Source organism: Robertmurraya beringensis (genome assembly GCF_042433785.1).
GTDB lineage: Bacteria > Bacillota > Bacilli > Bacillales > Cytobacillaceae > Robertmurraya_A > Robertmurraya_A beringensis.
This window is the reverse complement of sequence record NZ_JBHLUU010000125.1, coordinates 1-57,671: the sequence shown is the minus strand read 5'-3', so window position 1 is coordinate 57,671 and position 57,671 is coordinate 1. Positions and strand designations below refer to the sequence as shown.

Annotated in this window: 48 protein-coding genes and 2 pseudogenes (1 of these 50 running past the window's edge); 38 read left to right on the top strand and 12 right to left on the bottom strand. The window is 40.2% G+C overall.

Annotated elements, in window-relative coordinates; all coding sequences use genetic code 11:
* The 3 genes from ACFFHF_RS21880 to prfB all read left to right on the top strand — a co-directional run.
* Positions 1-338: the 3' end of an SEC-C metal-binding domain-containing protein gene (locus ACFFHF_RS21880; protein WP_377059034.1), read on the top strand. Its footprint begins 751 nt before the window's first position; 338 of the gene's 1,089 nt are visible here — the last part of the coding sequence; its start codon lies off the left edge, out of view; it ends in the stop codon at positions 336-338.
* 135 nt (positions 339-473) lie between these two features.
* Positions 474-2,990, top strand: coding sequence for a preprotein translocase subunit SecA (secA, locus tag ACFFHF_RS21875; protein WP_377059033.1), 2,517 nt, complete (start codon positions 474-476; stop codon positions 2,988-2,990).
* Between the two features lie 457 nt (positions 2,991-3,447).
* Positions 3,448-4,552 (top strand): peptide chain release factor 2 gene (gene prfB / locus ACFFHF_RS21870; protein ID WP_119710085.1). Its coding sequence is split into 2 segments (ribosomal slippage): positions 3,448-3,519 and positions 3,521-4,552, totalling 1,104 coding nucleotides; the frame shifts between segments, so codons are not numbered across the junction.
* A 44-nt stretch (positions 4,553-4,596) separates the two neighbouring features.
* Here prfB and ACFFHF_RS21865 read toward each other — a convergent pair.
* Positions 4,597-6,175 (bottom strand): annotated as a pseudogene (locus tag ACFFHF_RS21865) (glycine betaine uptake BCCT transporter).
* A gap of 219 nt (positions 6,176-6,394) precedes the next feature.
* Here ACFFHF_RS21865 and ACFFHF_RS21860 point away from each other — a divergent pair.
* The 18 genes and pseudogenes from ACFFHF_RS21860 to ACFFHF_RS21775 all read left to right on the top strand — a co-directional run bounded on the left by ACFFHF_RS21860 (position 6,395) and on the right by ACFFHF_RS21775 (position 29,646).
* Positions 6,395-6,700, top strand: coding sequence for a hypothetical protein (locus ACFFHF_RS21860; protein ID WP_377059032.1), 306 nt, complete (start codon positions 6,395-6,397; stop codon positions 6,698-6,700).
* 342 nt (positions 6,701-7,042) lie between these two features.
* On the top strand, positions 7,043-7,906 hold the full coding sequence (locus ACFFHF_RS21855; protein ID WP_377059031.1) for a YitT family protein: 864 nt from the start codon (positions 7,043-7,045) through the stop codon (positions 7,904-7,906).
* Positions 7,907-7,957: 51 nt separating this feature from the next.
* Positions 7,958-8,275 (top strand): cytochrome c551, encoded by a 318-nt coding sequence (cccB, locus tag ACFFHF_RS21850; protein WP_160549588.1) that lies wholly within the window; start codon positions 7,958-7,960, stop codon positions 8,273-8,275.
* 519 nt (positions 8,276-8,794) lie between these two features.
* On the top strand, positions 8,795-9,481 hold the full coding sequence (gene ftsE / locus ACFFHF_RS21845; protein ID WP_160549587.1) for a cell division ATP-binding protein FtsE: 687 nt from the start codon (positions 8,795-8,797) through the stop codon (positions 9,479-9,481).
* Positions 9,471-10,364: a permease-like cell division protein FtsX gene (gene ftsX, locus ACFFHF_RS21840; RefSeq protein ID WP_377059030.1), complete on the top strand. Its 894-nt coding sequence runs from the start codon at positions 9,471-9,473 to the stop codon at positions 10,362-10,364. The genes ftsE and ftsX overlap by 11 nt, the downstream gene beginning before the upstream one ends.
* A 111-nt stretch (positions 10,365-10,475) precedes the next feature.
* The gene (locus tag ACFFHF_RS21835; RefSeq protein ID WP_377059029.1) at positions 10,476-11,780 is read left to right on the top strand and encodes a murein hydrolase activator EnvC family protein; all 1,305 of its coding nucleotides are present in this window, start codon (positions 10,476-10,478) and stop codon (positions 11,778-11,780) included.
* Positions 11,781-12,388: 608 nt separating this feature from the next.
* The gene (locus ACFFHF_RS21830; RefSeq protein ID WP_377059028.1) at positions 12,389-13,894 is read left to right on the top strand and encodes an NADH dehydrogenase subunit 5; all 1,506 of its coding nucleotides are present in this window, start codon (positions 12,389-12,391) and stop codon (positions 13,892-13,894) included.
* Positions 13,895-13,908: 14 nt separating this feature from the next.
* The gene (locus tag ACFFHF_RS21825) at positions 13,909-16,527 is read left to right on the top strand and encodes a DUF2309 domain-containing protein (RefSeq protein ID WP_377059027.1); all 2,619 of its coding nucleotides are present in this window, start codon (positions 13,909-13,911) and stop codon (positions 16,525-16,527) included.
* 61 nt (positions 16,528-16,588) lie between these two features.
* A pseudogene (locus ACFFHF_RS21820) lies at positions 16,589-17,117 on the top strand (carbonic anhydrase).
* 154 nt (positions 17,118-17,271) lie between these two features.
* Entirely contained in the window at positions 17,272-17,640 is a 369-nt protein-coding gene (locus ACFFHF_RS21815; protein WP_377059026.1) for a Na-translocating system protein MpsC family protein, read from the top strand.
* Positions 17,641-17,892: 252 nt separating this feature from the next.
* Positions 17,893-18,657, top strand: coding sequence for an alpha/beta hydrolase (locus ACFFHF_RS21810; protein ID WP_377059025.1), 765 nt, complete (start codon positions 17,893-17,895; stop codon positions 18,655-18,657).
* Between the two features lie 175 nt (positions 18,658-18,832).
* Positions 18,833-19,897, top strand: a complete 1,065-nt coding sequence (locus tag ACFFHF_RS21805) for an HD-GYP domain-containing protein (RefSeq protein ID WP_377059024.1) — start codon at positions 18,833-18,835, stop codon at positions 19,895-19,897.
* A 17-nt stretch (positions 19,898-19,914) separates the two neighbouring features.
* Positions 19,915-21,390, top strand: a complete 1,476-nt coding sequence (locus ACFFHF_RS21800; protein WP_377059023.1) for a methyl-accepting chemotaxis protein — start codon at positions 19,915-19,917, stop codon at positions 21,388-21,390.
* Positions 21,391-21,610: 220 nt separating this feature from the next.
* Positions 21,611-23,065, top strand: a complete 1,455-nt coding sequence (locus ACFFHF_RS21795; protein ID WP_377059022.1) for a S41 family peptidase — start codon at positions 21,611-21,613, stop codon at positions 23,063-23,065.
* 182 nt (positions 23,066-23,247) lie between these two features.
* Positions 23,248-24,438, top strand: coding sequence for a PDZ domain-containing protein (locus ACFFHF_RS21790; RefSeq protein ID WP_377059021.1), 1,191 nt, complete (start codon positions 23,248-23,250; stop codon positions 24,436-24,438).
* 359 nt (positions 24,439-24,797) lie between these two features.
* Positions 24,798-26,513, top strand: coding sequence for a methyl-accepting chemotaxis protein (locus ACFFHF_RS21785; protein WP_377059020.1), 1,716 nt, complete (start codon positions 24,798-24,800; stop codon positions 26,511-26,513).
* Between the two features lie 198 nt (positions 26,514-26,711).
* A complete protein-coding gene (locus ACFFHF_RS21780) occupies positions 26,712-29,114 on the top strand; it encodes an EAL domain-containing protein (protein WP_377059019.1) in 2,403 nt (800 codons plus the stop codon).
* A 358-nt stretch (positions 29,115-29,472) separates the two neighbouring features.
* Positions 29,473-29,646 carry a hypothetical protein gene (locus ACFFHF_RS21775; protein ID WP_340905543.1) on the top strand — a complete coding sequence of 58 codons (174 nt, stop codon included), beginning with the start codon at positions 29,473-29,475 and terminating at the stop codon, positions 29,644-29,646.
* A 193-nt stretch (positions 29,647-29,839) separates the two neighbouring features.
* Here the strand turns inward: ACFFHF_RS21775 and ACFFHF_RS21770 are convergent, their stop codons facing one another.
* The 4 genes from ACFFHF_RS21770 to dcuS form a co-directional block, all read right to left on the bottom strand.
* Positions 29,840-30,052 carry an alpha/beta-type small acid-soluble spore protein gene (locus ACFFHF_RS21770; protein ID WP_340905542.1) on the bottom strand — a complete coding sequence of 71 codons (213 nt, stop codon included), beginning with the start codon at positions 30,050-30,052 and terminating at the stop codon, positions 29,840-29,842.
* A 559-nt stretch (positions 30,053-30,611) separates the two neighbouring features.
* Entirely contained in the window at positions 30,612-31,808 is a 1,197-nt protein-coding gene (locus tag ACFFHF_RS21765; protein WP_377059018.1) for an NAD(P)-dependent malic enzyme, read from the bottom strand.
* A 121-nt stretch (positions 31,809-31,929) separates the two neighbouring features.
* Positions 31,930-32,643, bottom strand: coding sequence for a response regulator (locus ACFFHF_RS21760; RefSeq protein WP_377059017.1), 714 nt, complete (start codon positions 32,641-32,643; stop codon positions 31,930-31,932).
* Entirely contained in the window at positions 32,640-34,241 is a 1,602-nt protein-coding gene (dcuS, locus tag ACFFHF_RS21755; RefSeq protein ID WP_446695007.1) for a DcuS/MalK family sensor histidine kinase, read from the bottom strand. The genes ACFFHF_RS21760 and dcuS overlap by 4 nt, the downstream gene beginning before the upstream one ends.
* Positions 34,242-34,489: 248 nt before the next feature.
* On the opposite strand from dcuS, the gene ACFFHF_RS21750 reads away from it, so the two are divergent.
* The 12 genes from ACFFHF_RS21750 to ACFFHF_RS21695 all read left to right on the top strand — a co-directional run bounded on the left by ACFFHF_RS21750 (position 34,490) and on the right by ACFFHF_RS21695 (position 47,532).
* The gene (locus ACFFHF_RS21750) at positions 34,490-35,752 is read left to right on the top strand and encodes a dicarboxylate/amino acid:cation symporter (protein ID WP_340905537.1); all 1,263 of its coding nucleotides are present in this window, start codon (positions 34,490-34,492) and stop codon (positions 35,750-35,752) included.
* Between the two features lie 600 nt (positions 35,753-36,352).
* Entirely contained in the window at positions 36,353-37,015 is a 663-nt protein-coding gene (locus ACFFHF_RS21745; protein ID WP_377059015.1) for a putative endonuclease domain-containing protein, read from the top strand.
* A 415-nt stretch (positions 37,016-37,430) separates the two neighbouring features.
* Positions 37,431-37,670 carry an inner spore coat protein YmaG gene (gene ymaG, locus ACFFHF_RS21740; RefSeq protein ID WP_377059014.1) on the top strand — a complete coding sequence of 80 codons (240 nt, stop codon included), beginning with the start codon at positions 37,431-37,433 and terminating at the stop codon, positions 37,668-37,670.
* Positions 37,671-37,819: 149 nt separating this feature from the next.
* Positions 37,820-39,133: an MFS transporter gene (locus tag ACFFHF_RS21735; protein WP_377059013.1), complete on the top strand. Its 1,314-nt coding sequence runs from the start codon at positions 37,820-37,822 to the stop codon at positions 39,131-39,133.
* A 324-nt stretch (positions 39,134-39,457) separates the two neighbouring features.
* Entirely contained in the window at positions 39,458-40,753 is a 1,296-nt protein-coding gene (gene celB, locus ACFFHF_RS21730) for a PTS cellobiose transporter subunit IIC (RefSeq protein WP_340905525.1), read from the top strand.
* Between the two features lie 93 nt (positions 40,754-40,846).
* On the top strand, positions 40,847-42,247 hold the full coding sequence (gmuD, locus tag ACFFHF_RS21725) for a 6-phospho-beta-glucosidase GmuD (RefSeq protein WP_377059012.1): 1,401 nt from the start codon (positions 40,847-40,849) through the stop codon (positions 42,245-42,247).
* Positions 42,248-42,325: 78 nt separating this feature from the next.
* Positions 42,326-43,204, top strand: a complete 879-nt coding sequence (locus tag ACFFHF_RS21720) for an ROK family protein (RefSeq protein ID WP_377059011.1) — start codon at positions 42,326-42,328, stop codon at positions 43,202-43,204.
* Positions 43,201-44,145, top strand: a complete 945-nt coding sequence (gene manA, locus ACFFHF_RS21715; RefSeq protein WP_377059010.1) for a mannose-6-phosphate isomerase, class I — start codon at positions 43,201-43,203, stop codon at positions 44,143-44,145. Before ACFFHF_RS21720 ends, manA begins: the two co-directional genes overlap by 4 nt.
* A 139-nt stretch (positions 44,146-44,284) precedes the next feature.
* Positions 44,285-45,169, top strand: coding sequence for an AraC family transcriptional regulator (locus tag ACFFHF_RS21710; protein WP_377059009.1), 885 nt, complete (start codon positions 44,285-44,287; stop codon positions 45,167-45,169).
* An 88-nt stretch (positions 45,170-45,257) separates the two neighbouring features.
* Positions 45,258-46,583, top strand: coding sequence for a prolyl oligopeptidase family serine peptidase (locus ACFFHF_RS21705; RefSeq protein WP_377059008.1), 1,326 nt, complete (start codon positions 45,258-45,260; stop codon positions 46,581-46,583).
* A gap of 86 nt (positions 46,584-46,669) precedes the next feature.
* Complete coding sequence (locus ACFFHF_RS21700) at positions 46,670-47,224, top strand: thioredoxin family protein (protein WP_377059007.1); 555 nt, start codon at positions 46,670-46,672, stop codon at positions 47,222-47,224.
* 59 nt (positions 47,225-47,283) lie between these two features.
* Positions 47,284-47,532, top strand: coding sequence for a GlsB/YeaQ/YmgE family stress response membrane protein (locus ACFFHF_RS21695; RefSeq protein WP_160549299.1), 249 nt, complete (start codon positions 47,284-47,286; stop codon positions 47,530-47,532).
* A 46-nt stretch (positions 47,533-47,578) separates the two neighbouring features.
* Here the strand turns inward: ACFFHF_RS21695 and ACFFHF_RS21690 are convergent, their stop codons facing one another.
* Complete coding sequence (locus ACFFHF_RS21690; protein WP_160549298.1) at positions 47,579-48,490, bottom strand: LysR family transcriptional regulator; 912 nt, start codon at positions 48,488-48,490, stop codon at positions 47,579-47,581.
* A gap of 332 nt (positions 48,491-48,822) precedes the next feature.
* Between ACFFHF_RS21690 and ACFFHF_RS21685 the strand changes: the two genes are divergently transcribed.
* Complete coding sequence (locus ACFFHF_RS21685) at positions 48,823-49,935, top strand: 5-methyltetrahydropteroyltriglutamate--homocysteine S-methyltransferase (protein ID WP_377059006.1); 1,113 nt, start codon at positions 48,823-48,825, stop codon at positions 49,933-49,935.
* 21 nt (positions 49,936-49,956) lie between these two features.
* Entirely contained in the window at positions 49,957-51,300 is a 1,344-nt protein-coding gene (locus ACFFHF_RS21680; protein ID WP_160549296.1) for an MFS transporter, read from the top strand.
* Positions 51,301-51,341: 41 nt separating this feature from the next.
* Here the strand turns inward: ACFFHF_RS21680 and ACFFHF_RS21675 are convergent, their stop codons facing one another.
* The 5 genes from ACFFHF_RS21675 to ACFFHF_RS21655 all read right to left on the bottom strand — a co-directional run bounded on the left by ACFFHF_RS21675 (position 51,342) and on the right by ACFFHF_RS21655 (position 54,631).
* Positions 51,342-52,784, bottom strand: a complete 1,443-nt coding sequence (locus ACFFHF_RS21675) for a DHA2 family efflux MFS transporter permease subunit (protein WP_377059086.1) — start codon at positions 52,782-52,784, stop codon at positions 51,342-51,344.
* A complete protein-coding gene (locus ACFFHF_RS21670; RefSeq protein ID WP_160549295.1) occupies positions 52,777-53,394 on the bottom strand; it encodes a TetR/AcrR family transcriptional regulator in 618 nt (205 codons plus the stop codon). The genes ACFFHF_RS21675 and ACFFHF_RS21670 overlap by 8 nt, the downstream gene beginning before the upstream one ends.
* A 544-nt stretch (positions 53,395-53,938) precedes the next feature.
* Positions 53,939-54,070 carry a hypothetical protein gene (locus ACFFHF_RS21665; RefSeq protein WP_340905514.1) on the bottom strand — a complete coding sequence of 44 codons (132 nt, stop codon included), beginning with the start codon at positions 54,068-54,070 and terminating at the stop codon, positions 53,939-53,941.
* A 22-nt stretch (positions 54,071-54,092) separates the two neighbouring features.
* Positions 54,093-54,257, bottom strand: a complete 165-nt coding sequence (locus tag ACFFHF_RS21660; protein WP_160549293.1) for a hypothetical protein — start codon at positions 54,255-54,257, stop codon at positions 54,093-54,095.
* 74 nt (positions 54,258-54,331) lie between these two features.
* Positions 54,332-54,631, bottom strand: a complete 300-nt coding sequence (locus tag ACFFHF_RS21655; protein ID WP_340906358.1) for an ArsR/SmtB family transcription factor — start codon at positions 54,629-54,631, stop codon at positions 54,332-54,334.
* A 293-nt stretch (positions 54,632-54,924) separates the two neighbouring features.
* Here ACFFHF_RS21655 and ACFFHF_RS21650 point away from each other — a divergent pair, with 293 nt between their 5' ends.
* The 3 genes from ACFFHF_RS21650 to arsC are packed head-to-tail and all read left to right on the top strand — an operon-like array spanning position 54,925 to position 57,021.
* Entirely contained in the window at positions 54,925-55,275 is a 351-nt protein-coding gene (locus tag ACFFHF_RS21650) for a metalloregulator ArsR/SmtB family transcription factor (protein ID WP_160549292.1), read from the top strand.
* Between the two features lie 12 nt (positions 55,276-55,287).
* Positions 55,288-56,586 (top strand): arsenic transporter, encoded by a 1,299-nt coding sequence (locus tag ACFFHF_RS21645; protein WP_340905512.1) that lies wholly within the window; start codon positions 55,288-55,290, stop codon positions 56,584-56,586.
* Between the two features lie 15 nt (positions 56,587-56,601).
* Positions 56,602-57,021 carry an arsenate reductase (thioredoxin) gene (gene arsC, locus ACFFHF_RS21640; RefSeq protein WP_160549291.1) on the top strand — a complete coding sequence of 140 codons (420 nt, stop codon included), beginning with the start codon at positions 56,602-56,604 and terminating at the stop codon, positions 57,019-57,021.
* Between the two features lie 57 nt (positions 57,022-57,078).
* Here the strand turns inward: arsC and ACFFHF_RS21635 are convergent, their stop codons facing one another.
* A complete protein-coding gene (locus tag ACFFHF_RS21635) occupies positions 57,079-57,387 on the bottom strand; it encodes a winged helix-turn-helix transcriptional regulator (protein WP_377059005.1) in 309 nt (102 codons plus the stop codon).
* Between the last annotated feature and the right edge of the window lie 284 nt (positions 57,388-57,671).

Genomic DNA, 57,671 nt, shown 5'->3' with positions numbered 1-57,671 from the left:
CCGAGTCGCTGGTCCAAGAGTTTAAGAGCTATGGTTCGCCACCAGAACTAACCGGAACGGGAGTCGCACTTTGGAATCGTTATTGTCAAATCAAGCCAAAGCAGGTGAAAAGCAAGTCTGTGTACGTGGCGGCTGTTCAGTATGTGGCGATGGAGGTTCATCCATTAGTTGATTTGACGATTAATGAGTTTGCCTTAGAGACGAACGTTTCTGCGGCTAGTCTTGGAAGAATTGTCAGGGACTTAAAGACCACGCTCACTCCTGAGTTACGAGAACTCCGAGCGATGATTTTAGAAGACCTGCAGATTGAACTAGAAGAGGACGAGTATTTAAAGTAGTTGTTTCTGGCTCTTATTGGCACTGATTACCCAAAAGTGATAAAATAATAGGTAAACATTTGAATGACGAAGGGTTCGCCAAGCAATCTGGCGAATTTATACATAATTAGCCATAACCAAAAAGGAGCGTTCTAAATGCTTGGAATGTTAAATAAAGTGTTTGATCCGAATAAAAGAGAATTAAAACGCCTAACCAAACTGAGTGAAGAGATTGAAAAATTGGCACCAAGAATGGAAGCGTTGAGCGATGACGAGCTTCGTGCGAAAACGGACGAGTTCAAGTCTCGCTATCAAGGTGGCGAATCACTGGATGATTTGCTTGTTGAAGCGTTTGCCGTTGTGCGCGAAGGAGCCAAGCGTGTACTTGGGCTTTACCCGTATCCTGTTCAGCTCATGGGGGGCGCGTCTCTTCATGAAGGAAACATTTCCGAGATGAAGACAGGGGAAGGGAAAACGTTAACGTCTACCATGCCTGTATACTTAAACGCCTTGTCTGGAAGAGGCGTTCATGTCGTAACGGTGAACGAATACTTGGCAAGCCGTGACGCGACGGAAATGGGTCAGCTTTATACGTTCTTAGGCTTAACAGTAGGTTTAAACACAAACGGCCTTTCAAAAGAAGAAAAGCAAGCTGCGTATGCTTGTGATATTACGTATTCAACGAATAATGAGCTAGGCTTCGATTATCTCCGCGATAACATGGTTCTGTACAAAGAGCAAAAAGTACAGCGTCCGCTTTACTACGCGGTTATTGACGAAGTGGACTCAATCTTAATTGACGAAGCACGTACACCATTGATCATTTCTGGTTCGGCTCAAAAGTCGACGGCTCTTTATATTCAAGCGAATGCATTTGTTCGTACGTTGAAAAAAGATGAAGACTACACGTACGATGAAAAGACAAAGGGTGTTCAGCTGACGGAAGAAGGAATCAATAGAGCAGAGCGCGCGTTTGGCATCGAGAACTTATTCGACATTCGTCACGTAGCGTTGAACCATCATATCGGACAAGCGCTGAAGGCACATGCGAGCATGCATTTAGATGTGGACTATGTGGTGCAGGACGGCGAAATCGTGATTGTTGACCAGTTTACAGGTCGTCTGATGAAGGGACGTCGTTATAGCGATGGTCTTCACCAAGCGATTGAAGCGAAGGAAGGTCTTGAGGTTCAAAACGAGAGTATGACGCTTGCAACGATTACGTTCCAGAACTACTTCCGTATGTATGAAAAATTGTCAGGTATGACGGGTACGGCGAAAACAGAGGAAGAGGAATTCCGCAATATTTATAATATGAATGTAATTGTGATTCCAACGAATCGTCCGATCGCTCGTGATGACCGTGCCGATTTAATCTACGCAACGATGGACGGGAAATTCCGTGCGGTTGTCGAAGATATTGCTGAGCGTAACAGCAAGGGCCAACCTGTTCTAGTGGGTACCGTTGCGATTGAAACATCTGAATTAATCTCCAAATACCTAACGAAAAAAGGTATTCGCCATAATGTGTTAAACGCGAAAAACCACGAGCGTGAGGCAGAAATCATTGCTGAAGCAGGTCATAAAGGTGCAGTTACGATCGCTACCAACATGGCCGGTCGTGGTACGGATATTAAGCTTGGTGAAGGGGTAAAAGAGGTTGGCGGATTAGCCGTTATTGGTACGGAGCGCCATGAGAGCCGTCGTATTGATAACCAGCTTCGTGGACGTTCAGGTCGTCAAGGAGATCCAGGGGTAACCCAGTTCTATCTTTCTATGGAAGATGAGCTGATGCGCCGCTTCGGTTCTGATAATATGAAGGCGATGATGACACGTCTGGGCATGGACGATTCACAGCCGATCCAAAGTAAAATGGTATCAAGAGCCGTTGAATCGGCACAAAAACGTGTAGAAGGAAACAACTTCGATGCACGTAAGCAGCTTCTTTCTTACGACGATGTTCTTCGTCAGCAGCGTGAGATTTTATATACGCAAAGAAATGAAGTGCTTGAGTCTGAGAACCTGCGCGAAATCGTAGAGAGAATGATCGAAACGGTCGTTAGCCGTAGCGTAGAAGTTCACACACCGAGCTTTGAGGACCGTGATAAGTGGAACCTGCAAGGCATCATTGACTATGTGAACGGAAATCTTCTTCACGAAGGTGATGTAACGGTGGAAGACCTACGAGGCAAAGAGCCAGAGGCGATGACTGAATTGATTCTGGCAAAAGTGAGGGAGCGCTACGACGAAAAAGAAGAGCAGCTTTCATTCGAGCAAATGCGTGAATTCGAAAAAGTGGTTGTGCTTCGTGCCGTTGACTCGAAGTGGATTGACCATATCGATGCGATGGATCAGCTTCGTCAAGGAATTCACTTACGTGCGTACGGTCAAATCGACCCACTTCGCGAATACAACCACGAAGGCTTTGCAATGTTCGAAAGCATGATCGCAGCGATCGAAGAGGATGTAGCGAAGTACGTCATGAAGGCAGAAATCCGCAACAACCTAGAGCGTCAAGAGGTTGCCAAGGGCCAAGCAGTGAACCCAAAGGAAGACGGCGAAAAAGCAGTCAAGAAAAAGCCCGTAACCAAGGCAATGAATGTCGGCCGTAACGACCCATGTATCTGCGGAAGCGGCAAAAAGTATAAAAACTGCTGCGGAAGCTTAGACTAGAGGCAATAAAAGTGGCTGGAAGTTGGGCATTAAGGTGATTTTACGATAAGAAATTACTTGCGATTATCACAAAATATGTGTCAACTAAGTAGGCTTAAGAACACTGATTTCCAGAAACTAGTGGAATCCATGAACTAAGTAGGCTTAAGAACACTAATTTCCAGAAACTAGTGGAATCCATGAACTAAGTTGACCTTTAGGACATATGATTTCCAAAAACTAGTGGAATGAGTGAACTAAGTTAGCCTTTAGGACATGTGATTCCCAGAAACTAGTAGAATGAGTGAACTAAGTCGATCTTTAGACATCCGATTTCCAAAAAACACAGATATACAACACAAATCACAATCCAATCCCAACAAACATAATAAAATAGAGGGTCGGTAGCAACAGAATCTACCGTCCTCTTTTTATGGAAAACGATTGATTAAAAATTTTTATAGAGGTGGCAATAATCATGGAATTAGCAGATATCCGTAACGAGCTTGAAAAAACAGCTAAGAAATTAGCGGACTTTAGGGGGTCTCTTTGACTTAGAAAACAAAGAAGCACGAATCGCGGAGCTTGATGATGTCATGCTTCAACCCGAATTTTGGAATGACCAGCAAGCCGCACAGGCGGTTATTTCTGAATCCAATGCATTAAAGGATCAGGTACATGAATTTCATGACCTGTACGAAGTGTACGAAAACTTAGATCTTACGTATGAACTTGTTCGTGAAGAAGCAGATGAAGAAATGCAAAACGACCTGGCAACCGAATTGAAGGAATTCTCGGAGCGCCTTGCTCAATTCGAACTTCAACTTTTATTAAGCGAAGAATACGACAAAAACAACGCGATCCTTGAGCTTCATCCGGGTGCAGGCGGAACCGAGTCTCAAGACTGGGGTTCGATGCTTCTTCGTATGTATACTCGCTGGGCTGAGAAGAAGGGCTTCAAGGTGGAGACGCTTGATTATCTACCAGGTGACGAAGCCGGAATTAAAAGTGTGACTCTTGCGATCAAAGGCCATAATGCCTACGGTTACTTAAAAGCAGAAAAAGGGGTACACCGTCTAGTGCGTATTTCTCCGTTCGATTCATCGGGGCGTCGTCATACGTCCTTCGTTTCTTGTGAAGTCATGCCAGAATTCAATGATGAAATCGAAATCGACATCCGTACAGAAGATCTGAAAATCGATACGTACCGTGCGAGTGGTGCTGGTGGTCAGCATATTAACACGACAGACTCTGCCGTTCGTATTACCCACCTTCCGACGAATGTCGTGGTGACGTGTCAAACCGAGCGATCTCAGATTAAAAACCGTGAGCGTGCAATGAAAATGCTTCAAGCGAAGCTTTATCAAAAGAAGATTGAAGAGCAAGAAGCTGAGCTCTTGGAAATCCGTGGTGAGCAAAAGGAAATTGGCTGGGGTTCACAAATTCGTTCCTACGTGTTCCACCCATACTCCATGGTAAAAGACCACCGTACGAGCACGGAAACAGGAAATGTGCAAGCAGTTATGGACGGAGATCTCGACATTTTCATTAATGCGTACTTGCGATCAAAATTAAGTTTATAAAATAGGAAAGCCTTCTAAGTATCCAAACTTAGAAGGCTTTTTCTCTACAAATCACTCTCTTTTAAAAGCTGATCTAATTTTTTATTCCGACGCTTTTCAATCTTCTTCTGCTCTCTTACTTCCTCATTTAATGACATACTCAAAGATACAACCATTAACACCATAATCACGGCAAAAGGAAGGGCGGCCACGATCGAAGCCGTTTGAAGTCCATTCAATCCACCACTCCATAAAAGCACCGCAGCAATGCTTGATTGCAGTACACCCCAGATGATTTTAGTTGAATTCGCGGGATTCAACACCCCTTTGGACGTAAGCATTCCGAGCACTAATGTTGCGGAGTCAGCAGAGGTAATGAAGAACGTAATAATTAACAATGTCCCTAAGCCAGCTAAAATGGTTCCAAGTGGGAACTGCTCTAGGGTGATAAAAAGGGCCGTTGTTACGTCATTACTCACCGCATCAACGATTCCTCTATTTTCAAAAAGCTCAAAGAAAAGAGCGGAGCCTCCAAAAGCTGAAAACCAAATCGTACCGAACAAAGTTGGGACAAGCAGTACCCCTAGGACAAACTCTTTAATGGTTCTTCCTTTAGACACGCGAGCGATAAACGTTCCAACAAATGGTGCCCATGAAATCCACCATGCCCAGTAAAACAGGGTCCATGCGCCAACCCATGTTCCTTGTGTAAAGGGAGATAAACGAAAGCTCATTTGAACGAGATTTCCTAAATAGCCACCAATCGTTGTGGTTAAGGCATCAAAGATAAACGAGGTTGGTCCAGTGACAATGACAAATAGTAAGAGTCCGACTGCCAATCCTAGGTTCAAATTGCTCAAGTAACGAATTCCTTTATCAAGCCCTGTGGTAGCAGAAACCATATAAAGGATGGTAACAATAAGGATAATTAACAGTTGAACCCCAACGGTGTTTGGAATTCCAATCACATGGGCAAGGCCACTGTTAATTTGCAATGTCCCTAATCCAAGTGAAGTCGCAACACCAAATGTGGTGGCAATCGTAGCAAATGTATCAATTCCTTTTCCAATCGGTCCCTCGACCCTTTTTCCAAGCAAAGGACGAAAGGTGGGAACTGATTAGGCCAGATTCTCCTTTTCTAAACTGTGAATAGGCAAGTCCAAGGGCAATGAGGCAATAAATCGCCCAGGGATGGAGCCCCCAGTGGAAAAATGAGTATCGTAATGAATAGCGAGCGGCTTCTGGTGTTTGACCTTCAGCCAAATCAAGCGGGGGATCGATATAATGAGTGATGGGTTCAGCTACTCCCCAAAAGACTAATCCAATTCCCATACCTGCAGAAAAAAGCATTGCGAACCATGAAAAGTACGAGAATTCGGGTTCATCATCATCCTTCCCGAGCTTGATTTTTCCATAAGGTCCAAATGCTAAGTACGCTGCAAAGACTAAAAAGATAAAGGCGGCTAATAGATAAAACCATCCAAAAGTCCCCGTTGTAAAGGCGAGGGCGGCATTTGCTGACTCTGCTAAGTTTTCTGGTGCGAGTAGTCCCCATAATACAAATAAACTTATGATAGCAACCGATATGTAAAATACCGAACCTAGTTTCTTTTCTTTCACAAAATCATCCTTCCCTTGGTTCATTCACATTTAGTATACAATCTTTCTATTAATTCATGCGTTTGTCAAGGAATTAGGAATGGCTGGAAAAAAAGTAGTGAAATTAATTCGAAATGCCCTTGAAGGATAAAGGGTTTTCAAAAATAATAGAGAAAGTAAAAGAATTTTTTGCACAACGCTAGTTTTTTGTTTATCATTATGTAGGGAATGCGAACGTGCTGGACAGAGGTGAAAGAAATAGTTATGATAAGCGAGAAATCGATGCTCTATCTTACCGAAAAACTCCGCAAAGAGGATGAACTGGTGGAGCTGAAGTATGAATATTACAAACGAATTTTACGTGATGAACTCCGTACATATAAACAAATCAAAGTACCGACTGAAAACTACACCATCTCCAATGAGGAATTCGTGGAGTGGTCGATTGAACTTTTAACTCCACAAGAGCTTCACGACGTGATTATGATGATTCGATATGCCAAAAATCGATCCACGAACGTTCGTCCGTTTCTCGAAACGATCGCGGTTGGAATCGTACATAAACAGTAATAAGACCGAGCATGGTGAATGCCCGGTCTTATTTTGTTTCATATTAATAACACACTGTTTTGTAAAGATTGTTGTTAAAATCTTAAAGCCGATTTTAACGTGGAAATAGCTATTTTGCGTTTGAGAATTTAGTTTACAAGCTCTTTTCTTATAAAATTTATAAAATTTTCTGAGGAAACTTAGACAATCATTAAAATTGTGTTCCAAAAAGCAACAAGAAAAGAGCCTAATAAGAAGGCTTTTAACCCTTTAACACGTTGGTACAGTGGCATTTACAACCTTTTTCCTCCATGCTATACTCGCCTAGTTATTTGAAAAAGGTTGATAAAGGAGACGCGGTTAATGAATCGAAAAAAGACATCTGGAGTTCATCCGAAGGTAGAAGTATTTTTAGAATACATATATGTACTCATCGGATCAGCTATTGTGGCAATTGCCTTTAACTTATTTTTATTACCCAATCAAATTGCTTCTGGTGGGGTAAGTGGGATATCCACCATTCTGTTTTCTCTATTTGGATTTGAACCAGCTATTGTACAGTGGACTTTTAATATTCCTTTATTTATTGCTGGTGTTCTTTTACTAGGGAAGAATTTTGGTGTAAAAACGCTCGTAGGAACGATTTTTCTGCCATTGGTTGTGTTTTTTACGAATGATTATGAGCCGTGGACAAATGATCCTCTTCTTGGAGCCCTTTTTGGAGGAATTGGAGTGGGTCTCGGCTTAGGAATTGTGTTCCGCGGAAAGGCGTCAACAGGTGGAACGGATCTGGCCGCTCAGATTATTAACAAATACACAGGGCTAACACTTGGCACCTGTGTGGCCATTATTGATGGATTAATTGTTCTATCTGCTGCAATTGTGTTTGATATTGAACGCGGCTTGTATGCCTTAATTGCTTTGTATGTAACAACGAAAACGATTGACTTGGTGCAAATTGGTCTTGGTCGTTCTAAGATGGCGATGATAATTACGAACCAGCAGGCGGAAGTGCGTGAAGGCATTTTGAATAAAATTGACCGCGGTGTGACAAAACTATCAGCATACGGAGGCTATACCGATCACGAGCGACCAATCCTTATGTGCGTCGTTGACCAAACAGAGTTCACGAAATTGAAACAACTAGTGAAAACCATTGACCCATCTGCATTTGTCATCGTTATGGACGCTTCCGAGGTACTTGGTGAGGGTTTCAAACGTGCCTAGCATTGGTATAATATTACCGACTATGTATTTTTTACCTTAGGGGGAGTTTGGATGAAAAAGAAGCTTCTTGCACTATTGATGGGAACATTATTTGTACTAGCTGCGTGTGGCGGTGGAGAGGAAGCAACAGATGACAGTGCAACAGCTAGTGGCGGAGACGCTGAAAAGCTTTACGGGCAAAAATGCTCAAGCTGTCACGGCGGAAACCTTGAAGGTGGAGTAGGACCGAAGCTTGATGCAATCGGTGCTAGTCTATCAAAAGAAGATATTGAGCATGTTATTGCAAATGGCCAGGGTGCTATGCCAAAGGGACTTTTACAAGGCGAAGATGCTTCCACGGTAGCCGAATGGTTAGCTGGCAAGAAATAATGGCTGATGAAAAACGTCCTGGTGGGCGTTTTTTGTGTTTTAAGGTGTAGATAGGGAGGTCGCTGATAAAATAGAGAGACTCGCTGGTATATTTAAAAAGTCGCTGATAAAGTAGAGAAAGTCGCCGATAAAATTGAAATGTCGCTGATATATACCTGATGAGCATATTGCCCTATCTAAAACCCGCCACAAAAATACAAAATTCCACAACAAATCCCCCTCCATGAATAGAGGAAATTCACCAATCATGTCGAATCATTTAGATGTCTATTACCAAGTCTCACCATAATATGACAATACTTGAAAAGAAAATGTAATATTTTTATAGAACTTTTTGTATTAGGATAGTGCTATAATGTTTCTTGTATGTGATTTATGAAGAATACTGTCTAATGTAGCGGTCAACTTTTGTCGAATTTCGGCGATAATTCATTTGACCATCATCCATGTAATGTAAATGTAACCAACATCCAATGGCCAGTTGATAGATATGACAAAAACAATTTAGGTGATAGTTAAATGATAGAAATGAAAGAAGTTTATAAAAAGTATTCAAACGGTGTTACTGCCGCTAATGGAATAGATGTAAATATACAGCAAGGTGAGTTTGTGTACGTGGTTGGGCCGAGTGGTGCGGGGAAGTCCACTTTCATTAAGATGATGTACCGCGAGGAAAAGCCCACAAAAGGTTCGATTATGATTAATGGAATCAATCTTGCCACACTTAGACCCTCGAAAGTTCCTTTATTACGAAGAAATATTGGCGTGGTTTTCCAGGACTTTAAGTTACTTCCAACGTTAAATGTATATGAAAATGTTGCGTTTGCACTTGAAGTTATCGAAGAACAGCCGAAATATATTAAGAAGCGAGTAATGGAGACATTGGATCTCGTTGGCTTAAAGCATAAAGCGAGAATGCTTCCAACCGAGCTTTCAGGTGGAGAGCAGCAACGTGTATCGATTGCCCGTTCGATTGTAAATGCACCTAAGCTTGTGATTGCGGATGAGCCCACAGGTAATCTTGACCCTGAAACGTCATGGGAAATTATGAACATCTTTGAAGAGATTAACACGAGAGGGACAACCATCGTGATGGCAACTCATAATAAAGAGATTGTTAATACCATCAAGCATCGCGTAATTGCGATTGAAAGTGGAAAAATTGTTCGAGATCAAATGCGAGGTGACTACGGCTATGAAAGCTAGAACGATCCGTCGTCACATGAAAGAAAGCGTCAAAAATCTTGGTCGTAACGGCTGGATGACCTTTGCGTCTGTAAGTGCCGTTACGGTAACCTTGATTCTTGTTGGCGTGTTTTTAGTGATTATGATGAACCTGAATAAGGTAGCCGATTCGATTGAAGAAGACGTGGAAATCCGCGTTCACATAGATATAGCAGCAACGAAAGAAGACCAAGCCGTACTTGAAGAGCAGATAAAAAGTCTCTCGAAAGTGGAAAGTGTCACCTTCTCTGCAAAAGAGGAAGAACTTGATAGTTTGATTGCAAGTCTTGGAGAAGAAGGGGAAGTGTTTAACCTTTTTGAGCAAGACAATCCATTAAATGATGTCTTTATCGTAAAGGCAAAGAACCCTACTGATACGATGAATGTCGCGAAACAAATTGATGAATTTGAATACACAACAAAAGTTAAATATGGACAAGGCTCTGTTGAAAAGCTATTTAGCTTTTTATCCGTCAGCCGTAACGTGGGTCTTGTGCTCATCGTTGGGTTGCTTTTTACAGCGATGTTCCTTATTTCAAATACGATTAAGATCACCATTATTGCTCGTAGACGTGAAATTGAAATTATGCGCTTAGTGGGAGCAACGAACTCGTTTATTCGTTGGCCGTTCTTCCTAGAAGGGCTTATGCTCGGTATACTGGGCTCGGTTATTCCCATCGCGATGATTTCGGTGTTATATTCAAAAGTACATGATTATATTGCGCCACGATTAGAGGGCAATTTTATTCAAATATTAGATGTGAATCCATTTATTTTCCAAGTGGCTGGAATCCTTGTGATTATGGGAGCCTTCATTGGAATTTGGGGAAGCTTAATGTCCGTACGTAAATTCTTGAAAATATAAGGAAAAGGAATGTTCTTTTTTCCTTTTCTACATAAAAAATGACTAGATTAATAGACTAGAATCTATCTGTCTATCGAACGACTAACTTAGCATTTGGAAGGAGAAATCGGAGTGAAAAAACAGATAACATATGTCACACTTGCTGCTGCAATAGGTTTCGGAAGTGTTCTTGTCTCTCCAGTAAAGGCGAACACACTTCAGGACCTTCAAGAAGAAAAGAGTCAAATTCAAGAGGAAAAATCAGAAGTAGAAACGAAGATTGATGAAGCAGAACAAAAGCTATCTGAAAATCAAGCCCAACAGTCTTCTATTCAAGCTCAAATTAAAGAGATTGATATGAAAGTAACCGATACGGAAAATAAGATTGCTGAAAAGAACGTGGAAATCGAGAACACAAAGGCTGAAATTGAAACATTAAAAGCAGAAATCGTTGTTCTTGAAGAGCGTATTGCAAAGAGAAATGAATTGCTAAAGGACCGTGCTCGTAACTTCCAGGAAAACGGAAGTATGGTTAGTTATATCGATGTATTGATGGGAGCAAAGAGCTTTTCAGACTTTATCGATCGTATGAGTGCGGTAGCAACCATTGTAGAAGCTGACCAAGATATTTTAAGAGAGCATCAAGCAGATAAAGAAGAACTTGAAGCTAAGAAAAAAGAAGTAGAGGACAAGCTTGCAGGATTAGAAACAATGCTTGCTGACCTTGAAGGAATGAAGCAGAGCCTTGAATCACAAAAGGCTGAAAAGGACAAGTTAATGGCGACTCTTCAACAAGAAGAGACTGAACTTCATGACCATAAAATGGCGCTAGCAGAAGAGCAGTCGATTTTAGCTAATCAAGCTGCTGCGATGCAAAAAGCCATTCAAATGGAGCAAGAACGTCAGGCCAAAGCAGCTGCTGAAGCTGCAGCAGCGGCAGCGGCGGCCGCAGCAGCAGCCGCAAACAATTCGTCAGGTGGTGGCGGAAGTACAGAAAGTAGCGGCGGAGGCAGTACCGTTTCAGCTCCAGCTGTATCCGGTGGATCTTTCACAAGACCATCAGCGGGTTACCTGTCTTCAGGATTTGGTGTTCGTTGGGGTAAATTGCATGCAGGGGTTGACCTTGCTGCAAAAGGAACGGTTCCTGTTGTATCAGCAGCAGATGGGGTAGTTATTCGTTCATACTACTCATCTAGTTACGGAAATGCGATCTTTATTGCACACAGCATTAACGGACAAACGTATACAACGGTCTATGCTCACTTAAGCAGTCGTGCGGTTGGCGAAGGACAAGTCGTATCTAAAGGTCAGTTCATTGGAAACATGGGTAACACAGGTGATTCCTATGGCCAACATTTACACTTCGAGCTTCACCGTGGTGGATGGAATGCATCGAAGTCCAATGCGATTAATCCGGTTGGAATTGTGCCACTATAAAAATGTTGATATACAAAACAATTCTTTAAAAAAAGTGCAATATGTCTATTCTCAATAGTAGACATATTGCGCTTTTTGTATTAAGGGGAATTTACTATGGCTAGATTCAAGTAAGAGACCTCTGGCAAGCGAAGGAATTTGAGAGCGAAGACGAATATGGGAGCTTTCTTGTTGACAATTTTTAAAATTTGGCATATTTTATATTTAACTTAATAATCGATAGATACTTATTTTCGCCTTTTAAAATAATTCGGCCTTTAGCATTCTTTTAATATATAATATTGACTGGATGAAAAAGTAACCAAATATAATAAGGAAGAGTAACGTAAATTGATTGTTAAATTAAGTTATATTGATGTTTACTTTAGTAGTAAGTTAAACATACAGTAATACTTATAAAAAGGTAGTTCTTCAAAAAACTTCGTTGTAGTTAGTTGAAGTAAAACCGACAATTTTCAAATCTCCAATGATTTTAAATGATCATTGAAGATTTGAAGTTGTCGGTTTTTTTTATTGAGTAAATACAACTTTCTTCAAAAAAACGTTATTAATACTTTTCAGATAGATAGAAGACCTTTGTTAACGCCGTTTAGAAGGGAGAATAAATTGTGTTAGATTCTTGGAGTTTATCATTATTTTTTATTATGCTGGGTATTTCTGCAATTAGTGGTCTATTGTTTTTACATCCGCGAGTACCCCTGAGTTTTGTTCGTATTCATATTGGTTTGTTGGCTTTACCGTCTCTAGTTTCACTATGGGTTCTTTTGAATACTAGTGTTAGTGGAGTTGTTGGTCCTTGGTCCTTGGATCCCTTAGCTTGGTTAATGACTTTCTTTGTTCTTGGGATTGGTTTAATCATTCAACGGTATTCTGTACGTTATTTAATGGGAGATCGTTCTTATCGGAAATATTTTATGCTTTTTACGTTCACTACAGGTGCTGCTTCTATTGCATGGTTAAGTGTTGATTTACGCTTAATGGTCCTGTGTTGGGGAGCAACTCTCATTGGTTTAACCTTACTTATTAGGTTAAACCGTGGATGGAAAGTAGCTAGTGAAGCATCTAGGGTTTCTGGCCGCTTATTTTCATTAAGTTGGTTATCCCTATTATTCGCAGTGGTATGGCTTTTTAAAGTCACAGGTCAATGGCAGTTATCCTTAGCTCTAACAAATGATAATTTAGCTCAACTCGGACCATGGGAGCAAACGGGGATTAATTTATTGATTGTATTTGCGGTGATCATTCCAGCTGCTCAGTGGCCTTTTCAAAGGTGGTTAATTGAATCTGTAGTTGCTCCGACTCCTGTTTCTGCAATTATGCACGCAGGTTTAGTAAATGCAGGTGGGATTATATTAACTCGATTTTCACCTCTATTTAATGGTGATATAGCTTCTATCATGTTGCTTATTCTAGCAAGTATTTCTGTATTGATTGGATCTGGAATTAGTTTAGTCCAAGTTGACTATAAACGCCAGTTAGTAGGATCCACGATAGCGCAAATGGGATTTATGCTCATTCAGTGTGCGTTAGGTGCATATGTAGCAGCGATTAGTCATCTTATTTTACATGGTTTGTTCAAAGCTGCTCTGTTTTTACAGGCTGGTTCTGCAGTGCGTCCTTTCGAAGGATCGCCTCGCGTTAATGAAAGATCATCCTTCTTATGGATTTTGGCTGGTCGGATTTTAGGTTTAGTTGTAGGTATTGTTTATTGGCTCATGGCTCCTGGAGAGGGGTATCAATTAATTAGTGCGTTAATCTTGGGGTGGTCATTGTCGGTTTCTTGGACACAGCTCGTAGCTCTTGGAAAGGGGATTTTGGGTCGACTTGTTGGCTTATCATTTTTAGGAGTAACGGCTACCGTCTATTTTATCATTCATAACTTCTTCTACGAGTGGTTGGATACAACCGTTTATGAGAGTGCTCAACCTCCAATGTCAGTTGTCATCATTGTCATATGTCTCTTACTATTTGGTAGTGCTATTGGTACGTGGGTTACTCGTAATCGTTCTTCTGTTACCTTCGCATTAATCTACCTTTGGTTAGTCCGATTAGGTGAAGCCAAACCAAAGCTAGTAGAGAGTCACCCAAACTACCTTAAAGGATATTTATCATAAGGAGGTAATCAGTGATGGGGGTAGCATCGGTATTAAAGAAAGAAAATGTTAAAAAGAAAGATATAAATATAGATTCGCAAGAAAGAGATATTACCATTTTAATTGAATCTGCCAGCCAAGTGATTGCCCCACTTTGGCCTATTTCTACATTTGCTGCACGTAACCCGTGGATGGGACTTGAAAAGCAATCTTTCGACCACGTTGCAAGTTGGTTAAAGGATACTCGTGATATTGATATATACCCTAGTGCTTCTATGATTCTATCGGCAAAAAGTAAAGGCGAGATTGATGAGGCTTTTGTGAAGATGGGTTTACAGCATTGGCTTAATTCACATTCCTTCAATATCCCACGGGATGTGGCAGAGAGATTTTGTCAGGCTGCATTAAAATTAGATCCAATACCTTCAGATCTTTTTACATCACATAAGCTGGGGAAATTGGCAGATGAATTTAATGGAATCAATACAGATAATAATTTCTATACGCAGCCATTAAGTTCGCATATTGAGAATCAAGATGGGGAAAGGGTAGTCAATATTCTCGATTATCATTTCATCAAGTGGTGCAAATTATATCTCGATGATTCGCAGTCAGCTTGGACGATGCCAAATCGTGAGGAAGGTTTCTATCGTGCGTGGCAGTATCTCATTCAATATGATCCTGCGCTGAATAAGAAACAGCGTGATAGTTTAAAAGATTGGCCACTAGAAGCACATATTGCGATAAAAAAAGCTTTATACGAACTGAAAATCCCAAAATCAGAAACGCAGACATATCTTGAAGGTCATTTGCTATCCTTACCTGGATGGGCAGGAATGATGCTTTGGCGTTCTAGACAATCGAGCCATGAACAGCAACTCCTTACAGAATATTTAGCTGTTCGAATTTCTTTGGAGTGGGCGTTTATAAAACCATACCTACCTTTGAAAAACCAACGATCTAAGAAAAAAGTATCGATTCCTTCCCTTTTAGCATCTTGGTTCCATTGGGGGGGGCTTACAATCGAGGAATGGTCACAGATGTCTGTCGCACAACAAAACGAATATTTATCATTTGCCTACCATTTTGATGAGAAGCTAAGAAGGAAGCTTTGGTTAGAAGCTTGGGAAAAAACACACACGGATCAATTAAGTCAGAAAATCGTCTCTAAACACCCTGAGACGAAAGGGAATAAAACGGCCGTAGCTCAATTAGCATTCTGCATAGATGTACGATCAGAACCTTTTCGTCGTCATCTTGAAAAAGAAGGTCCGTTTGAAACCATTGGAATTGCTGGATTCTTTGGTTTACCAATTGCAACAAGTGAACTCGGAAGTAAACACAGCCACTCTTCCTTGCCAGTTATACTAAAGCCAAAGCACAAAATAAAAGAGTCTGCAGATGAGAATGAACTCAAATCATATCAACAACGAAAACAAGCAGTGAACTCCTTAAGCTATACATTTAAAAAGATGAAACAGAATGTACTATCGAGCTTACTCTTACCTGAAGTAAGTGGACCTTGGCTTAGTCTACAAATGATAGCACGTAGTTTTGTGCCAAAAGGAGTAGAACGTTTTATGCGTAACCTTCGTGAGACTTGGTTACGCAAACCTAATACAACGCTCTCGCTTAATCATTTTTATAATACAGAAGCGGAGATACATGTGGGTTTTTCTAAAAAAGAAAAAATCGATTATACACGCCAAGCATTGAAACTGATGGGGTTAACAAAGAATATTGCACCATTGGTTGTAATATGCGGACATGGTAGCCAAAGTACCAACAATCCGTATACTGCTGCTCTCGACTGTGGTGCCTGTGGTGGTGCCGCAGGTGGATTTAATGCAAGGGTTTTAGCCGCTTTATGCAACCTTCCAGAGGTAAGAGAAGAGCTTTCTTCCTCAGGAATTGAAATTCCAGAGAACACAGTTTTTGTAGCTGCTGAGCATAATACAACAGTTGATGAATTACACTGGATTTATGTTCCTGAACTTTCCGAAGCTGCACAAGAAGCATTTGATCGTATCGAAGCTATTATGCCAAAAGTAAGCCATAATGCAAATGCAGAACGTCTAGCCCAATTACCGAATATCCAAAAGAAACTTAAAAATCCGAAGTCAGAGGCACACCGATTTGCAGAAGATTGGAGTGAGATACGTCCAGAATGGGGATTAGCTCGTAATGCGGCTTTTATTATCGGCCAACGTGAACTAACTAAGGATTGTGACTTGGAAGGTAGAACCTTCCTTCATAATTATGATTGGAACCAGGATGAAAGTGGTGATCTTTTAGCTAACATCATTGCAGGACCAGGAACGGTAGCCCAATGGATAAATCTTCAATATTACGCTTCAACGGTTGCACCTCATTATTATGGTAGTGGAAATAAAGCAACTCAAACCGTCACAGCAGGTCTCGGTGTTATGCAGGGGAATGCAAGTGACTTGTTAGCCGGACTACCTTGGCAATCCGTCATGCAATCAGATAACGAGGCATATCATTCTCCTCTTCGATTGCTGATTGTTATCCAAGCACCTAGCGAATATGTAGAACGGTTATTAAATTATGATTCTGCATTTCGTGTAAAAGTTCAAAACGGATGGGTTAGACTTGCTAGTGTTGATCAAGAAGGACGCTGGAAAAATTGGTAACTGCTATTAATTATTTACTACTTAATCAATAAATTATAAACATACAGAAGGAGTGAACTATATGAATTTAGATAAAAATCAAAAAGCATTATTTTTAACGGACATTGAAAACGGGTTAGAGTCTATTTTACAAGAAGTGACTAATATTCGAGCAGAAAACATGCTGACCATACAAAGCTATGATTCTGTAATCTCACACCCTTATGGAGATATTATGAGGTCCGTTATCATTGCTATTTATCAGGAAAATGTTAAGGAGATTTTCGTTGTAGGAACAAAAGATAAGAGAACTGCCACAGTTAATGTACTAACTCAACTTGATTCAAAAAAAGATAAAATTCAAACATTGGATTATCTTTTTCAAAATTGTATGCCTGAATTTTCAGGTGGTACAGTTGATGGGTGGTTAAATGGAAAAGAAACTGGTAATGACAATATCGTAAAAAGTGTTGATAGCATTCGTCATCATCCATTAGTTCCTTCACATGTAAAAGTTAGAGGTTTAATATTAAATAATAATGATGGGAAATTCTCAATTGTGGAGGTTCCTACTGATAAAACAGTGTCAAACCTTACCTGATCATTACTAGTCATATTGAAATGGAAGAAAGAGTTAACTTCTATCCACCCGCACATGTGGAACAGTTAGTTCTATCTACAATGCACGGGAATCATTAAAACTAATACGATGTGTAAGGAACTATGCAATAGACCAATTTTTTTGTTTGATGGGAGACGTATTATATGAAAGTATCTAAAGGTTCTTACGAGTCTGAGATAAGTAAGGCAATTACTCAATGGGAAAAGGACTTTCTTGGGCGTGGGTCTGTATCTGTTAAAACAGATATTTTACGGGATATGATTATTGTAAATTTACAAGGTATTTTAACACCAGCTGAATATACCGTTTGTGAAACAAAAGAGGGACTGTTAACTATAAAGAAAACTCGTTCGGAATTAGTTGAATCAGGCATAGAAGAGCTTAAGGATATTATATTAAATATAACTGGAGAAAAAGTGAAAAGTTTTCATACTGATATAAGCTCCCGTACAGGTGAACGAGTGATGATATTTAAATTATTTAATGATCTTGAGAAAAAAATTTTGATGTAAAGAAACAGTTTGTCGCCTATATATATAAGTAAAAGAAGCGCAAGATGTCTACTCTCCATTTTAGACATTTTGTGCTTTTTGGTTTTAAAAGACCGTGCTCTTCATGGTCGTCTTATCGGTCGAGGTATCAAATAAAAGCAAGTTGCGTTTTTTTTATTATTTTTTTAATTCCTAGTTTACAGATAGGTATTATATGAATTATAGTATAGTAACAGATAAAAATTAAACTGCTTACTAATGGAGGCGAAACAGATGACAGAAGCATATCCGGTTATCGAGGGAGCGGAAGAATTTTTCTTCAAGGGAAGTGAAGTGGGAGTACTAATTTCTCATGGATTTCTTGGGACACCTCAAAGTGTACGGTATATTGGGGAAGAGTTTGCAAGATTAGGGTATTCGGTGTTAGCTCCTAGATTAAAAGGACACGGAACTCATTATAAAGATATGGAAGTGTGCTCTTATCAAGACTGGTTCGCTTCATTAGAAAAAGCATATGTACAACTAAAACAACATTGTTCACATATTTTTGTGATCGGGCAGTCCATGGGTGGAACACTATCACTGCGTTTAGCTCATCGTCACAAAGAGATCAAGGGACTTATTTTAATAAATGCGGCTTTGGAAGTGCCAGCCTACGATTATTTAAAAGATCAGGTAGAGCCACGATTTCTAAATGAGTCAGAACCAGATATCAAGGCTAGTGGTGTTCATGAAATTACTTATTCAAAGGTACCATTAAAAGCAATTCATGAACTACAAAAGGTTATGGAGAACACGTTAAACCTGATTCCTGAGATTGATAGCCCGGTTTTGGGTATGCGCTCGAGTGTGGACCATGTGGTTCCACCTGAAAATACCGATTATATTCTTCAAACGGTACGAGCGACTAATAAGGAAAGACTTCTATTACCCAACTCTTTTCATGTAGCCTCAATGGATTATGACAAAGACCATATTGTCAAAAGTGGACATCAGTTTATTCAACAGTTAGTAGCAAACGAATTGGTATTAAGTTAATATCCTTCAAACTAGAAGAGGAACTCCCTCTTCTTTTTCATGTCAACGTCGAAATTTGTAGAAATATTTTGAGCATTACGAAATAAAACCTCCTCCATTCCTATACTCAAATCTAGAATTTGGTACTATAATAGTAATAATTGCACAGGTAAAACGGACTATAGGGGTGTATGAAATGTTAACAGAGGGGAGTCTTTCCTTAGAATTAGTAGGGTCGGTGCTAGCGGAAGATGTGTTTGCAAAGAACAAATCTATTCCACTACTACGAAAAGGAACAATATTAAACGAAAGACATATCTTTGTTTTACAAAGTCACTTGCATCATAACAATTTACGTATGGAAACTTGTTTATTTAACCAACCATCTATCAGTGTTGAAAAACTAGAACAGAACTACAAGGAATCTCTTGGGCAGTTAAAAACTATTTTCGAAGATCTGGAAGCAACTATAAATGGTAGCGCTTCCAATCAGCCGTTACAAAAGCTCGAGCATATGTATACACCGATGCTGAATACGATTGTAGCGGAAGATGAGCATTTCGAACTACTCAAGCTCCTTAGGAAAGATGATGAATTTACGTATGTTCATTCGTTAAATGTGGCGGTTGTCTCTTCTATTATCGGAAAGCTATTAAAAATGGATAAAGCAGAAATTCTGCTTCTTGGAGAAACAGGTATACTGCATGATATCGGAAAGCTTGCGATCCCACTTTCGGTCTTAAAAAAGAACGGAAAACTAGATCCGGAAGAATGGGAGCTGATCCGAAACCATACCGTTGAAGGGGTACAAATTCTGAAAAAAATGGGTGAAACTCGCTCAAAGGTGATTATGGGTACACTTATGCATCATGAAAGATTAGACGGTTCTGGCTATCCGTATGGTGTTCGAGAAGATGTTATTCCTTTTCATGCCCAAATCATCTCGGTTGCTGATACATATGACGCCATCACAGCGGTCCGTCCGTATAAGGGAGAACAGTCACCCATCGTTGCTGTCATGATTTTAATGGAAGAAACCGCAAAGGGAAAGTTTGATTCAGCCATTACGGTCCCGTTTACGAAATACTTAATGGACCAATTTGTTGGAAAAAGAGTCGTGTTAAATACAGGGGAGCAAGGGACAGTCATAACGGTTTACGAAGATAGGCCACATTGTCCACTTGTATATTTAGGCGATAATCATTATGTGGATCTACGTTATGACGGTACGCGCTCCTTAAAGGATGTTGTTTCATATTAACAATGGGGGGAAATGATATGGACAGAATTCAATATATGCAGGAAAGAAACAAGCTGGTTACCATCCTACTATGGATCTGCTTTGCCTTAGGGCTTGCTAGTAACTTTGCTGCAAACGTTAGCACAAAGGGAATTGTTACGTTTGCTATTGTTGGTTTGTCAGTGGTCACACTAATTACCATATTAACCGTAACCAAAAAGTTTACACTACATATTCATTACATTGTCGCTGTAGGAATCGCGATTCTTATATTCTTTATGGTTTCTAGTTCTCCGAAGCTATCAAGCTACTTAATGATCTATTTTGCTCTGGCGGTGGTTATGATTTATAACCAAGTGAGGTCGATGGCCATAACGGGTGTGATTGGACTAGCTCTCAGCAATTATTTCTTTATCAAGTTTAATGAGCAAATGTTTTACGGAGCGGACGTGTCTATCTTAATTTCATTAAATGTCATCAATATTGTGACGTTACTCATGTTCCTCACACAGGCGCGACTCACATCGAAGTTAACGCAAAAGATGGAAGCTGACGGAATTGAGTTAAAACACGGAAAAGAACAGGTGGATGAATTACTAGAAAAAGTAAAAGAGTCGGTAGGCGTGCTACAGAACTTCAGTCATTCTTTTAAAAGAAACATCGAGAAAACGAATCAAATTTCTTCCGAGCTGACCTCAGCATTCTCCGAAATATCTAAAGGAATCGAGACTCAAGCAAGCTCCGTGACTGGGATGAATGAAACGATGCAATTGTCAGGAGATATGATTCGTAGCGTCGTGACATCTGCTCAAACGCTTCATCAAATCTCGCTAGAAACCGAGAACACGTCTAAGGTTGGGACAGGGAAGATTCACACTCTCGAAACAGAAATGAAGGATGTATATGACTCAGTCGAAAATACAAGTCAATTGATGAAAGAGCTCAACGATCAAACCCAAAAAATTGGGGCGATTGTTTTAAAAATTAGAGAGGTCACCGATCAAACGAATCTACTTGCTCTAAACGCAGCGATCGAAGCAGCACGCGCGGGTGAAGCGGGTAAAGGCTTTGCCGTGGTAGCTGGGGAAGTTCGTAAACTCGCAGAAACTTCTCAGGCATCGACACATGAAATTGAAGCCATCCTAGATGGAATCCAAAGAAAGACCGTACAAGTAACGGGCCAAGTACAAGGCGGCCAGCTGGCAGTTGAAAAAGGACTAGAAATGACCAAGCAAACAAGCCAAACGTTCCAGTCCATGCTCGCCTCGTCTAAGCAAGGACTACAGCAAGCAGAAGAAGTAGAAAACAGTCTTGTTCATTTTTCTAAAAACTCTGAAGTGGTTTTAGAGGAAATCTCCTCGCTATCCAGTGTGTCTGAACAGTCCAGTGCGGCAGTAGAAGAAGTACTAGCAAGCGTCGAAGAACAATCCAACCAAATCACCCAAGTAGTTGAATCTTTCAAAGAGTTAGAAGCCTTAACCGAACAACTAGCCACCCTAGTTGTCCGGAATTAATTCATAACTAGTCCATCTCGCACATATAGTGGTTATACAAAGACATCTCACAACTTTGTGAGGTGTTTTTTGTATAACTATTAAATATAGGGGCTGTTTCTCCTGTAGCGAGCCTTTGTTGCAAAGCAACAACAGCTCGTGGAAGGAGAAATAGACCCTTAAACCGACAAAAGCTAATGCAGAAAAAAATTAGTGCTTTTCTTTTAGGGAGGATTTTTGCATGAATCGAAAATGGGTTGCCTTGCTAATGACAGGATCATTGCTAACAGGTGCTGGAGGAACATATGGATATTTGCACTTTACGGGTGCGTTAGCGGCAGAGTCCAAGGTGGAGTTACATACCAAAAGCAGCGACGAGGGAAGCCCTCAGTCTATCAATCTAGAAGAATTGGACAAAGTCGAAAAGGCCTACGAGTTAATTTTAACCAGTTATGTAGAAAGTGTGGATCAAGAAAAGCTCATCGAGGGTGCAATTCAAGGCATGCTCACTACACTTGATGATCCGTACTCGGTATACATGGACAAAGAAACGGCCAAGCAGTTCAGCAGCACACTTGAATCCTCGTTTGAAGGAATCGGGGCAGAAGTAGGCCTGGTTGATGGCAAAATCGTCATCGTGTCCCCATTTAAAGACTCGCCAGCCGAAAAAGCAGGCTTGCGCCCTAATGACCAAATCTTATCGGTGGATGGAGAAAGCTTGGACGGGGTAGACCTTTATCAAGCAACCCTTAAAATCCGCGGAGAAAAAGGAACAAAGGTGAAGCTAGAAATCGCACGTAGTGGCTTAACCAAGCCTCTCGTTGTCGACGTGAAGCGCGATGAAATTCCGCAAATCACGGTCCATAGTGATGTGAAAAAGCAAAACGGCAAGGATATTGGGTATCTTGAAATCACCACGTTCTCAGAGGAAACCGCAAAAGAGTTTAAAAAGGAATTAAAGGCGTTGGAAGATAAAGGCATCGATGGGTTACTGATTGATGTGCGTGGCAATCCAGGCGGACTGTTATCAAGCGTGGAGGAAATCTTGAAAGAATTTGTTTCCAAGGAAAAGCCATTCGTACAAATTGAGAAACGAGATGGCGAGAAAATGCGCTATTTTTCAAACCTCACGAAGGATAAAGACTATCCTGTTGCCGTATTGATTGATAAAGGCAGTGCATCTGCCTCTGAAATTCTTGCTGGTGCACTGCAGGAAGCGGAAGGATTCCAGCTCATTGGAGAGACCACATTCGGTAAAGGAACCGTTCAACAGGCTGTACCGATGGGGGATGGCAGCAATATTAAGCTGACGCTGTTTAAGTGGTTAACTCCTGATGGAAATTGGATCCATAAAAAGGGAATTGAACCCGATGTGAAGGTGGTTCAATCGGAGCTCTATCACACGCATCCGCTCCAGCTCACCGAGGCATTAGAAAAGGATATGAACAACGAGCAAATCAAAAACGCCCAGCAAATGCTGAAGGCACTTGGACTTGACCCAGGTCGAGAGGACGGCTACTTTAACGACCGTACCGAAACGAGCGTCATGGCCTTCCAGCGTCAACACGATTTAGAGATGACGGGGAAAATTGACAGCAAAACAGCCAGTGCTCTAGAAAGTGCAGTGATTGAAGCAATGAAGAAGGATAGCAACGACACCCAGCTTCAGACGGGACTTCGGTTGTTGGCGAAATAAGATTGACCCTCTTATCCTCATGGGTAAGGGGGGATTTTTGTTATGAAGTTCCGCGAATATTCCCCTAAAACCCCTTATCCACTATTATCCAAAATATTTCTAATATCGAATTCTCCTTTCATTTGGTAAAATAAAGATTAATAGGAAAGTTCGGAAATAGATTGATAAGGTTGGTGGCTAGATTGGTTCTAGAGTGGCTATTAGAAATGGCTTGGGGATTCGCAAAACTATTAATACATCCAGTGTTTTACTTCACATTCCTACTCGCGGCATTTTTAGGAGTTTCTCGAGTAAAAAGGGAGCGAAGTCATTTTCACGTTCGCGCCGAAAATGCCTACTATGAGCTTCGTCAATTACTACCGCTCGGACTATTGCTTGGATCCATACTGTCGATCATCATGATCGCCGCAGGAGTGGTCATTCCACTAGCGGCCATCCTGTTTATTGCCGTAATCACCATAGTCCTAAGCATTCGTGTACGCCTGCTGTCATCGGTATACACCGTGGGTCTCACCTTCTTCGCCCTCTTTTTCACAGCAGGCAAGGACTGGAGTATCCCGCTTTTCCCTGATCTCTTCAGCAGTCTAGAAGACAAGCTCTACCCGTCCATCACGGTCCTGCTAGCTCTACTAGTCATCGCAGAAGGCATTCTTATTTTGAAAAATGGAAAGAAGGGGACCTCGCCTAAGCTCATGACGAGCAAGCGCGGCCAACGAGTAGGCGTTCACGAACTCAAGCGAGTGTGGATGTTGCCGCTTCTTCTGTTGGTCCCTGGAGATGCCCTCCAGCAGCTTCCGTTTGAATGGTGGCCGGTGTTTAATGTAGGTGGAGAAGGTTACGGACTATTATTAGTTCCGTTTGCACTCGGACATTATCAACACATCCAAGGAGCCCTACCAGCTCAGGCAGTCACACATGTTGGAAAGCAAATCATGGCTCATGGTTTCGTGCTAACAGCCATCGCGATTGCTTCGTATTGGCTGCCGATTTTATCATTAGCAGTCGTTGCGATCGGAATTCTTGGGCGCGAAGTGATTTATTTTAGTCAAAAAACGAAGGAAGAGAGCGGCCCTTTCTATTTTTCCAAGCGTAATCAAGGGGTCATGATCCTAGGAGTGCTTCCACATTCTCCCGCACAAAAAATGAAGCTTTCCGTTGGAGAAATTGTTTCTAAGGTAAACGGAACAATTGTACATAACGAAGCAGAGGTCTATGAGGCACTGCAACGAAATCGTGCTCACTGTAAGCTTGAGGTGTTAGACGTCAATGGACAGGTTCGCTTTGTCCAGCGAGCCCTCTACGAAGGCGATCATCATGAGTTGGGTATTCTGTTTGTTCAGGATGAGAAGAAGTGGGGAACCGAAGCGGTATAAGTTGTTCAGTAATAACTGATTGATTGCAGAGTTCACTATGTATGAAAAATAAACGGAAGAATTCCGCCTAACTTGGGAAATACTCATATTTCCTTAAAGATAAGGGGAGTTTTTTCGTTTATTTTATCCAAATCCTTGGATTTTGCCTTATTTAGAGCATCTAACCGGAATATCTCCGCTTAAATCCACCTTTTAGCCCTCCCCTATACACATTAGCAGGAAATTCTCCGCCTATGAATTCTCATACCTACACGAAATCGATTCGGTGAAAGTCGTTATTTGTCGAACAATAAAGAATTAAGTTATAACCCCTTTTTAGTATAATAGTCCTATTATTTGTATTAAAGAGGGAGACGTCTATGAACAAGAGTTTAAAATTGAAAATGATCGTTATTTTCTCAAGTTTAATATTGATTTCGGGAGTGGTAACTAGCTTTATTTCTTTTCAAACGTCCAAAAATGTGATTACAAGTTCATTAGGGGACCAAGCGCTATCCATTACTGAAAATGCTGTTAAAGTGATTGATTTGGATCAGTATGAGGAAATCTCACTAGATTCAGGGGAAACGGATTATTATTATGAATTGAAAGAAAGTCTAAACGAAATACGAGAAACCAATGGGTTGGTCTATTTATATACGATGGGTCGCCAAGAGAAAAATGGAGAATTTGAATATTTTTATATGGTTGATGGTATGCTACAAGATGCCTCAGCATTAGGCGATGTCGAAGAGGGCGTTGATGATTACCCCTTGCTTGTGGAGGCTTTTGAAACGGGCAAGTCACAAGTTGGGGAATTGACTTATTCAGAAGAGTACGGTGCCTTAGTTTCAGCCTATATCCCTATCAAATCGGATTCTGGAGAATTAATCGGGATATTAGGCGCTGATTTAGATGCTAGTTTGGTGTATTCGTCTCTACAGGCTAGTAAAATAAAGTTAATGTGGATGACAGTTGGAATCGTATTATTGAGTATATTATTGATTTCGATAGCTACAGTGTCACTCGTTAATCCATTAAAACATTTGGCCCAGAAAGTAGAATTAGTTGGAAAAGGTGACTTAACGGTTACGATTGAGTCCAATAGGAAAGATGAAATTGGAAGTTTAACAGCTTCATTTAATCATATGCTTCAAGAATTAAAGACGATGATTGGGGTAATCAACCAAAGCTCGGTAACGATGAGCGGCACAACGTCGCAATTGTTAGTAAGTGCGAACGAAACCAAAGAGACAAGTAATGAAATTTCGGTCATCATGGATCAAATGGCTTCTCAGGTGGACACTCAATATAAGAGCTTGGATGATAGTGCAAAAATCATAGAAGAAGTGTCAGAGAGTGTCAACGATATTGCCGTTAACTCTTCTGTTGTTACGGAACTTTCTTCCAAGACACAGGACGAAATTGAGGTAGGCAATCAAAAGGTGAATGGGCTAGTAGAGCAAATGAATACGATTAGTCGTTCTGTGAACGAGTCGTCTAGTTCCATCATGGCATTACAAGCCCATTCAAAGGATATTGAATCCATTGTAGAAATTATCCAAGGAATCGCTTCTCAAACGAATTTACTTGCGTTAAATGCAGCGATTGAAGCAGCGCGCGCAGGAGAAGCGGGTAAAGGGTTTGCGGTGGTTGCTGATGAAGTGCGTAAGCTAGCTGAGCAATCCGAAATTTCAACGGTTAATATACGAAACATTATTGAGAAAATCAATAGTGATACGAATATAACAGCAGAGAATATGAAGATTGTTTTAGACGATGTAAAAGAGGGTATCCATTCGGTTGGAGAAACGGGAATGGTTTTTAAAAACATTCTAGGAGCGATACAGGAAGTAAACGTAAAAATCCAAGAAGTGACTGCAACGTCTGAAGAAATGTCTGCAGCCACAGAAGAAATCACAGCATCCGCGAAAGAGACAGCTAATATTGCTGAGCAAGCCTCAACTGAAGTAAGAAAAACCGTGGATATTACATTAGAACAAGAACGCTTAGTGTTACATATGACGGAGTCAATCGAAGAGCTGGTTACGATGTCATCCAAGATGAAGGAATTGACAGGAAAGTTTAAATTATAAGAGAGTAAAAGGCTGTGTATTTCGTCATACACGGCCTTTTTATTTTCTAAAATGCAAGTATTTTTAATATTTACCAAAAGCTTTTTCGACAAAATCCTACAAATCTTCCGTTGTTTTAATGGTAAAATAGTAATAGGTATATTTTCGTATTTTTATTGATTATCTAGCATAAATGGGTAACAGAAAGAGGAACTCACCATGGGAGATTGGGCATCAATTTTAGAAAAACGCTCAAAGTATTTTATTGGCATTTATATACTAAGTTATTACGCATTAATTATCTGCTTTAAAGATGAGAAAGAACTAATTTTGCTCGGTGGGAATGGATTTCAAGTCATTGCGCCTTTCGTGAGCGGTATTTTTATAATTAAGCAATTTTTCCATCTGAAAAAGGAGAAGATAAGATATTACTGGTTATTAACCGCCGTTGCTACATTTAGCTACGGTGTGGGAATGGTTATATTTAGATATAACTTTACCTTTTTTCCAAATATTCATAGTACTAATTTATCCGATTTATTTTGGTACATAAGTATCATTTTTTATATTTTCGCTTTAGTGTTTGTTCAGTCATTAACAAAGAACATTTCTAAAACCGTTCAATATATTTTCGATATTATTATTGTCATGATTGTCGTCTCATCCATTAGTTGGCATTTTGTCATTGCGCCCATTCTAGACTCGGCGAAAGAGTTTGGATTTATGTATACAGTTGTTTCTGTTGGTTATCCAATTGCTATTCTAGTCATGTTATTTGCCTTGCTAAGTTTATATTATATGTCACAGAGTGTTTTGCCAAAAAAGGTGTTCATCATTAATGTTATCGCTTTTTCAATCTTACTTTTTGCTAATATGGATTATTTATATTTGACGATGAACAATTTATATTTATCAGGGAGTTATATCGATCCTCTTTGGCCACTATCCATGTTATTGTTTGGGTTGGCGAGTGTATATAATAAAAAAGATGGTAAAGTTCTAGTGGAATCGGAAACAGAACAGAAAAGAAACAGTGGAAAAATTATTGATTTCATAACAATAAAATTAATGCTTCCGTACCTCTCAGTGATCACGATTTTTATTTTTATGATATTTCAGGGGAATCTAGCGATTAACAGTCTTGTTATAGGCTCAATCGCTTCTACTTTATTAATTATCATTAGACAGATTCTTACCCTAGTTCAAAATAGTGAATTAATTTTTGAAACGAAAGAGTTAAATAGGGAACTAGAAATAAAAGTTCAACAACGAACAAAAGAAATCATTGAAAAGAATCAAGAACTAGAAGAGTCAATTAGAAAAATAGAGTATATTGCTTATCACGATAGTTTAACTTCCTTAACGAATCGCAGGTATTTTGAAGAAAAAATAGAGAGCGCTATTCAAGAAACTAATCAGTTAAATAGTAGATTTGCCATCATGTTCATTGACTTGGACCGCTTTAAATTCATCAATGACACATTAGGCCACCACACGGGCGATTTATTATTAGTTTCCGTTTCTAACCTACTTAAAAATATAGTAGGTAAGGAAAATGTAGTGTCCCGCCAAGGTGGGGACGAATTTATGATCTTGGTCAGAAACACTACAAAGGAAGAAGCTGAAAGATTAGCTGAACAAATTATCAATGAGCTCCAGAAACCTATATCAATAAATGGAAATGAGCTATTTATTACCTCAAGTATCGGTATTTCTCTATATCCGGATCACGGATCAAGCTTAAATAGTCTAATTAAAAGGGCAGATACCTCCATGTATAGTGCAAAGGAGCAAGGGAAGAACCGCTATCAGACTTTCAATGTAAGCATGGATGATCATATTACTTTAAAAGTGAATCTAGAAAATGGCTTGCGAAAAGCGATTGAACTTAATGAAATGAGTATCGCGTATCAACCTAAGCTGGAGTTGCTAAGTAATGAAATTATTGGAGTGGAAGCTTTGCTTCGATGGAAACACAGTGAATATGGGAACATTTCACCATCTACATTTATTCCGCTTGCTGAGGAAACTGGATTAATCTTAAAGCTAGGTGATTGGGTCCTTCGTGAAGCTTGTTTACAGCTTAAAAAGTGGGAAGATGAGGGAGTCGAACATCTCGGGGTTTCAGTTAATGTATCCACCATACAATTTCTTCAAAAGGATTTTGTTGAAAAAGTAGAAGCCATATTAAAAGATACGTTAGCCGACCCGGTATATTTGGAATTAGAAATAACGGAAAGTTCTACGATGGATACGGAGTTAGTCATTAGTAAGTTAAAGAAACTGAAACAATTAGGCATTAAGATATCCATAGATGATTTTGGTTCAGGCTATTCTTCGCTAAGTCATATAAAAAATTTACCGATAGATATCTTAAAAATTGATAAAAGTTTTATCAATGATATCGAAAACGATCACAGCAACCAGGCAATTGTTTCAACCATTTTAGCATTAGCAACAAACCTAAACTTAAAAACAATTGCTGAAGGTGTTGAAAATGAAAGACAGTATCAAATACTTAAAGAAAAAGGCTGCGACCAAATTCAAGGCTATTATATAAGTAAACCAGTTCCTGTCGCAGAGGTTAGTAAGCTTATGCATTTTAAGGTTACAAATGTATAGTTTTCAGCGATAATTATTGTATTTTATTGTCATGGCATATTGTTTATTGGGGAGTCCTTTAAGATAATGTTCTTAAAGGACTTTTTTGCAATAAGGAGGTATCTATGAAAACAGTTTTACAAGCTTTTGTGGCTTCAATCATTCTACATATCATTTATATATTGTGTACTATAGGAATAGGTTATATAAAAACCATGTACTATAAACCGGACATGCAAGGGGAGGTATACTTGCTCCAAAATGAAGTGGCTTTTGGTACGGTGATTTCCCCGTATGTTTATCTTATTTCCTTGCTAGGAGTTTTTATTGTTTGTGCAAGTATTATAACTTCATATAAGAAAATAAAAAGGAGAGATCTATGAACTTTATCCATAAACATTCAACGGTCATAATAGTTTCCGCCATTGCTTTAATGATACTAAAAAACGTCCTGCCGATTCCTCAACTTTTGCAAGAAGTGTTAAGCATCGTCTCGTTCTTAGTAGTCGTGTCGGTAGTAATAATTAAGAAAAGATATAAGAGAACGTCTTAAAAGGAAAGAATAAGAAGATTATTGAACCTCAAATATTTCCCCAGCATAAGAATCGTGTCGAATATTTCCAAGGAAATTACGACTAATTTCCTCAATTATTTACAAGATGATGGGGGATGTAACAAAATAATGGGGAGAGGTAAGTTAGATTACCTCTCCCCATGCTACCATCTAAGGATAAATTATTACAAAATTAGCGGAAGCTACCGCCCATTGATTGTTCTGCCATTTGCACCAGGCGCTTGGTGATTTCTCCACCTACAGATCCGTTTGCGCGTGCAGATGTTTCAGGTCCTAAATTTACACCAAATTCACTAGCAATTTCGTACTTCATTTGTTCAAGTGCTTGTTCTGCCCCAGGTACTACTAATTGATTAGAGTTATTTCCACGGTTGTTTCTGTCCATTTCAATCTCTCCTTTTCGTTGGTGTAGATATATTTTGCACCTTTAAAAAAAATATACATTCATATAAAAAATTTATATTGTAAAAGAAAGTACACCTAAAATGGTGGTTCCGTTTCCTATCACAACCATTACAAATTTGTATCGGGAAATGCACCCTACAATTTGATATACCATTTATCTCAAATAAGCGGAGGTTTTCCGGTTAGACTGCAGAGTAGAGCGCTTTTCAGGGTATATAAGCGGAGGTTTTCCGTTTAAGCAAAGAAAAATCACCCATTTTCACGTTTTTTGAGTCAATAGTCGGAATCTCTCCGTCTAATTATGCTATTTTGAGTGCTATTTCCTAATTAAGAGAAATTTCTCCGCTTAATTACCAAACTCTGCTGATTCCCTCATTTGGGTACACTCTATTATGGTTTTGGAGAGGGAGCTTGGTTCAACAGGCCTCAAAAATGGCTCAGTATGTGAACTGAGCCATTTAATATAATTTGTCCTACATATTTGATTGCATGTTCCGATTTTGGGACAGGTTATGGAACCTATTACCAGAAAGGGTGTTTTACGATACAGATAATGAACTTTTGCTTTTGTTCTGCTGAATGGTAGCAACCGAAACGGCCTTGGCCACCATTTTTGCCACTCTTTCATCCAATGCGCTCGGAATCACATAGTCTGCTTTTAACTCTTTTTCTGAAACAGCTTCCGCAATCGCATAAGCGGCTGCCAGCTTCATCTCTGTTGTAATGTCCTTTGCTCCTGCATCCAAGGTACCTCGGAAAATGCCGGGGAAGGCAAGTAAATTATTCACTTGGTTTGGATAATCAGATCGACCTGTCCCTACAACAGCGGCACCTGCAGCAAGAGCTTCTTCCGGGTAGATCTCTGGGATCGGGTTAGCCATCGCAAACACGATTGGATCTTTCGCCATGGACTGAATATGTTCTGGCTTCATGGCACCGGGACCAGATACACCAATAAACACATCTGCACCATGGATCGCATCCGCCAATGTACCACGAATTCTTTTCAAATTGGTCACTTCCGCCATCTCTTTTTGAGCCGAATTCATCCAGCTTTCGCCTTTGCTGACCACACCTTCAAGGCTTACAAGGGTAATGTCTTGAAATCCTGCTTGCATGAGCAACTTAGCAATCGCAATTCCGGCTGCTCCTGCACCGTTAATGACAATTTTGATACTGCGATGCTGCTTATCCACTACTTTAACCGCATTGATTAAAGCAGCAAGAACAACAATGGCTGTACCGTGCTGATCATCATGAAAAACGGGGATATCCAGTTCTTTTTTTAGTCGTTCTTCAATTTCAAAGCAACGGGGAGCGGAAATATCTTCAAGGTTCACTCCTCCAAAACTAGGAGATAGTGCCTTAATGATTCCGACGATCTCATCCACGTTTTTTGTATCTAAGCAAAGTGGAAAAGCATCCACATTGGCAAACTTTTTAAAAAGAAGTGCTTTTCCTTCCATAACAGGGAGGGCTGCCTTTGGTCCGATATCACCAAGGCCTAAAACGGCTGTGCCATCTGTCACGATAGCCACCATATGTCCTCTGGATGTTAACACATCCACTTGTTCTGGATTCTCTACAATCGCTTTACAAACGTCTGCGACTCCAGGTGTATATACGAGACTCAGTTGTTCCTCTGTGGTTACATCAATCTTGCTGACAATCTCGATTTTTCCACTATATTCTTTATGAAGTTTGATTGCTTCCTCTTTTAGATTGTTTTTTATCAATGATATCTACCCCTTTGGTAATCGCTTTCAATCTTTCTACATCGTAAAGAAAATGACCAAGGTTTGATAGATTTTGTAACTATACAACTTTATTAAATTAAAAAAAGTGGAAATGCACCTTTTATAGATACATGTCCACTTGGTTTAGTTTTTCTACTTGTAATGTATATAAATATACCGGTCTACCAATTCCGTAGGTTAATGATTCCTTTAATACACCTAGCTGGGTTAAGAACTTTAAATATTTCCTTACTGACACACGGGAGATATACGTACTTTCCGAAATATCATCAGTAGAGAACGGGTTCGTTCCTTTTGCTTTCAACACCTCGACTACCACTTGTAGAGTGCTACTCGTTAACCCCTTAGGTAAATCAATGATCGGCTCCTCCATCTGAGTTTGCTCTGTACTGAGGATTCGATCGTCAAGATCTTCTTGTTTGAGCACGCTATGATTAGCAAAAAATAGATATTTATCTTGAAACCTCAGTAATGCTTGTTGAAACCGATCAAACTCAAACGGTTTGATTAAGTAATCAACGGCACCAAGCCTAAGAGCCGTTTGAATTTTATCCTTTTCACCAGCAGCCGTAATAAGGATCACATCTATTTCGAGATGATGTTCTCTTATATATTGGAGTAAGACGAGTCCATTATCACCTGGCATATATACATCTAGCAATATAAGCTCAACCGTTTCCTTTTGAAGAAAGTCAATTGCATCTTTTACCGTATGGACCATACCAGTGAGGCGGAATCCTTTCATATCCTGGAGATAACGTTTATTAATTTCGGCAACCATTGGGTCATCTTCAACAATTAGAACCTTAATCACAATTCCACCTCTTTGCTTTTATAAGGTATTTTTATATAAACATTGGTTCCTAACATCCACTTTGAGTCCATTTGGAGTTCGCCGCCGAGCAAATGGACGCTTTTTTCCACTAAGTGTAGTCCGTAGCCGCGATTGTCTCCTTTTGTAGAGTAGCCTTTTTCAAAAATTCTTTTTTGTGTATCATCAGGTATTCCCGGTCCAGAGTCCATCACTTCGATCTCTAGCCACTCATCATCATAGGCAAAACTCACTTCAAGCGTTTTTTCTTCGCTATCCGTCATTGCCTCGATCGCATTATCGATCACATTGCCGAGAATCGTAATCAGCTCATGTGTGGTTGTTTGATTGGCAGGTTCAGGAATAGCGGTCCCCGTTTCAATCGTGAGATCAACGTTTTGTTCCCTCGCATAACTCAATTTTCCCATAATAAATCCTCCGAGGGCAGGGTCCTTGAATTGTTCGGTGATGTTTCCGAATTCTTGGTTTCGGTAATTGACCAAGGTACGAATAAAGTCAGTGAGTTCACTGTAAGACTTTAACTCGATCATACCCCGAATCACATGTAGACGATTCATAAATTCATGTGATTGGGCACGAAGCGCTTCTGTATAGGCTCTAACTCCTGTTAATTGCTCGGCGAGCTGATTGATCTCTGTTTTATCACGGAAAGTCGAAATGGCTCCGACTACTTGTCCATTGACTAACAGTGGGACGCGATTGACGAGAATTGAGACACCGTTAATGTTCTGTTCCTCATCTAGCTCAGGCTCACCTGTTTGTAACACTCGATCCAAGCCAGTGGAAGGCATATAGTCATGAATGTTCATTCCCACTGGATTGGTGTCTAGGCCAGCTTTTTGAAAAATTTGAAGTGCCGACTTGTTGACGAGTGTGATGGTTGATTGATGATCCACGGCAATAATCCCTTCATGGACGGATTGCAGCATCGTGCTTCTTTCCTCAGTGATCTTTGCTATGGCAAAGGGCTCAAGCCCAAGTAGTGTCCTTTTAATATATCTCGCTAGTAAAATAGCTCCGATCACACCGACAATTAGTCCAAAAAACGTAACGATCAGTATGCTCCGATGGCTTCGTCCGAGTGCTGTCTCTACACTTTTTAACGAAATTCCCACGGCCACTACTCCGATTTGTTCGTTATTTTTATTGTAAATAGGTGTAAATGCACGTACTGATTCACCTAACGTTCCTTTTGAGATAGAAACATACTCTTTTCCTTTTAGAGCCTGCTTTTCATCTCCCCCCACAAAGGGCTTTCCAATTTCCTCAGGGGTTGGATGGGTTCTCCGCATTCCCTTCATATCCATCACCACAACGAACAGCATATCTGTGGCCGTTTGAATATCATTTGTATAGTCTTGAATGGAGTTGGAGTAGGTTCGGTTTTCTAACGCGTCTATCACAATATGAGACTTTGAAACGGTCCTCGCGACGATCCGCGCTTTTTCCTCTGTGTGGGCTTGTATATTTTTACTAACGGAATGGCTGATTAATAGGTCTGTGATCATCAGTGAAATAAGGACGACGAGACAGACAAGTAAAATGATTACCGTGCTAAGTTTAAAACGAAACTGCCGTATACGCACTACGTAACCTCCCAACACGTTTATTTTTCCACTATAAATTGAAAACGCTCTAAAATAAAGAATTTGTTTTTGAAAGGTTGGAGTATTCACTCAAAAACATCATTACTATGTTACTTACTTTAATTACAAAAAGATTTTATAAGTTTTATTAACTATTCTTATTTTTCACAAAATTGTAACATGTGTTTAACAGAGTGAATGAAATCGTTTTCAAAATAATGATGTTTTAAGGAGGAGACCATATGAGAATTAATTTTAAGAGTCTTACCACTCAAGTAATACTAGGTATCATTTTGGGTATCGGCGTCGGGTTTGTGTTTCCGGAAATTGGATCGCAGTTAAAGGTGATCGCTGATATATTTATTAAGCTAGTAAAAATGGTCATTGCACCAATTATTTTCCTAACGATTGTCATCGGAATTGCGGGAATGGGAGATTTAAAGAAGGTTGGAAAAATTGGTGGGAAAGCCTTACTTTATTTTGAAATCGTCTCAACGATTGCGTTAGCGATTGGAATTATCGTTGCGAATGTGGTAAAAGCGGGAAAGGGAATTGATGCCGAGGCAGGAAAGGGCGATATTTCTCAATATACAAAGGCCGCTGAAGAAACGAGTCACGGATTTATGGATTTTGTCGTTTCGATCATTCCTGATAGCTTTATCGGTGCGTTTGCGAATGGTGAACTGCTTCCTGTTCTTTTGTTAGCGTGTTTGTTTGGAATTTCTCTTGCTCATTTAGGACAGAAAGGGAAGCCGGTTATTGAGTTTTTTGAAAAAATCACAGAAGTGTTCTTCGGAATTGTTAATATCATCATGAAGGTTTCCCCGTTCGCAGCGTTTGGTGCGATGGCTTATACGATTGGTGAATTTGGAATTGGCTCCCTTGTTTATCTTGGAAAGCTGATGGGATCGGTTTATATTACCATGGCTCTATTTATTGTTCTTGTTCTAGGTGGAATTGCGAAAATGTTCGGTTTCAGCATCTTTAAGTTTATTGCTTATATTAAAGAAGAAATTCTTCTAGTGATCGGGACTTCCTCGTCTGAAGCAGCTCTTCCGAAAATGATGGAAAAGCTTGAGAAGTATGGTTGCTCAAAGCCAGTTGTAGGTCTTGTTCTTCCAACAGGATATTCCTTTAACCTTGATGGAACTTCGATTTACCTGTCGATGGCTGCATTATTCATCGCTCAGGCCTATGGGGTAGACTTAAGCATTTGGCAACAGCTGACCCTTTTAGGAGTATTGATGCTCACATCTAAAGGAGCAGCAGGTGTTACTGGTTCAGGCTTTGTTACGCTAGCTGCTACACTAGCCGTATTCCCTTCGATTCCAGTTGAAGGAATGGCTCTCATCCTTGGGGTTGACCGTTTCATGTCAGAAGCACGTGCCATCACCAATTTGATCGGTAACGGTGTCGCAACAGTGGTTGTTTCAAAGACGGAAGGGGAATTTAACCCACTTCAAGAGGTAGAAGCTCAGGTGGATAACAAAGAAATTAGTGCGTAAGTATTGTTTTCGGGTGCTTTATTCAGAAAAGATGTATGGATTTTGTCATACGTCTTTTCTTTATTTATTAACAGGTCCGTGGAATTATCGGTTGGCGGGTCAGGTTAAAAACACCCGAGCAGATAAATACACGGAGAAATTCCGCTTAATTAGAAATATTTATAAAAAAAGGCTTAAATAAACGGAGAGATTCCGCCTATTGGCTCAAAAACTTCGAAAATTGGAGATTTTGCTTTGCATAAGCGGAAAACCTTCCCTTATTCACCCCCAAAAGAGGCTCCATTCTGCATTTACCCGGAAATTCTCCGCCTATTTTACATTTGCTTTTAGAAAGATAAAAAAATAGATTGACAAATATAAGAATTCTATTAATCTAAAAATAGATCTAGCCCCAAGTTATACTCTCTTAGCTACTCCGCAAGTCTTTATTTGTCGTTTACAATTCTCCATTCCTAGCCACATTAAACTCTATTTCATTATGGTAAAAATCTGTCCGAAGTTTAATTGAATAAGTAATGGTTTACTATTAAATATCCATATTGTGGATGTTCTACATCAGTATATAAATAGATATGACCATTAGATAGGAGGAGGGATTCCATGGGATTTGAAGAAGAATACCAGACCTTTTTGAATGCTCACTTGCAGGCAAGAACAGGTGAACGGTTGCGGCGTTTACAAGAAGGTCACAATCAGGCTGAAATGTTGTTTTTGAAGCAAGTATGGTGGCCTTTATATCACCATTTCAAGTTTCTTCATCCAGAATATGAAGTAGATGATTTCAAGGATGGCAAAAGGTATTTGGATTTTGCTTATATTCGTCCTGCCATCAGGATTTGCCTGGAAGTCGACGGGTATGGCCCTCACCTAAAGAGCATAAGCAGATGGCAATTTTCTGACAACCTGGAACGTCAAAACCAGCTGGTGATTGATGGATGGACTGTGATCCGCTTTTCCTATGACCAAGTGAAAGAGCAGCCCCGTCGATGCCAACAGATTGTTCAGCAAGTGATTGGCCGATGGCTGGGTGATGAACTGGACCAGACATCTCTGTCCTTTCTCGAAAAGGAAGTGCTTCGCCTAGCGATTCGAAAAGGAGAGGCCATATCCCCTATAGAAGTTGAGAAGTATTTGAAACTAAGTGACAAGACGGTGAAAAAAATACTTTCTCAACTGGTCGATAAAAAAATGCTGATTCCCGCATCAGGGACCATGAGGATCCGTTCCTATCGCTTGGGAGATCAAGTTAAGCAACCTTTCTGATAAATAGACGGAGGAATTTCGCTTAAGTAGAAAATAATATAAAAAATAGCCCTAATAGACGGAGAAATTCCGCCTATTGCCTCGAAAAACGTAAAAATAGGTGGTTTTACTTTGCATAGCCGGAAAATCTCCCCTTATATGCCTCGAAATGAGCTTCATTCTGTATTTAACCGGAAAATCTCCGCTTGTTATACATTTGCTAGATTCCTCAATTAAGGAATCACTCCTTTTAAAAGGAAAACCTTCACCCCCATTTGGATGCGTAGAGGTGTACTGTGAAAAGCCCTCCAAAAACACCCCCTATTGTAGATTGTGGCCTAACAAAATCTTCTGAACAAAGGCGTTCACCCATACCGAATAGGCTGGCGCCGCATATCCTTTTAATGTATTTAAATACATTAGAGGAGGAATTACCTTGAATAATGGACATCAAATGGTCACACATGACGTAAGAATTCGACCTGGATTTGGATTCGGTAGACCAGGATTTGGATTCGGTAGACCAGGATTTGGATTTGGTAGACCAGGGTTCGGATTTGGTAGACCTGGATTCGGCCTCGGTTTAGGGTTTTTAGGTGGTTTGGCAGCAGGTGCATTACTAGCTCCAGGCCCTGGCTTTGGATACGCGTACCCTTATCCTTATCCTTATTATTAATAAAATAAAAGGTTCTTGTAGTAACGGCTGTTTTGTAAACAGCCGTTTGTTTATTTCTAAAAAATACATATTTTGTAGAAAATGGCAGTCATATATAATAGGGAGATGATGAGGGAAATAAGTTCAAAGGAAGAAGAGGGATAAGAAATATGTTAACGACGAAAACGGATAATCACCCATCCTGGGTTCAGCCATACATTGATTCCAAAGAAAAGCAACAAGCATTATACAAACGAACACTTCTTATTGTGGTGTTTTCTCAAATCTTTGGAGGAGCAGGACTTGCTTCGGGGATCACTGTGGGGGCACTTCTTGCAAAAGATATGCTTGGCACGGATAGTTTCTCAGGTCTTCCTGTAGCACTGCTGACATTAGGATCTGCGGGTTCGGCATTGCTAGTTGGTCACCTGTCTGACCGATATGGACGGCGCTTTGGGTTAGCGGCCGGATTTTTAGCGGGAGGGCTCGGAGCAATCGGTGTGGTTCTGGCGGCGGTTACTAACAATATCATCCTCCTTTTTGCTTCCCTATTAATCTATGGAGCAGGAACCGCAACAAATTTACAAGCCCGCTATGCAGGTACAGATTTGGCCAATGTGAAGCAACGAGCTACAGCAATAAGTATTGCGCTAGTATCTACGACCTTTGGAGCGGTTGCGGGACCGAACTTGGTTGGACCCATGGGAGAGTTTGCTGAATCTATCGGGGTGCCAACATTAGCTGGTCCCTTCCTATTAGGTGCGGCTGCTTTCATCATGGCGGGATCCATTGTATTTCTTTTTCTAAAACACGATCCTTTAATTGTAGCGAAGGCCATTGCTAAGACAGAAAGCGATCATAATCGTATTAACAAGGAGACGGCCGTAACAGCCATTAATAAAAAAGGAATCATTGCCGCTGCAACGATTATGGTTCTTACACAGTTGGTCATGGTTTCCATCATGACGATGACTCCCATCCATATGGGGCACCATGGCCATGGATTACATGAAGTAGGACTAATTATCGGTTTTCATATCGGGGCGATGTATCTGCCATCCCTTGTAACAGGGGTTCTCGTTGACAAGGTCGGACGGACGACGATGGCCATTGCAGCCGGTAGCATTTTACTTGCAGCAGGGTTGATGGCGGCGTTTGCTCCGACGGACAGCATGCTCGTACTGACGCTCGCTCTTATCCTTCTTGGGCTCGGCTGGAATATTGGGTTGATTAGTGGGACGACGATTTTAGTGGATGCGACCAGCCTTTCCACTCGGGCAAAGACACAAGGAAAGATTGATGTTCTTGTCGCGTTATCAGGTGCATCAGGTGGGGTGTTTTCTGGGGTAGTGGTTGCGTATTCTAGCTATGCCGCACTATCTATTGCGGGAGGACTTCTTTCGTTACTACTTATTCCTGTGGTGATGCGGTCTCTAAAAAAGCCACTGGTCGAAGAATCACTAACCAAAACCATAGGAAGTTAAGTAAAGTACAAATGGCATTTTACCGAAGTGAACTAATAGAGAAGCAGTGGAATGGTTTATATTCCACTGCTTCTTTTATTTTTGTCAGTGTTTATCTCATTGTATAGTTAAATTTATTTAAATGTATAGACATTTAGATATAAATGATTATAATAATGGTTGTAAGCGATTTAAGAAAATGATGGATAGGGATTGAAAATCTTACTCTCAAAATATAGTAAAAGGAGTCGTGTGAAGATGAAAAAGTAGAATTGCTTTACAAGACCAATTCCCTCTCGATGAAAAAAATTGTTTAAGGTCAAAAACTTATAAAGGAGAATCCATATGTTTGAAAAACTAAGTGAACAGCTTGTTCCCATTGCAGGGAGACTCAATAACAACCGGTTTTTAAGCGTCTTGCGCGACGCATTTATGCTTGCGTTCCCGCTTACGATTTTTGGTTCCATTTTTGTAGTATTAACGAATTTGCCTTTTCTCAATAAATTCATGAGTGATGGTTCGATCGCCAATTTCCGTGACATGTTTGGTATTGCTTCTTCAGCAACGATGGGAATTATGTCACTCTTCGTCGTCTTTGGTATCGGGTACTATTTGTCCCGAAGTTACGAGGTGGAAGCGATCTTTGGTGGTGCTATTGCCCTTGTATCTTTTTTAATGTTAACTCCATTTGTCGTACAGCCTGAAAACGGGGAGTTAGTAACAGGCGTTATTCCTTTGGACCGTTTAGGAGCAAAGGGAATGTTCCTTGGGATGATGACAGCTTTCTTGGCAACGGAGATTTACCGTCGAATGGTTCAAAAGAATATTACGATCAAAATGCCTCCAGGTGTTCCGCCAGCTGTGGCAAAATCATTTACTGCTTTAATACCAGCTCTGATTACGCTGACGTTTTTCTTAGGGGTGAATATTTTAGTCACACAAGCTTTCAACACGAATATGCATGATGTGATTTATAAAGCCATTCAAGCTCCATTAGTCGGATTAGGTAGTGGAATCATTCCGACGTTAATCGCCATTTTTGTCATTCAAATTCTCTGGTTCTTTGGTTTGCACGGTCAAGTGATCATCAACTCTGTTATGGACCCAATCTGGAATACGTTAATGATTGAAAACTTGGAGGCCTATACAGCTGGAGAAGCAGTACCTCATATCATTTCTAAGCCATTTATCGAGATCTATACAGTAGGTATGGGTGGAACGGGAATGACATTAGCGGTCGTCTTTGCGATTCTCGTCTTTATGAAGAGTAAACAAATGAAGCAAGTAGGGAAGCTGGGCTTAGGTCCTGGAATTTTCAACGTAAATGAACCGATTATTTTCGGATTACCGATTGTTATGAATCCGATCATTATTGTCCCTTGGATTTTGGCACCGATGATTGTCACGCTCGTTTCTTATTTTGCGATGTCTTCAGGTATGGTTCCACCACCAACAGGGGTAGCGGTTCCATGGACCGTTCCTTTCTTTATTAATGGAATAATGGCAACGAATTCATTAGCAGGTGGGCTTCTTCAACTAGTTAATATGGCTATTGTTTTTGTCATTTGGTTCCCATTTTTAAAGACGATGGATCGTATAAATGTTCAAAAGGAAAAAGAAGAAGAAAGCAAAACAGCATAAGGTAGGTACAAAGTGAATAATGTAAACGGTTTATTGTTCTGTCCTTATAAAAAGCGCTGATGAAAGTTTACTAGATGAAGAGGAGAGAGATAGATGACTACTATTGAAACGAAGTACAGTTTTCCGGAAGGATTTTGGTGGGGCTCAGCGGCTTCTGGTCCTCAGACCGAAGGAGCTTCCGATATGGATGGAAAAGGTAAGAATATTTGGGATCATTGGTTTGAGTTAGAACCCACTCGTTTTTTTAATGAAGTCGGGCCTTCTAAAACGTCTCAATTCTACTATAAATATAAAGAAGACATTGAATTGATGAAGCAATTGGGGCATAACTCCTTCCGTTTGTCGATCACTTGGTCAAGATTGTTTCCGGATGGCAAAGGAGACATCAATCCTAAGGCGGTTGAATTTTATAATGATGTGATCAATGAAATGATCCTAAACGGAATTGAACCTTTTGTGAATTTGTTCCATTTTGATATGCCATTCGCACTTCAAGAACAAGGAGGCTGGGTGAACAGAGAAACGGTGGACGCGTATGAAGCTTACGCCAAAACATGCTTTGAATTATTTGGTGACCGTGTGAAGTACTGGTTCACCCATAATGAGCCGATTGTTCCTGTTGAGGGCGGATACTTATACGATTTTCATTATCCAAATGAAGTTGATTTTGGAAAGGCCGTACAAGTGGCTTATCATTCCATCTTAGCCAGTGCAAGGGCCATTCAAGTATATAAGGAACTGAATCAAGGTGGGAAAATTGGAATCATTTTAAATCTGACTCCATCATATCCAAGAAGCCAAAATCCTGCAGATGTAAAAGCGGCTGTCCTAGCTGATGCCTTCTTTAACCGTTCATTTTTAGATCCGTCGGTTAAAGGTGAGTTCCCAGAGGAATTGGTTCAAATTTTAAAAGCAGAAGGCTTTATGCCCAAAATAGAAAATGATGATTTAGAAGTCATTCGGGAGAACACAGTTGATCTGCTTGGCGTGAACTATTATCAGCCGCGACGTGTAAAAGCAAAAGAGCATCTACCGCATCCTGATGCCCCATTTATGCCTGAGCGATTCTTTGATAATTACGTTATGCCTGGTCGGAAAATGAATCCTCACCGCGGGTGGGAGATTTATGAAAAAGGGGTATACGATATTCTCGTGAATCTGAAGGAGAACTACGGGAATATTGAATGCTTTATTTCTGAAAATGGGATGGGCGTCGAAGGAGAAGAAAAATTCCGCGATGAGAATGGAATGATTCAAGACGACTACCGTATTGAATTTATCGAAAACCATTTGAAATGGGTGCATAAAGCCATTGAAGAAGGATCCAATGTAAAAGGGTATCATTTGTGGACTTTTATGGACAACTGGTCATGGACGAATGCTTATAAAAATCGTTATGGCTTTGTGTCTGTCAATCTGAATAAAGACGGTGAACGTACCATTAAGAAAAGTGGAATGTGGTTTAAAACCGTATCAGAACATAACGGATTTTAACACTAGAAGATGGTCATTGCGGCCATCTTTTTTTAACAGGAAAAGGGACATCACAAATTAAAATATGGAGGCGTTACCATGTTAGGAGCCATTGAAGCTGGTGGAACGAAATTTGTCTGTGCCGTGGGAGATCACTTGGGGCATATCGCCGACCGGATTGAGATTTCGACAACGGTACCAGGTGAAACCATGAAAGAAGTTCTAGCATTCTTTCAAAAATATTCTATCGATGCCATTGGGATTGGCTCATTTGGTCCCATTGATATTAACCAAGAAAGTCCAAGTTACGGATTCATTACCTCCACACCCAAAACAGCGTGGAAGGACTTTCCGTTTGTGCAAACGGTTAAGGAAGCCTTCGGAGTACCCATTGGTTTCAATACGGATGTGAATGCAGCTGCCTTAGGTGAAGCCACATTAGGTGCCGCTCGAGGATTTGATAGCTGTCTATATATAACCGTAGGAACGGGAATTGGAGCAGGAGCTGTGGTTCAAGGAAACTTGCTGCAAGGATTGTCGCATCCTGAGATGGGACATATATTGGTCAGACGACATTCGGAAGATTCGTATAAAGGGACATGTCCGTATCATGGTGATTGCTTAGAAGGGTTAGCAGCTGGTCCTGCCTTAGAAGAACGCTGGGGCGACAAAGGATTCCAACTAGCCGAACGTTCAGAGGTATGGGAACTAGAAGGCTACTATCTCGCGCAAGCATTGATGCAATACATTCTTATTTTATCACCGAAGAAAATCATCCTTGGTGGAGGGGTGATGAAGCAAAAGCAAGTTTTCCCTTCGATCTATAAGCATATGTCTGATTTGGTGAATGGATATGTCTCGTTACCGGAGCTTTCCGAGTACATCGTCAGTCCTGGACTAGGGAACGATGCGGGAATAACAGGCTCTCTCCTACTCGCTGATCAGGCACTAGGAAGGGAATTGGAGGGAAAACGATGAAACCACTATTCTTACAACCTGTTTTTAAAGAAAGAATTTGGGGTGGAACACAATTAACAAAGGAATTTGGCTATGAGATCCCATGCGACCAAACGGGGGAGTGTTGGGCCATCTCTGCTCATCCACATGGACCTTCCACAATTCAAAATGGCCCCTTTGCTGGACAGACTTTGGACACCTTGTGGAGGGAGCATCCAGAGCTTTTTGGACATCCGAGTGAAGAGGTGTTCCCGCTTTTAACGAAAATCTTAGATGCCAATATGGATCTATCGGTTCAGGTTCATCCAGATGACACTTATGCATTGGTAAACGAAAACGGGGAATTAGGAAAGACAGAGTGTTGGTACATTATTGACTGCAAAGATGATGCAGAGGTGATCTTTGGTCATAAAGCTCAGACAAAAGAAGAGTTCAACCAATTGGTCGAAGAAGGAAGATGGAGCGAGTTGCTTTGCCGGGTAAAAATCAAACCAGGTGACTTCTTTTATGTACCAAGTGGGACTCTTCACGCCCTTTGTGAAGGAACTCTTGTATTAGAAACCCAACAAAGTTCGGATACGACTTACCGAGTGTATGACTATGACCGGAGAGATGATCAGGGAAATTTACGTGAGCTTCATTTGGAAAAAGCACTCATGGTCACAAACATTCCTCATCAAAGTGAGGAGAAGAGGATAACAGTGGATACTAAAGGGGATGCGACGATCACCACTTTTATTCAATCAGAGTTTTTCTCTGTCTTCCAATGGGAAGTGAAAGGCTGTGCCACGTTTCATGCGGACGAACACTATTTGCTAGTAAGCGTTATTAAGGGTGACGGGGAGCTTTTTCATGAGGAGGTTTCTTATCCGTTAACAAAGGGGGCTCACCTAATTATTCCTGCCAGAATGGGTGAGTTTGAGATTAAAGGGCAGTGCCAATTGATCGTTTCTCATAGGTAATAGTTCATTCTATCATTATAGTGCAATCTTACTCTCCTAAAAAAGAGGATTTTTCCAGCTTCCGAGCGAAACCTAAATAAGGCGGTCTTTTAGTAGATAGACTTATTTGGGTTTTTTGTATTTGTTGAGGAGGGATTAGATGGAATACGCGTATGAGTGGGTAGAAACAGAAGGGCATTTTCCAATCAAGATCATTTATCACGAATCGGACGAAGCAGGATATATCCCAAATCACTGGCATGAAAGTATTGAAATCTCCTATGTTCTTTCTGGAACCATTGATGAGATTTATGTAGATGGGAAGACTTATACCTCTCGTGAAGGAGATATTGTGGTCATTAATTCAAACTCGATCCATTCCTTTACGGTGGATAGAGGTACGGGGCAAAAAGCGATATCGGTCTTTATCCCTCCAGAGTTATTAAAGGAAAAGGGAATACAAATAGATGAAGTGGCTTTTCATTGTGTGTCGATTGGGGAGAGGGGCGAAGATCGACTTCAACAGCTTCAAGAACTACGGATGATTCTAAACCGTATGACAGACGCCTACTTGAACAGAGAAAAAGACCATTTTTCTTATGTGAAAATAATCGCATTATCATATGAATTACTGTACGTGTTATTAAAATATTTCCAAGTTCCTAAGGAAAGTCACCCGAATATTCATTCCAAAAAGCATCTGGACCGATTGGCGCAGATTTTTGATTTTATTAAGGAAAACTATCAACAGAAACTATCGTTAACGATGATTGCCAATGAATTTGGAATCACAACCGAATATTTATCTCGATTTTTCACGAAGCATATTGGTGTCACCCTATTGCATTATATTAATGCCGTTCGACTGGAATATGCGCACCGTGATCTCGTGAATACCGACCTTTCTATCCTAGAGATTGCTTTAAAAAATGGCTTTCCAAATGAGAAGTCATTTAATAGAGTATTTAAGTCGGTGTATAAGCTTGCACCTAGTCAATATCGCAGGGAGTCGAAAGTACCTAATCAAGAATTGACGTTTTTTTAGCTAGAAAAGGACAAGACGATAACTATGATTCCTACTAAAATCAAAAATGTAAACGCTTAAATAATTGATTTCGTAGGAGGAATTTTCATTGTTTAAAAAAATGAAGAAACAAGCAAGGAAGGCATTTCTATTATCTATAGTAGCTTGTACAACTTTTTCTTTTAGTAGTGGAGTGATGGCAAAGGAAATGAAAACACAACCAACCTCTTATCAAACGGTTACAGAAATCGAAGACTGGGGTCCAGCCATTACGAAGGTGATTGTGGATTTAGGAAGACCAGTTCCAGTCAAATCTGTAACAACGGACACATTTGATGTGAATGTAAAAATTAGTGATCCTCGTTTAGCACAACCATTGTTAAACCAAGGTGAACGTAAAGTAACAAAAGCTTATGTATCTGATAAAAATGGAAAGCCAGCTAAGGCCACAGGAAAATACGTGGTATTAGAAATGGAATTTGGTCCCAATGTACCGTTAAGCACGGCGATGAACTATGATTGGCAGAAAACAGGCTTTAATGATTGGACAGATAATGAATACACAATTACTCAGCAAAAGGCAATTGCCACACCAGCAGGAAAGATTTCTGGCTTAACGATTGATACATTCTCCGGCGGTGTAAGAGAGCTAGTGGATGAGTTCTCTACAGGTGAAGCTACATATGGCGATGTGACACTAACTTATGCAGATTTTGAGCCGAAGAAGGATAATAAGAAAAATCCTCTAGTGATCTGGCTACATGGTGCAGGTGAGGGTGGAACAGATCCAACGATTCCGATTTCAGGAAACAAGGCTGTGAACTGGGCTTCTGATGACATTCAATCCTACTTTGGTGGAGCGTATGTGTTAGCTCCTCAAACACCAACGTTCTGGATGGATGGCGAGACGGGCTTTGGCGATGGAACGTCAAAATATGAAGACGCATTAATGAGCTTGATTGAAGACTATGTGTCTAACAATAAAGATATCGACACGGACCGCATTTATATTGGTGGAGATTCTAACGGTGGATACATGACGATGCTCATGATTCGTGACTACCCAGAGTATTTCGCCGCTGCCATTCCAACTTGCGAAGCACTAGCTGACACACTCATTACAAATGAGCAAATTGAAGATATGAAAAACGTGCCAACTTGGTTTGTTACTGCTGCGAATGATCCAGTGGTAGATGTGAACCAATATACCGTGCCAACGTATGAGCGTTTAGTGGAAGCGGGTGCTCCAAATGTACACTTATCTTTATTCGATAACGTGGTAGATACTTCAGGTTTATACAAAAATGATGACGGTACACCATACGAGTACAACGGCCACTGGTCATGGATTTACGTGTACAACAATGACGTAAAAACAACAATTGATGGAAAAGAAATTACTCTTATGGAATGGTTAGCAAACCAATCTAAATAAAATCCAAAAGCAGTGTGCTTCTAACAAGAATCACACTGCTTTTATTTGGTATAGTAAGTACATATCATAGATGAGAGGTGTAAGGAATGAAATCCGAACAGCAATATTTCGAAGAAGGAAAGTCGATTCAAGCGTATATGGACGAAATGAGTACATTAAAAGAGGAAAGTTTTGCGGTGTATGAGCAATTCCAATTACCTGAAGACGGGTTGGTTGACAAACTAAAACAACATTCCCTTCATTTCTTAACGATTACAGAAGATTGGTGTGGAGATGCGATGATGATTAACCCAGTCATTCGCAAATTAGCGGAAGCGGCACATATTGATATGCGGGTTACCCTACGTGACGCTGACACGGATTTGATTGACCGCCACCTAACGAACGGCGGACGTGCGATTCCCATGATTTTGATTTTAAATGAGCAAGGTGAGTTAGTGGGAAAATGGGGACCACGTGCACCGGAAGTTCAACAAATGGTGGACGAGCTACGTGCGACTCTGCCAGACAAAGAAGACCCATCTTTTGCGGAAAAACAAAAAGAAGTTTTTGGCACATTAAGAAAAAGCTATGTTGAAGACAAATCCCTTTGGTCATATGTGTATGAGAGCTTTAAGGGAAGAGTATTAGAAGTGATTTAGGTTTAATGGTTTGTTCATCCGGGTACAAGTCTACTACCATCACAAAGGAGGACATACATATGGGATTACTTCTTTATTTGATCGTAGGCGGTATCATCGGGTGGTTAGCGAGTTTAATCGCTGGAAACAATCTACCTTATGGTGTGATAGGGAATATTGTTTGCGGAATTGTAGGAGCTTGGATTGGTGGAATGCTGCTAGGAACATGGGGTCCATCATTCGCAGGCATCGCCATCTTACCCGCATTAATCGGTAGTATATTGTTTGTTCTATTATTGAGGGTTGTCACAAACATCCTGTCTAAATAATGAGTGAAGGCAGCCTAAGGGGATGGTTATCATCCCCTTTCCTAATTTACCTCAAATAAAAATCAATAATTTGCTTGAGTTCCTCTAAATACAATTTAGCGATCCGGCTAAGTTGTGTTTTTTTATTAACGACGCAGCCGACCGTAATCAGTTCCCCTTCTTCAAGCGGTACAGACACAATATGGGATCCATTTAAATCTTCACTTAAAATTCCAGTAGATATGGTATACCCATTCAACCCGATTAACAGATTAAAAAGGGTAGCCCGATCACTAACCTGAATGCTTTTTTTACAAGGAATGGTGCTAAATAGCTCTTCTGAATAATAAAACGAGTTATATTCTCCTTGTTCAAACGTTAGACGAGGAAAATCTTCTAACTCTTCTAACGTGACCGTCGATTTTTTTGCAAGCGGATTTTGAGTACTGACAAATATATGGGGCTTTGCTTGAAAAAGAACTTCAAATTCCAACCCTCGCTCTTTTAGCAATGGCATCATGACTTTTTCATTAAAAGAACTTACATATAAAATACCTATTTCACTTCGTAGATTTTTGACGTCTTCAATGATTTCATAGGTTCTCGTTTCCCTTAAAGTGAATTGGTATTTATCTTCGCCATGCTTCTTAATCATTTCAACGAAGGCGTTCACGGCAAATGCGTAATGCTGGGTGGAAACGGAAAAAAGTTGTTCAGAAGGAGCCGTATTAAAGTAACGGCGCTCTAGCAATTCTGCTTGTTCCACTACTTGCCTTGCATACCCAAGAAACTCCGCTCCATCTGTAGAGAGCGTAATTCCTGTGGAGGTACGGGTAAAAATGGTGATTCCTATTTCTCTTTCAAGCTCTTTTATCGCTTTAGATAAACTAGGTTGCGAGATATATAATCTACGTGCTGCTTCATTAATCGACCCACACGCCACCACTTCTATGACATATTTTAGCTGCTGTAACTTCATCTTGATTCCTCATTTTCGTATATGTATTTCACACCGTTATAGCTTTTAGTTATAACAATCAATTACTTTTATCAGTTACACTATAGCACGAAAATCGTGATAGGATACAAACAATAGAAAAGGCTGTTTTCGCAAAGATTGTTGTTAAAATCTTAAAGCCGATTTTAACGTGGAAATAGCTATTTTGCACTTAATAATTAAGTTTGCATGCTCTTTTCTTATTAAATTGCTGTTATTTTCTGCTGAAATTTAGCACGATTATTAAAATTAGGTACAAAAAAGCAACCAAGTTTAAGAAAAGAGCCTTAGAAAAACAGAAAAGAGGGAATAGGATGACAGTAGAAACGAAGGGGAAGAATCAAACGACTTTTCGAGCTGATCAAGTGGGAAGTTTATTACGTTCAGATGTGATTAAAACAGCTCGATTACAGAGTGCGGATGGTGAAATTATATTCGATCAATTAAGAAAAATCGAGGATAAGGAAATTGCTAGGATCGTTGAAAAACAAAAGGAGATCGGTCTACAGGCTGTGACGGATGGAGAATTTCGCAGAGCTTGGTGGCATTTTGACTTCTTAGAAAATTTGGTTGGCGTGGAAGGCTTTTGGTCAGGAAACGGAATTCAATTTCACCAAAAACAAACAAAATCTCGTGCTATTAAAGTCACTAGTAAACTAGACTTTGGAAATCATCCAATGCTACAAGACTATCAATATCTTCATGGAGTAGCTGGTGATCATACAGCCAAGTTTACGATTCCAAGTCCAAGTATGCTTCATTTCCGTGGAGAAGTGGATGGATCAGTTTATCCAGACGAGGAGGAGTTTTTTGCTGATTTAGCTGCCACTTATAAAAAGGCGATTCAAGCTTTCTATGATGCCGGCTGTCGTTATTTACAGCTAGATGATACCTCATGGGCTTATTTATGTTCGGAGGAACAAAAGGAACAGCTTAGAGCCAAAGGATTAAACCCTGATTACTTAATTAAAATGTATTTACAAACGCTAAACAAAGCTGTAGCTGATCGTCCGGAAGATTTAAAAATTACGATGCATATTTGTCGCGGAAATTTCCGCTCCACATGGATTTCTTCTGGTGGATATGAGCCGATTGCTGAACAATTATTTGGTCACTTAAATATCGACGGTTTCTTTTTAGAATATGATAACGATCGTTCAGGCGGGTTTGAACCCCTTCGTTTTGTTACTAGACCAGATCTGCAAATCGTTTTAGGTTTGGTTACTTCCAAGTTTGGAGAACTAGAAAACAAGGATGTTATTAAAAAACGAATTGAAGAGGCATCCCAGTTTGTACCGTTGGACCAATTATGTTTAAGTCCTCAATGCGGGTTTGCGTCAACGGAAGAAGGAAATCTTTTGACTGAGGAGCAACAATGGGCAAAGCTTCAGCATGTTGTTGACATCTCTAAGGAAGTTTGGAAATAAACACGACATGAGGGGGATAACATGCGCATAGTTCAGGCTTCTCAAGTCGTTGCTGAAAGTAAGTTCAATCGATTTCATTTACTAGTGTTTCTATGGTGTTTTTATGCCATTGCCTTTGATGGATTTGATATTGCTTTATATGGGATCGGTTTGCCTTCGATGATGAATGATTACGATTTAACCCTTGTAGAGGCGGGAGCGATTGGCAGCTACACGTTAGTCGGAATGATGCTTGGATCATTTATCCTTGGATCGCTTTCCGATATTATCGGTCGGAAAAAGATACTAGCACTTTGTATGCTATTATTCAGTGTTTTCTCCTTGCTGGCGGGCTTAGCACCCAATTCTCTTACCTTCACGATTATGCGGTGTATCGCGGCACTTGGGATGGGGGGATTAATGCCAGCAGTCATTTCTGTAATGACCGAATATTCACCTAAGAAAAAGAGAGCGATGATTGTAGCGACGATGTATTGCGGTTATTCAATCGGTGCGATATTGGCCTCATTGATAGGAATGTATGTGATGGAAAGTCTTGGTTGGAGATTCTTATATTGGCTAGGGATTATCCCATTATTCACTCTTCCAATCTTTCTAAAGCAATTCCCTGAATCGCTTTCCTATTTGATCGTCCGTAACCGAGGGAAAGAAATCGCAGACATTTTAAACAAAGTAGATCCAAAAGGGAAATATGAAGCAACAGACGATTTTGAATATGTGGCTGTAAAAGAACGGGCAAAAGGCTTACCAGCGAAAAAATTATTCACCGACAATCGTGTGGTTAGTACATTGGCTTTTTGGACGATGGTATTTAGCTGTCTCCTTATGATTTATGGATTAAACACCTGGCTTCCAAAAATCATGCAAGGATCTGGATACGGAATTACGTCCAGCTTATCCTTCAGCCTCGTGTTAGGAGTCGGGCAAATTGGTGGTTCTTTACTAGGTGGATATTTAGTGGATCGAGTCGGGCACCGAAAAGTTCTGTTATTTATGTTTTTAATAGGGGCGATCTGTTTTGCTTCTCTCAGTGTCACATCAAATACGTATCTGTTATATGTATTAATAGCCCTAGGTGGTGCTTGCACAGGAGGAACACAGAATCTAGTAAATCCTTATATTTCTGAATTTTACCCTCAAGAAATTCGAACGACAGGTCTAAGTGTAACCGTAGGGATTGGAAGAATCGGAGCGATTTTAGCTCCTCTGATCATTGGTTTGTTGCTAACGACCAATTTAGAACCACAGCAGGCATTTATGGCCTTTGCTGTTCCAAGTATTATCGGTGGAATGGCCCTTTTAGCCGTTCAAGAGAAATACGGCAGTTTTGACATGGTCCTAAAGACAACGAATAAAAGTGCGTAAAGAAAAAACAGAGCTAATGGGAAAATTAGCTCTGTTTCTGTTTATGAAGCTTGATGCTCTACATGAACTCTTTTAATAAAGATACTAACGAACACCCCAACTACCGCAATGACAATGGCAAAAATAAAGGCATCCTGTACCCCTGAAGTGAAGGCTAGTAAGGGGTTGAGTGGATTCGTTGCATCCGACACGTTCTTCATATAATCTTCTACGCCAGAGGATAAAATCGAAATCGCAATAGCTGTACCAATCGCACCAGCTACCTGCTGTAAGGTGTTCATGATGGCTGTTCCATCTGGATACAGTTCACGTGGCAATTGGTTTAACCCATTGGTTTGAGCAGGCATCATAATCATGGAAACGCCCACCATCATCAAGATATGCATGGCAATAAGGAATGCTGAAGACGTTTCTAAATCGATCGTTGAGAAACCGAATAAAGAACCAGTGACAATCACAAGACCAGGGATCACTAACCACTTTGGTCCAAATTTATCAAATAAACTACCCATAACAGGCGATAATAATCCGTTCACAATTCCACCAGGTAAAAGAAGAAGTCCGGCTGCAAATGTGCTTAACGCAAGAGATGTTTGTAAATACAGTGGCAATAGGATCATGGACGATAAAATCACCATCATACAAATGAGAACTAATAATAATCCAACCACAAACATGGGGTATTTAAACGCACGAAGATTAAGCATCGGCTGTTTCATTTTTGTTTGGCGGATACAGAATAAAACAAGTCCGATCAAACCAACCGAAATAGCCGTAATCACGGTTGGATCTCCCCAGCCGCCGCCTTCACCGGCCGAACTAAACCCGTACACCACTCCACCAAACCCAATCGTGGATAACACAATAGATAACACATCAATCTTTGGCTTCGTTGGTGTGGATACATTTTGCATATAGAAGTATCCAAAAACTAAAGCAAGGATTAATAATGGAAGGCAAATCCAGAAGATCCAGTGCCAGGTAAGATTTTTTAAGATAAGACCAGATAATGTTGGTCCAACAGCAGGCGCAAACATAATGACAAGTCCCATGAGTCCCATGATTTTTCCACGTTTATACGGTGGAACGATTAATAAAATCGTATTGAACATCAGTGGCAACATGACCGCTGTCCCCATTGCTTGCACCACACGTGCTAACATTAAGACGGCGAAGGAAGGGGCAATCGCTGCGATAAATGTTCCGATAATCGAGAAGGCAAGTGAAACAATGAACAATTGTCGGGTTGAAAACCACTGTAATATAAGGCCAGATACAGGAACGAGAATTCCAAGTGTAAGTAGGTAACCGGTCGTTAGCCATTGAACCGTTGTTTCTTTAATGGAAAAGTCTTCTATTAAACTACCAAGTGCCATGTTCAAGGCTGTTTCACTAAATAAGCCTATGAATCCAGCAATTAAGAAAGAGACAAGAATCGGGAGTACTTTGTATTCACCCGTTTCTTCCCCCTGTGTTTTACTCATTTGAGCGTCGATATTCATTCATTTTTCCTCCTAGTTCCTTATGGCTGAGTAATGCAGGAATTTGGTTAGCGATTAAACGCAAAGTATCCCCGTTTTTACTAGTTAATGAAAGGGTTGTTGCCCCCTCAAGCAGGGCATTGATGGTAACAGCAAGCTCTCGAGCCTTTGTGGTCTCGTAGCCATTTTGCTCAAGCTTTTCTGCGTAAAGACCCTGCCATTCTTTGAAGGTTTGTTCACAAGCAACTCGAAGCGGTTCATGCGTATTCGCCGTTTCCGCAGCAAGTAGACCAATTTTTAATCCCTCTAAGCTGCAAGGTGAATCGAAAAATACAGCAATATTGTTCACATGTTGTTGAAAGGCTTGAATCAGATTATCTGTGGAAGTGAGATCCTTTGCCGTTTGCTTTAGAACATGCTGCTTCATCAGGTTAATCGCTTCTAAAGCAATTTCTTCTTTCCCTTTTGGAAAATGGTAATACAAAGAGCCTTTAGGCGTACCACTCTCCTCGATAATTTGATTAACCCCGGTCGCACTATATCCTTGACGTTGAAACAAACGAGAAGCAGTTTGTAAAATAATTTCTTTTGTATGTTCTTTTTTGATTTTCATCGTATGAAGTCATCCTTTTAGAAATTATAGAGATCGGTCTATATAAATATAGTTAGAATTTGAGCGAATGTCAATTAATAAGTTGAGGGCGGTGTTAACTTGGTGTTAAGGGTTGGTGGGGGAGGGGGATTTGGACAGGGGTTGCCGGGAAAAGGAGGAGCGAGTCTGAATGCAGTGCTGATTCGGACAGGAATCACCGAAAAAAGAAGGATCGAGTCTGAATGCAGTGGTGATTTGGACAGGAATCACCGAAAAAAGAAGGATCGAGTCTGAATACAGTGCTGATTCGGACAGTAGTCGCCGAAAAAAGGAGGACAGAGTCCAAATGCAATGGTGATTCGGACAGGAATCACCGAAAAAAGAAGGATCGAGTCCAAATGCAGTGGTGATTTGGACAGGAATCACCGAAAAAAGGAGGACAGAGTCCAAATGCAGTGGTGATTCGGACAGATGCATGAGAAAAAAGAAGGAGCAAGTCCGAATACAAACAACGAAAAAAGAATGGCACGAACATACCCATTCGAGCCATTCCTACTATAATCTATTAACAACACTTAGTCTGATCGGCTCCACCACAACAAGCGCTAGTCTTCTCATCTTTTTCACTAACTTCTTTGATTTCCACACCACAGCAATCTGAATTATTTGTTTTTACTAGTTTCTTCAAAAAGCTCATTTTGAATTCACCTCCTTTCAAATTAAGCGTTAGCCGGTGTAACACAGCAATTTGGATCTTTACGTGGAGCGGGGATCGAGATTTTTTTCGATTCTTCTCTCTCAAAAAACTTCCAAGCGTGTCTAGCATTTCTTTCGACTTCCTGTTGCTTTAGCTTTGCGATGGCATGATAGTCTTGATAAAACATGTGATCGTCTCCTTTAATCAAAATATATTGATGTATTAATCAAAAAAAATTGATCTAATCCTTTAAAAGAAAACCTAACTGCAGCTAGGTCTAAATAGGCAGCAAAGCTCAGGGGACAGTAGGTGATTGATTTCTTCGGTGTTTACTTGGTAATAGCTCCACGTACCTTTTGTTTCTTTTGTGATTAAACCCGCATCAAGCAAAATTTTTAAGTGATACGAAAGCTTGGATTGAGGCATGTCAATCAACTCACTCAAATCACAAACACAGCTCGAGTTTTGTTGAACCAAAAGGTGTAAGATGTATAGGCGTTTTTGATCTGCAAGGGCTTTGAATTTGGCTTCGTATGTTTCAAGCTTTTTTTGCAGATTGATCTCTTCATTAGTTGTACGAGTTACGTCCGTTAAGGGAATGAACTGTTTCACTTTTCGTTCTCCTTTAATCAAAAATACTTGATATACTGTATTATACTTCCAGTGGTAAGTTTTGGCAACTGTTAAATCAAAAAAATTGATTTTGTTTTATCGATTTTACAAAAGCTTTACAAAAAACGGATTGAGCTATGTATATAAGTGTATTATTATATAAGTAATCGATTATATGCTTATTTGCATCAAACATTTGGGAAAGATAAACGTATTCTAATGGCCAATTAGGAGGTGTTTTCATGCAACAAGAATCTGTCATTGAGATTGAAGAGTTCGCTCATATCTTAAAGCTTCTAGGAGACAAAACACGATTAACGATCGTGAAAATATTAGATTCACATGACTGCTGTGTGTGTGAGTTTGTTGAGATTTTTAAAACCAGTCAGCCAGCGATCAGCCAGCATGTAAGAAAGCTTAAGGATAAGGGCATTGTTAAGGAATCAAGAAGGGGACAGTGGATTATTTATTCCTTAAATAAGGAAAGTGAGTACTACCTATTCTTGCAGGATGTTCTTAAATCATTACCTGATCAAGGCTACCGGTTGGATGAGTTAGAAAAACAAGGGTTACGTATTTCTTGTTGTGAATAAGGAGGTTCATTTGTGACATCAATTGTTTTAGCATCAGTGATTTTTTTGCTGACACTGGTTTTAGTTATTTGGCAGCCGAAGGGGTTGTCGATTGGGTGGTCCGCTTGTGGTGGGGCAATCGTGGCACTGCTTGTTGGAGTAGTCGATTTTCAGGATGTTCTTGATGTAACGGGCATCGTTTGGAATGCGACCTTAGCATTTATCGCCATTATTATTATTTCTTTAATTCTAGATGAAATTGGTTTCTTTGAGTGGTCGGCCCTTCATATGGCTCGGGCTGCAAAAGGAAACGGTGTTCGCATGTTTGTGTATGTTTCCATTTTAGGAGCAATCGTTGCAGCATTCTTTGCTAATGATGGAGCTGCATTAATTCTCACACCAATCGTCCTGGCGATGGTTCGAAACTTACAATTCAACGAGGGTATGGTGTTTCCCTTTATTATCGCAAGTGGATTTATCGCGGACACCACCTCGTTACCACTTGTCGTTAGTAACCTGGTGAATATTGTTTCTGCTGACTTTTTTGGCATCGGCTTTGCTGAATTCGCCTCAAGGATGATTGTGCCAAATTTCTTTTCGTTAGCAGCGAGCATTCTGGTTCTTTATCTTTATTTTCGAAAAAGTATTCCTAAATCCTATGATCTTACACAGCTGAAAAAACCGGTAGATGCGATACGAGATCAGAAAATGTTTCGTCTCTCTTGGCTCGTGTTAGCAATTCTTCTTATTGGATATTTTGCGAGTGAGTTTACAGGAATTCCTGTTTCAATTATTGCTGGAATGGTCGCGATCTTCTTCCTCCTTTTGGCAAGAAGAAGTCCGGCTGTCAATACGCGCACCGTTGTAAAAGGGGCACCATGGGCGATTGTCTTTTTCTCAATTGGAATGTATGTGGTTGTTTACGGTTTGCGAAATGTAGGCTTAACTAATGTATTAGCAGACCTGATTCAGGTAACAGCTGATCAAGGATTGTTCGCAGCCACTATTGGGATGGGCTTTATTGCGGCGATTTTATCCTCTGTCATGAACAATATGCCGACCGTTATGATTGATGCGTTAGCGATTGCTGATACCAATACATCGGGAGTCATTCGAGAAGCGCTCATCTATGCAAATGTCATTGGTTCGGATCTTGGACCCAAGATTACTCCGATTGGGTCCCTTGCGACTCTATTATGGCTCCATGTTTTATCACAAAAGGGAGTCAAAATTTCATGGGGGACTTATTTTAAAACAGGTATTATTCTAACCATCCCAACACTATTCATTACGTTGGTTGGGCTTTATATTTGGTTACTATTACTTCATTAAAAGGAGAAGAAAAACATGACGAAAAAAACAATTTACTTTTTATGTACAGGAAATTCTTGCAGAAGCCAGATGGCGGAAGGTTGGGCGAAAAAGCACTTAGGAGAAGAGTGGGATGTAAAAAGTGCTGGACTGGAAGCACACGGTTTGAACCCGAATGCAGTGAAAGCAATGAAGGAAGCAGGTATCGATATTTCCAATCAAACTTCTGACACAATTGACCCAGAAATCTTAAACAATGCCGACTTAGTGGTCACTCTATGTGGACATGCAGCAGACCATTGCCCAGTGACTCCTCCACATGTGAAGCGTGAGCATTGGGGCTTTGATGATCCAGCGAAAGCAGAAGGAACAGACGAAGAAAAATGGGCATTTTTCCAACGCGTTCGTGATGAAATCGGCGATCGTATTAAGACATTTGCAGAGACAGGTAAATAATATCCAAATGCATAATAAAAAATGGTTGTAACATCGGGTTACAACCACTTTTTATTTTTATGCTTCTAGCCAAGATTGTGACCATTTTTCTATATCTCTCATAAGAGGCTCCAAGGCTACTCCCTTATCAGTTAGTGAATATTCAATTCGAACAGGAGTTTCTGGGAATACTTCGCGCTTCACAATGCCTTCATTCTCCAGATCCTTTAACCTCTCTGAAAGCACACGACCACTGACACCAATGGATGATTCTAGGCTGCAAAAACGCTGTGGGCCACCTAGTAACTGGTAAATAATTAAGCCGGTCCATCTTTGGCTTAAAATACTCATCGCTTTTTCGAATCTAGGACAAATAGATTTATCCATGTCAATCACTCCTTCCTTCTATTATAACCCCTTTTTTTCATAATTAAATTATTTTTTATAAAATACTTACTTGACGTTTGCTTGTTATGAAAATATAATTACTTACAAAAAGTAAGTTACTAACTATGGTTTTAAAAAGATAAATAGTAAATGATAACACTAGTGTTGTATTAATTTAATTTCACTATTTAAAAAACTCAAAATGTTCAATTTTATTATTTTATGCAAAGAAAAAGTCCTTTATAATGGATAGGTCAGGTGGTAATCCCGTCCAAATCCAATAA

Coding starts and splice junctions, on each gene's coding strand:
- secA (WP_377059033.1), top strand. CDS start 474: ATGCTTGGAATGTTAAATAAAGTGTTTGATCCGAATAAAAGAGAATTA.
- ACFFHF_RS21860 (WP_377059032.1), top strand. CDS start 6,395: ATGATAAGCGAGAAATCGATGCTCTATCTTACCGAAAAACTCCGCAAA.
- ACFFHF_RS21855 (WP_377059031.1), top strand. CDS start 7,043: ATGAATCGAAAAAAGACATCTGGAGTTCATCCGAAGGTAGAAGTATTT.
- cccB (WP_160549588.1), top strand. CDS start 7,958: ATGAAAAAGAAGCTTCTTGCACTATTGATGGGAACATTATTTGTACTA.
- ftsE (WP_160549587.1), top strand. CDS start 8,795: ATGATAGAAATGAAAGAAGTTTATAAAAAGTATTCAAACGGTGTTACT.
- ftsX (WP_377059030.1), top strand. CDS start 9,471: ATGAAAGCTAGAACGATCCGTCGTCACATGAAAGAAAGCGTCAAAAAT.
- ACFFHF_RS21825 (WP_377059027.1), top strand. CDS start 13,909: ATGGGGGTAGCATCGGTATTAAAGAAAGAAAATGTTAAAAAGAAAGAT.
- ACFFHF_RS21815 (WP_377059026.1), top strand. CDS start 17,272: ATGAAAGTATCTAAAGGTTCTTACGAGTCTGAGATAAGTAAGGCAATT.
- ACFFHF_RS21810 (WP_377059025.1), top strand. CDS start 17,893: ATGACAGAAGCATATCCGGTTATCGAGGGAGCGGAAGAATTTTTCTTC.
- ACFFHF_RS21805 (WP_377059024.1), top strand. CDS start 18,833: ATGTTAACAGAGGGGAGTCTTTCCTTAGAATTAGTAGGGTCGGTGCTA.
- ACFFHF_RS21800 (WP_377059023.1), top strand. CDS start 19,915: ATGGACAGAATTCAATATATGCAGGAAAGAAACAAGCTGGTTACCATC.
- ACFFHF_RS21795 (WP_377059022.1), top strand. CDS start 21,611: ATGAATCGAAAATGGGTTGCCTTGCTAATGACAGGATCATTGCTAACA.
- ACFFHF_RS21785 (WP_377059020.1), top strand. CDS start 24,798: ATGAACAAGAGTTTAAAATTGAAAATGATCGTTATTTTCTCAAGTTTA.
- ACFFHF_RS21780 (WP_377059019.1), top strand. CDS start 26,712: ATGGGAGATTGGGCATCAATTTTAGAAAAACGCTCAAAGTATTTTATT.
- ACFFHF_RS21775 (WP_340905543.1), top strand. CDS start 29,473: ATGAACTTTATCCATAAACATTCAACGGTCATAATAGTTTCCGCCATT.
- ACFFHF_RS21770 (WP_340905542.1), bottom strand. CDS start 30,052: ATGGACAGAAACAACCGTGGAAATAACTCTAATCAATTAGTAGTACCT.
- ACFFHF_RS21750 (WP_340905537.1), top strand. CDS start 34,490: ATGAGAATTAATTTTAAGAGTCTTACCACTCAAGTAATACTAGGTATC.
- ACFFHF_RS21745 (WP_377059015.1), top strand. CDS start 36,353: ATGGGATTTGAAGAAGAATACCAGACCTTTTTGAATGCTCACTTGCAG.
- ACFFHF_RS21735 (WP_377059013.1), top strand. CDS start 37,820: ATGTTAACGACGAAAACGGATAATCACCCATCCTGGGTTCAGCCATAC.
- celB (WP_340905525.1), top strand. CDS start 39,458: ATGTTTGAAAAACTAAGTGAACAGCTTGTTCCCATTGCAGGGAGACTC.
- gmuD (WP_377059012.1), top strand. CDS start 40,847: ATGACTACTATTGAAACGAAGTACAGTTTTCCGGAAGGATTTTGGTGG.
- ACFFHF_RS21720 (WP_377059011.1), top strand. CDS start 42,326: ATGTTAGGAGCCATTGAAGCTGGTGGAACGAAATTTGTCTGTGCCGTG.
- manA (WP_377059010.1), top strand. CDS start 43,201: ATGAAACCACTATTCTTACAACCTGTTTTTAAAGAAAGAATTTGGGGT.
- ACFFHF_RS21710 (WP_377059009.1), top strand. CDS start 44,285: ATGGAATACGCGTATGAGTGGGTAGAAACAGAAGGGCATTTTCCAATC.
- ACFFHF_RS21700 (WP_377059007.1), top strand. CDS start 46,670: ATGAAATCCGAACAGCAATATTTCGAAGAAGGAAAGTCGATTCAAGCG.
- ACFFHF_RS21695 (WP_160549299.1), top strand. CDS start 47,284: ATGGGATTACTTCTTTATTTGATCGTAGGCGGTATCATCGGGTGGTTA.
- ACFFHF_RS21690 (WP_160549298.1), bottom strand. CDS start 48,490: ATGAAGTTACAGCAGCTAAAATATGTCATAGAAGTGGTGGCGTGTGGG.
- ACFFHF_RS21685 (WP_377059006.1), top strand. CDS start 48,823: ATGACAGTAGAAACGAAGGGGAAGAATCAAACGACTTTTCGAGCTGAT.
- ACFFHF_RS21680 (WP_160549296.1), top strand. CDS start 49,957: ATGCGCATAGTTCAGGCTTCTCAAGTCGTTGCTGAAAGTAAGTTCAAT.
- ACFFHF_RS21675 (WP_377059086.1), bottom strand. CDS start 52,784: ATGAGTAAAACACAGGGGGAAGAAACGGGTGAATACAAAGTACTCCCG.
- ACFFHF_RS21670 (WP_160549295.1), bottom strand. CDS start 53,394: ATGAAAATCAAAAAAGAACATACAAAAGAAATTATTTTACAAACTGCT.
- ACFFHF_RS21665 (WP_340905514.1), bottom strand. CDS start 54,070: ATGAGCTTTTTGAAGAAACTAGTAAAAACAAATAATTCAGATTGCTGT.
- ACFFHF_RS21660 (WP_160549293.1), bottom strand. CDS start 54,257: ATGTTTTATCAAGACTATCATGCCATCGCAAAGCTAAAGCAACAGGAA.
- ACFFHF_RS21650 (WP_160549292.1), top strand. CDS start 54,925: ATGCAACAAGAATCTGTCATTGAGATTGAAGAGTTCGCTCATATCTTA.
- arsC (WP_160549291.1), top strand. CDS start 56,602: ATGACGAAAAAAACAATTTACTTTTTATGTACAGGAAATTCTTGCAGA.
- ACFFHF_RS21635 (WP_377059005.1), bottom strand. CDS start 57,387: ATGGATAAATCTATTTGTCCTAGATTCGAAAAAGCGATGAGTATTTTA.